This is a genomic window from Actinomadura geliboluensis, from assembly GCF_005889745.1.
Lineage (GTDB): Bacteria > Actinomycetota > Actinomycetes > Streptosporangiales > Streptosporangiaceae > Spirillospora > Spirillospora geliboluensis.
Map to the genome: position 1 here is coordinate 1 of NZ_VCKZ01000007.1, position 55,030 is coordinate 55,030.

At 70.2% G+C, this 55,030-nt stretch carries 57 protein-coding genes and 2 tRNA genes (1 of these 59 cut by a window edge); 25 read left to right on the forward strand and 34 right to left on the reverse strand.

Features of this window, described 5'->3' with window-relative positions:
* Positions 1-416: hypothetical protein (locus ETD96_RS02240; RefSeq protein WP_205719065.1), on the forward strand; the 416-nt coding region annotated here is incomplete at its 5' end.
* Positions 416-601, forward strand: coding sequence for a hypothetical protein (locus ETD96_RS02245; protein WP_138633203.1), 186 nt, complete (start codon positions 416-418; stop codon positions 599-601). The genes ETD96_RS02240 and ETD96_RS02245, both read left to right, overlap by 1 nt.
* 230 nt (positions 602-831) lie before the next feature.
* Here the strand turns inward: ETD96_RS02245 and ETD96_RS02250 are convergent, their stop codons facing one another.
* Positions 832-1,212: a GntR family transcriptional regulator gene (locus ETD96_RS02250; RefSeq protein ID WP_138633206.1), complete on the reverse strand. Its 381-nt coding sequence runs from the start codon at positions 1,210-1,212 to the stop codon at positions 832-834.
* A 128-nt stretch (positions 1,213-1,340) separates the two neighbouring features.
* Between ETD96_RS02250 and ETD96_RS02255 the strand changes: the two genes are divergently transcribed.
* The 9 genes from ETD96_RS02255 (at position 1,341) to ETD96_RS02290 (ending at position 7,720) form a co-directional block, all read left to right on the forward strand.
* The gene (locus ETD96_RS02255; RefSeq protein ID WP_205719066.1) at positions 1,341-1,736 is read left to right on the forward strand and encodes an SCO3933 family regulatory protein; all 396 of its coding nucleotides are present in this window, start codon (positions 1,341-1,343) and stop codon (positions 1,734-1,736) included.
* A 14-nt stretch (positions 1,737-1,750) separates the two neighbouring features.
* Positions 1,751-3,091 carry an FtsK/SpoIIIE domain-containing protein gene (locus ETD96_RS02260; RefSeq protein ID WP_138633208.1) on the forward strand — a complete coding sequence of 447 codons (1,341 nt, stop codon included), beginning with the start codon at positions 1,751-1,753 and terminating at the stop codon, positions 3,089-3,091.
* Between the two features lie 111 nt (positions 3,092-3,202).
* A complete protein-coding gene (locus ETD96_RS02265) occupies positions 3,203-3,514 on the forward strand; it encodes a hypothetical protein (protein WP_138633211.1) in 312 nt (103 codons plus the stop codon).
* Positions 3,511-4,362, forward strand: a complete 852-nt coding sequence (locus tag ETD96_RS02270; RefSeq protein ID WP_138633214.1) for a DUF2637 domain-containing protein — start codon at positions 3,511-3,513, stop codon at positions 4,360-4,362. The genes ETD96_RS02265 and ETD96_RS02270 overlap by 4 nt, the downstream gene beginning before the upstream one ends.
* An 18-nt stretch (positions 4,363-4,380) precedes the next feature.
* Positions 4,381-4,593, forward strand: coding sequence for a hypothetical protein (locus tag ETD96_RS02275; RefSeq protein WP_138633217.1), 213 nt, complete (start codon positions 4,381-4,383; stop codon positions 4,591-4,593).
* 12 nt (positions 4,594-4,605) lie between these two features.
* On the forward strand, positions 4,606-4,761 hold the full coding sequence (locus ETD96_RS44355; RefSeq protein WP_171068815.1) for a hypothetical protein: 156 nt from the start codon (positions 4,606-4,608) through the stop codon (positions 4,759-4,761).
* 144 nt (positions 4,762-4,905) lie between these two features.
* Positions 4,906-6,282 carry a replication initiator gene (locus ETD96_RS02280; RefSeq protein WP_240807125.1) on the forward strand — a complete coding sequence of 459 codons (1,377 nt, stop codon included), beginning with the start codon at positions 4,906-4,908 and terminating at the stop codon, positions 6,280-6,282.
* The gene (locus ETD96_RS02285) at positions 6,264-6,443 is read left to right on the forward strand and encodes a helix-turn-helix domain-containing protein (protein WP_138633223.1); all 180 of its coding nucleotides are present in this window, start codon (positions 6,264-6,266) and stop codon (positions 6,441-6,443) included. Before ETD96_RS02280 ends, ETD96_RS02285 begins: the two co-directional genes overlap by 19 nt.
* A gap of 47 nt (positions 6,444-6,490) precedes the next feature.
* Entirely contained in the window at positions 6,491-7,720 is a 1,230-nt protein-coding gene (locus ETD96_RS02290; RefSeq protein ID WP_240807126.1) for a site-specific integrase, read from the forward strand.
* 73 nt (positions 7,721-7,793) lie between these two features.
* Here ETD96_RS02290 and ETD96_RS02295 read toward each other — a convergent pair.
* Positions 7,794-7,866: transfer RNA gene (locus tag ETD96_RS02295), tRNA-Arg, on the reverse strand.
* A gap of 191 nt (positions 7,867-8,057) precedes the next feature.
* Here ETD96_RS02295 and ETD96_RS02300 point away from each other — a divergent pair.
* Positions 8,058-8,489, forward strand: coding sequence for a hypothetical protein (locus tag ETD96_RS02300; protein ID WP_138633226.1), 432 nt, complete (start codon positions 8,058-8,060; stop codon positions 8,487-8,489).
* Between the two features lie 142 nt (positions 8,490-8,631).
* Positions 8,632-8,723 (forward strand) — tRNA-Ser (locus ETD96_RS02305).
* A 422-nt stretch (positions 8,724-9,145) separates the two neighbouring features.
* Here the strand turns inward: ETD96_RS02305 and ETD96_RS02310 are convergent.
* Both ETD96_RS02310 and ETD96_RS02315 read right to left on the reverse strand, forming a co-directional pair.
* Positions 9,146-9,739 carry an IS630 family transposase gene (locus ETD96_RS02310; protein WP_138633356.1) on the reverse strand — a complete coding sequence of 198 codons (594 nt, stop codon included), beginning with the start codon at positions 9,737-9,739 and terminating at the stop codon, positions 9,146-9,148.
* Positions 9,643-10,212, reverse strand: coding sequence for a winged helix-turn-helix domain-containing protein (locus ETD96_RS02315; protein WP_205719067.1), 570 nt, complete (start codon positions 10,210-10,212; stop codon positions 9,643-9,645). The genes ETD96_RS02310 and ETD96_RS02315 overlap by 97 nt, the downstream gene beginning before the upstream one ends.
* A 235-nt stretch (positions 10,213-10,447) precedes the next feature.
* Between ETD96_RS02315 and ETD96_RS45690 the strand changes: the two genes are divergently transcribed.
* Both ETD96_RS45690 and ETD96_RS02320 read left to right on the forward strand, forming a co-directional pair.
* A complete protein-coding gene (locus ETD96_RS45690) occupies positions 10,448-10,933 on the forward strand; it encodes a hypothetical protein (RefSeq protein WP_205719068.1) in 486 nt (161 codons plus the stop codon).
* Positions 10,934-10,952: 19 nt separating this feature from the next.
* Positions 10,953-12,542, forward strand: coding sequence for a HEAT repeat domain-containing protein (locus ETD96_RS02320; protein WP_205719069.1), 1,590 nt, complete (start codon positions 10,953-10,955; stop codon positions 12,540-12,542).
* A 186-nt stretch (positions 12,543-12,728) separates the two neighbouring features.
* On the opposite strand, the gene ETD96_RS02325 is transcribed toward ETD96_RS02320, so the two are convergent.
* The gene (locus tag ETD96_RS02325; RefSeq protein WP_138633229.1) at positions 12,729-13,268 is read right to left on the reverse strand and encodes a hypothetical protein; all 540 of its coding nucleotides are present in this window, start codon (positions 13,266-13,268) and stop codon (positions 12,729-12,731) included.
* A 490-nt stretch (positions 13,269-13,758) separates the two neighbouring features.
* Here ETD96_RS02325 and ETD96_RS02330 point away from each other — a divergent pair, with 490 nt between their 5' ends.
* A complete protein-coding gene (locus tag ETD96_RS02330) occupies positions 13,759-14,739 on the forward strand; it encodes a threonine ammonia-lyase (protein ID WP_138633232.1) in 981 nt (326 codons plus the stop codon).
* A gap of 124 nt (positions 14,740-14,863) precedes the next feature.
* Complete coding sequence (locus ETD96_RS02335; protein WP_138633235.1) at positions 14,864-15,310, forward strand: hypothetical protein; 447 nt, start codon at positions 14,864-14,866, stop codon at positions 15,308-15,310.
* 117 nt (positions 15,311-15,427) lie between these two features.
* Here the strand turns inward: ETD96_RS02335 and ETD96_RS02340 are convergent, their stop codons facing one another.
* Positions 15,428-16,846 (reverse strand): carotenoid oxygenase family protein, encoded by a 1,419-nt coding sequence (locus tag ETD96_RS02340; RefSeq protein WP_138633238.1) that lies wholly within the window; start codon positions 16,844-16,846, stop codon positions 15,428-15,430.
* A gap of 477 nt (positions 16,847-17,323) precedes the next feature.
* Here ETD96_RS02340 and ETD96_RS02345 point away from each other — a divergent pair, with 477 nt between their 5' ends.
* Positions 17,324-17,833 (forward strand): Lrp/AsnC family transcriptional regulator, encoded by a 510-nt coding sequence (locus ETD96_RS02345; RefSeq protein WP_138633241.1) that lies wholly within the window; start codon positions 17,324-17,326, stop codon positions 17,831-17,833.
* On the opposite strand, the gene ETD96_RS02350 is transcribed toward ETD96_RS02345, so the two are convergent.
* The 5 genes from ETD96_RS02350 to ETD96_RS02370 form a co-directional block, all read right to left on the reverse strand.
* Positions 17,812-18,543, reverse strand: a complete 732-nt coding sequence (locus tag ETD96_RS02350; RefSeq protein WP_171068816.1) for a gamma-glutamyl-gamma-aminobutyrate hydrolase family protein — start codon at positions 18,541-18,543, stop codon at positions 17,812-17,814. The genes ETD96_RS02345 and ETD96_RS02350 overlap by 22 nt on opposite strands.
* A gap of 38 nt (positions 18,544-18,581) precedes the next feature.
* The gene (locus tag ETD96_RS02355) at positions 18,582-20,054 is read right to left on the reverse strand and encodes an APC family permease (RefSeq protein WP_138633247.1); all 1,473 of its coding nucleotides are present in this window, start codon (positions 20,052-20,054) and stop codon (positions 18,582-18,584) included.
* A gap of 25 nt (positions 20,055-20,079) precedes the next feature.
* Complete coding sequence (locus ETD96_RS02360) at positions 20,080-21,393, reverse strand: YlbE family protein (protein ID WP_138633250.1); 1,314 nt, start codon at positions 21,391-21,393, stop codon at positions 20,080-20,082.
* A 1-nt stretch (position 21,394) separates the two neighbouring features.
* Positions 21,395-22,738: a hypothetical protein gene (locus ETD96_RS02365; protein ID WP_171068817.1), complete on the reverse strand. Its 1,344-nt coding sequence runs from the start codon at positions 22,736-22,738 to the stop codon at positions 21,395-21,397.
* Between the two features lie 261 nt (positions 22,739-22,999).
* Positions 23,000-24,427, reverse strand: a complete 1,428-nt coding sequence (locus tag ETD96_RS02370) for a non-reducing end alpha-L-arabinofuranosidase family hydrolase (protein ID WP_240807128.1) — start codon at positions 24,425-24,427, stop codon at positions 23,000-23,002.
* A 381-nt stretch (positions 24,428-24,808) separates the two neighbouring features.
* Between ETD96_RS02370 and ETD96_RS02375 the strand changes: the two genes are divergently transcribed.
* Entirely contained in the window at positions 24,809-26,227 is a 1,419-nt protein-coding gene (locus tag ETD96_RS02375) for an endo-1,4-beta-xylanase (protein ID WP_138633258.1), read from the forward strand.
* Positions 26,228-26,243: 16 nt separating this feature from the next.
* The gene (locus ETD96_RS46390; protein ID WP_138633261.1) at positions 26,244-27,620 is read left to right on the forward strand and encodes an RICIN domain-containing protein; all 1,377 of its coding nucleotides are present in this window, start codon (positions 26,244-26,246) and stop codon (positions 27,618-27,620) included.
* A gap of 179 nt (positions 27,621-27,799) precedes the next feature.
* Here ETD96_RS46390 and ETD96_RS02385 read toward each other — a convergent pair whose 3' ends face one another.
* From ETD96_RS02385 to ETD96_RS02395, 3 genes are all read right to left on the reverse strand, one after another.
* On the reverse strand, positions 27,800-28,207 hold the full coding sequence (locus ETD96_RS02385; protein WP_138633264.1) for a VOC family protein: 408 nt from the start codon (positions 28,205-28,207) through the stop codon (positions 27,800-27,802).
* 269 nt (positions 28,208-28,476) lie between these two features.
* Positions 28,477-29,400 carry a quinone oxidoreductase family protein gene (locus tag ETD96_RS02390; RefSeq protein ID WP_138633267.1) on the reverse strand — a complete coding sequence of 308 codons (924 nt, stop codon included), beginning with the start codon at positions 29,398-29,400 and terminating at the stop codon, positions 28,477-28,479.
* Positions 29,401-29,506: 106 nt separating this feature from the next.
* Positions 29,507-29,902, reverse strand: a complete 396-nt coding sequence (locus ETD96_RS02395; protein ID WP_138633270.1) for a MerR family transcriptional regulator — start codon at positions 29,900-29,902, stop codon at positions 29,507-29,509.
* 241 nt (positions 29,903-30,143) lie between these two features.
* Between ETD96_RS02395 and ETD96_RS02400 the strand changes: the two genes are divergently transcribed.
* The 4 genes from ETD96_RS02400 (at position 30,144) to ETD96_RS02415 (ending at position 34,610) form a co-directional block, all read left to right on the forward strand.
* The gene (locus ETD96_RS02400; protein WP_205719070.1) at positions 30,144-30,827 is read left to right on the forward strand and encodes a hypothetical protein; all 684 of its coding nucleotides are present in this window, start codon (positions 30,144-30,146) and stop codon (positions 30,825-30,827) included.
* Between the two features lie 2 nt (positions 30,828-30,829).
* The gene (locus ETD96_RS02405; RefSeq protein WP_240807130.1) at positions 30,830-31,531 is read left to right on the forward strand and encodes a YqeB family protein; all 702 of its coding nucleotides are present in this window, start codon (positions 30,830-30,832) and stop codon (positions 31,529-31,531) included.
* Between the two features lie 126 nt (positions 31,532-31,657).
* Positions 31,658-33,784 (forward strand): hypothetical protein, encoded by a 2,127-nt coding sequence (locus ETD96_RS02410; RefSeq protein WP_171068818.1) that lies wholly within the window; start codon positions 31,658-31,660, stop codon positions 33,782-33,784.
* Positions 33,785-34,187: 403 nt separating this feature from the next.
* Positions 34,188-34,610, forward strand: a complete 423-nt coding sequence (locus ETD96_RS02415; protein WP_138633362.1) for a VOC family protein — start codon at positions 34,188-34,190, stop codon at positions 34,608-34,610.
* A gap of 17 nt (positions 34,611-34,627) precedes the next feature.
* Here the strand turns inward: ETD96_RS02415 and ETD96_RS02420 are convergent, their stop codons facing one another.
* The 18 genes from ETD96_RS02420 to ETD96_RS02505 all read right to left on the reverse strand — a co-directional run bounded on the left by ETD96_RS02420 (position 34,628) and on the right by ETD96_RS02505 (position 52,507).
* A complete protein-coding gene (locus ETD96_RS02420) occupies positions 34,628-35,551 on the reverse strand; it encodes a ketopantoate reductase family protein (RefSeq protein ID WP_138633276.1) in 924 nt (307 codons plus the stop codon).
* Between the two features lie 17 nt (positions 35,552-35,568).
* Positions 35,569-36,687 (reverse strand): enolase C-terminal domain-like protein, encoded by a 1,119-nt coding sequence (locus ETD96_RS02425; protein WP_240807132.1) that lies wholly within the window; start codon positions 36,685-36,687, stop codon positions 35,569-35,571.
* A gap of 130 nt (positions 36,688-36,817) precedes the next feature.
* The gene (locus tag ETD96_RS02430; protein ID WP_171068820.1) at positions 36,818-38,374 is read right to left on the reverse strand and encodes an AMP-binding protein; all 1,557 of its coding nucleotides are present in this window, start codon (positions 38,372-38,374) and stop codon (positions 36,818-36,820) included.
* Between the two features lie 127 nt (positions 38,375-38,501).
* Entirely contained in the window at positions 38,502-39,602 is a 1,101-nt protein-coding gene (locus ETD96_RS02435) for a phosphotransferase family protein (RefSeq protein WP_138633285.1), read from the reverse strand.
* Between the two features lie 28 nt (positions 39,603-39,630).
* Complete coding sequence (locus ETD96_RS02440) at positions 39,631-40,839, reverse strand: acyl-CoA dehydrogenase family protein (RefSeq protein WP_138633288.1); 1,209 nt, start codon at positions 40,837-40,839, stop codon at positions 39,631-39,633.
* A gap of 9 nt (positions 40,840-40,848) precedes the next feature.
* A complete protein-coding gene (locus tag ETD96_RS02445) occupies positions 40,849-41,373 on the reverse strand; it encodes a VOC family protein (protein ID WP_138633291.1) in 525 nt (174 codons plus the stop codon).
* Between the two features lie 93 nt (positions 41,374-41,466).
* Entirely contained in the window at positions 41,467-42,300 is an 834-nt protein-coding gene (locus ETD96_RS02450) for an enoyl-CoA hydratase/isomerase family protein (protein ID WP_138633294.1), read from the reverse strand.
* Between the two features lie 11 nt (positions 42,301-42,311).
* Complete coding sequence (locus tag ETD96_RS02455) at positions 42,312-43,085, reverse strand: SDR family NAD(P)-dependent oxidoreductase (protein WP_138633297.1); 774 nt, start codon at positions 43,083-43,085, stop codon at positions 42,312-42,314.
* 35 nt (positions 43,086-43,120) lie between these two features.
* The gene (locus ETD96_RS02460; RefSeq protein WP_138633300.1) at positions 43,121-43,915 is read right to left on the reverse strand and encodes an ABC transporter ATP-binding protein; all 795 of its coding nucleotides are present in this window, start codon (positions 43,913-43,915) and stop codon (positions 43,121-43,123) included.
* Positions 43,912-44,727 (reverse strand): ABC transporter ATP-binding protein, encoded by an 816-nt coding sequence (locus tag ETD96_RS02465; protein WP_138633303.1) that lies wholly within the window; start codon positions 44,725-44,727, stop codon positions 43,912-43,914. Before ETD96_RS02465 ends, ETD96_RS02460 begins: the two co-directional genes overlap by 4 nt.
* Positions 44,720-45,832: a branched-chain amino acid ABC transporter permease gene (locus ETD96_RS02470; RefSeq protein WP_138633306.1), complete on the reverse strand. Its 1,113-nt coding sequence runs from the start codon at positions 45,830-45,832 to the stop codon at positions 44,720-44,722. The genes ETD96_RS02465 and ETD96_RS02470 overlap by 8 nt, the downstream gene beginning before the upstream one ends.
* Complete coding sequence (locus tag ETD96_RS02475; RefSeq protein ID WP_138633309.1) at positions 45,832-46,707, reverse strand: branched-chain amino acid ABC transporter permease; 876 nt, start codon at positions 46,705-46,707, stop codon at positions 45,832-45,834. The genes ETD96_RS02470 and ETD96_RS02475 overlap by 1 nt, the downstream gene beginning before the upstream one ends.
* Before the next feature lie 18 nt (positions 46,708-46,725).
* Positions 46,726-47,982 carry an ABC transporter substrate-binding protein gene (locus ETD96_RS02480; protein ID WP_138633312.1) on the reverse strand — a complete coding sequence of 419 codons (1,257 nt, stop codon included), beginning with the start codon at positions 47,980-47,982 and terminating at the stop codon, positions 46,726-46,728.
* Between the two features lie 107 nt (positions 47,983-48,089).
* A complete protein-coding gene (locus ETD96_RS02485) occupies positions 48,090-48,623 on the reverse strand; it encodes a DoxX family protein (protein WP_138633315.1) in 534 nt (177 codons plus the stop codon).
* A complete protein-coding gene (locus ETD96_RS02490) occupies positions 48,620-49,741 on the reverse strand; it encodes an alpha/beta hydrolase (protein WP_138633318.1) in 1,122 nt (373 codons plus the stop codon). Before ETD96_RS02490 ends, ETD96_RS02485 begins: the two co-directional genes overlap by 4 nt.
* A gap of 88 nt (positions 49,742-49,829) precedes the next feature.
* Entirely contained in the window at positions 49,830-50,429 is a 600-nt protein-coding gene (gene leuD / locus ETD96_RS02495) for a 3-isopropylmalate dehydratase small subunit (protein WP_138633321.1), read from the reverse strand.
* Positions 50,429-51,832 carry a 3-isopropylmalate dehydratase large subunit gene (leuC, locus tag ETD96_RS02500; protein WP_138633324.1) on the reverse strand — a complete coding sequence of 468 codons (1,404 nt, stop codon included), beginning with the start codon at positions 51,830-51,832 and terminating at the stop codon, positions 50,429-50,431. Before leuC ends, leuD begins: the two co-directional genes overlap by 1 nt.
* Positions 51,833-51,880: 48 nt before the next feature.
* Entirely contained in the window at positions 51,881-52,507 is a 627-nt protein-coding gene (locus ETD96_RS02505; protein WP_240807134.1) for a TetR/AcrR family transcriptional regulator, read from the reverse strand.
* A gap of 158 nt (positions 52,508-52,665) precedes the next feature.
* On the opposite strand from ETD96_RS02505, the gene ETD96_RS02510 reads away from it, so the two are divergent.
* Positions 52,666-53,376, forward strand: a complete 711-nt coding sequence (locus tag ETD96_RS02510) for a helix-turn-helix domain-containing protein (protein WP_138633330.1) — start codon at positions 52,666-52,668, stop codon at positions 53,374-53,376.
* On the opposite strand, the gene ETD96_RS02515 is transcribed toward ETD96_RS02510, so the two are convergent.
* Both ETD96_RS02515 and ETD96_RS02520 read right to left on the reverse strand, forming a co-directional pair.
* Positions 53,358-53,936, reverse strand: coding sequence for a dihydrofolate reductase family protein (locus ETD96_RS02515; protein WP_138633333.1), 579 nt, complete (start codon positions 53,934-53,936; stop codon positions 53,358-53,360). The genes ETD96_RS02510 and ETD96_RS02515 overlap by 19 nt on opposite strands.
* Before the next feature lie 180 nt (positions 53,937-54,116).
* Positions 54,117-55,030, reverse strand: partial view of a hypothetical protein gene (locus tag ETD96_RS02520; RefSeq protein ID WP_138633336.1) — the 3' portion only. Its footprint extends 49 nt past the window's final position; 914 of the gene's 963 nt are visible here — the last part of the coding sequence; the start codon falls outside the window, past its right edge — the gene reads right to left on this strand; its stop codon occupies positions 54,117-54,119.

Below are 55,030 nucleotides of genomic sequence, written 5' to 3' on the forward strand. Positions count from 1 at the left end.
CCCCGCCGCCATCACCGGATGGGGTCGTCCCTGCGCTGGGTGGGACGGCCCTGGGGGAGGCTGAGGCGGCGCGGCGGGTGCTTATCCCCCCGGATGCACTCGTCGCGCTGCCTCGGCCGTTCACCGCACGGCGGCACCTCAACCGGCTCGCGCGGACACTGCGGCGACGGGGCTGGACGGTTGACCGCCGGTACGCCGAGACCCGGCCCATACTGCGGGTCTTCTTCCCCGAGGCGCCGTGCCTGGGCGACAGCATCACCGTTGCGGCCGGGGACGGCGGCTGGTGGTACCGGTCCAGCACCGGCGAACTGCTCGCACCATGCGCGGATATCGACCTGGCCGTGTCGCGCGTGACGACAGCGCTGGACCGTTGGATCTCGGCCGCGGGCTCGTCCGGGGAGACGGACGGGTCCTGATGGACGCCGGCGCGGCCCTGGAGGAGATCGCCGAAGACTTCGGCGTCCTGTGCTGGCTGGGGCCGTACACCCAGACGTATTGGGCGCTGGTCCGCAGTAGGGACGGATGGCGCCTGGTTGAAGCGGTGTCAGTACGGGAGCTGGCCATGGCCATTACGCATCCTGACGGCTGGCCATGGCCTTGACGGCCGTGCGGTAGGCGGTCGGCGGGGCACAGTGGGCCCTACCGCGCGGTCGTCGCCAATCAAGTTAGGACGGAAAGGGCCGGGGCTGAGCGGTGCGCTGAAGGGCAACAGGGTGGTCTGAATCCCTGCGTTGGCGTCGCGAGTCAGCGGTGCTGATTGCGGATGTGCTTCGTTTGGGGCGTGGTCCTACCCTCGGGCTGCTGCCCCTGTGGACGGCAACGTGACTCGGATTAGCTGTCCCTCGTTCGCTCGTCCAAGTCGTCAAGCCTGGCGCTCAGGCGGCGTAGTTGGCCCCGGATGTCCTGAAGTTGAGTGAAGAGGAGTCGGAACTCCTCGCTTCGCTCCGGCGGGGTCTCGCCGGCCTCTTGGGCGTCCGGGGTCGCGATGACGGTTGCGCCACGGGCACCCTGCCGAGTGGTGACCAATCCCTCTTCGCGCAGGACGGCAATCGCGTTGCTGACGGTCATCCCTGAGACGCCGTACTGGTCGGCGAGTCTGGCACCTGGCGGCAGGGTCTCCCCCACCGGGTAGACGCCGGACGCGATGTCGCGGCGCAGGTCGTCAGCGATGCGCACGTACGGTTTGCGTCGGTCTACCGGGCCTTTTGCCATGTCAGGCAGTCTACGCCTGGGCTAGGTCTCTAGGTACCTGCAGAAAATTTCGGTCTAACGCTTGACTCCGCGACTTACCTAGGTACCTTGGTATCTAGCTAGCTTACTTCGAGCCCTGGAGGGGCTTCATGCGCAACATCCCGGTGGACGTGTCGGCGCTGACGTTCGTGTGCGTGTCACCGCCGCGTCCCAAGCTGGTCAACCAGGACACGGGGGAGGTGAAGACCGACCGCAACGGTCAGACGGTGTTCACGGTGGGTCTGTCGGCCGCGGACGCGTCGGGGCGGGTGGACCTGCTGAACGTGGCGGTGGTCGGGGACCAGTCGGTGACGATCGGAGAGGTCGTGACGCCGGTCGGCCTCGTCGCGTTCCCGTGGGAGGCGGTGCTCGGGGGTGAGAAGCGGTGGGGTGTGGCCTACCGCGCCGACCGGATCGCGCCCGTCTCCTCGGTCGCCTCGCCCTCGCCCTCGTCGGCCTTCACGTCGGGGTCGTCGGACTCGTCCGCTCCGGCGGGCGTGGCCTGAACGGCGGCCCGGTCATGACTGACCTGCTCCTGATGCTCGGGGTCCTGGCCGCTGCGGCGGCCGGGCTCTGGGCCTGGCGCCGCTTTCACCCGGCCTCGTTCTGGTACGGCGTCGGCTTCCCGGCTCGGGCGGTGCTGGTGTACCTGACGTGGCATCACGTCGCCTCGGGCTGCAAGCTCACCCGTAACCGGCGGCGGCTCCGGCTCACCCTCGACGCCGTCCCGCTCGTCGGCCCGGCGTCCCGCAACGCCTCGACCGTGGTCGAGCAGAAGCGGCGGGTGCGGTGGGTCGACGTCGAGCGCGCTCCCCGCCTCGGCCTTCTGCGGCCGACGCGGCTCGGCTGGCGCATGCGGCTGCGCCTTCACGATGGGCAGGTACCGGCGGACTACGAGAGGGCGGCGGAGGGGATCGCGCACGCCTGGCGCGTCCACTCGGTTCGGGTAGTCGATGTGCGGCCCGGATACGTGACGCTGTGGGCGACGATGCGTGACCCGCTGGTCGACGTGGTCACCCAACCCGAAACCGGCGAACTGCTGACCGTGCGGCCGGGCAAGCTGGAGAACGGCCGTGACTGGCTGATCGACTTGCGCACGGTCCCGCACTGGCTCAACGCCGGGGCGACACAGTCGGGCAAGTCCAACCTGGCCAACGCGCTCATCAAGGGCCTGGCCCCGCAGCCGGTCGCCCTGGTCGGGTTCGACCTCAAGGGCGGGGTCGAGTTCACCCCGTACGCGCCTCGGTTGTCGGCGCTGGCCACCACACGCAAAGAGTCGGTCGACCTGCTGGCCGATCTGGTCGGCGAGGTCGAGAACCGCATGGCCACGTGCCGCGCGCACGGTGCCCGCAACGTGTGGACGCTCCCTGAACACCTGCGGCCCGTCCCTGTCGTGGTCCTGGTGGACGAGGTCGCAGAGCTGTTTCTGATGGCCGACAAGTCCGAGAAGGAGGAGGTATCGCGGACCGCGACCGCGCTGCTGCGGGTCGCCCAGCTCGGCCGGGCGTTCGCCGTCCACCTGATCGTGTGCGGGCAGCGCATCGGCTCCGACCTCGGCCCCGGCGTCACCGCCCTCCGAGCCCAGCTCTCCGGGCGGGTGTGCCACCGGGTCAACGACCCCGAAACCGCCAATATGACCCTCAGCGGCCTCGACCCGGCCGCCAGCGACACCGCTCGTGCCATCCCCGCCGAGACTCCGGGGGTGTGCGTGGTCTCCGGGCAGGACGGCTCATGGCACCGTGCCCGCTCGGTCTACGTCCCCGAGAGCGAGGCCGAACACGCGGCGCGTGAGTACGCGCACCTGACCCCGGACTGGGACGCGCTGATCGGCTCAGTCCCCGCCGTCGACCCGGCCGCGTAACCGGCCCTCCTCCGCTCCCTTCCCTCTCCCTTCCTTCGGCTCGGTGTGAGCCCTGATCGCGCCACGTCCCTACCCGACCCATGCCCGAAAACCCTCCCTGGAGGCTGCCCGATGGTCGTCCGCGTCCGTGTTCTTCGTCCCCGTCCTCGTCCCCGGTTCAGCGTCGTCCCGTCCCCGTCCTCGCCGTCCGGCTCGTCGTCCTCGGGCTCGTCCCGGTCGTCGGTGGTGTCGTCCTGGGACGTGTGGCCAGTCGGAGTCGAGTGGGACGAGTTCCGCTCCCTGCACATCGCCCGCTGCCAGCGCTGCGCCGAGTCGTTCGCCTCCTCGTCCTGCGGCGAGGTCGATGACTGGGCCGACAGCCACCGGTGTGACGCCGAACTGGCCGCGCTGCTGGCCCTGGTCGACGTGCGGCGGGCGGCATGACCCGGCGCATCCTCGGCGCAGTCGCCGACTCCGGGCCGGTGGTGGTGCTCGCGGGCATCGCGGCGGCGGGCTCGTTCACCCACATCCGCGACACCGCCACCGAACACGGTCAACGCGGCTGGATGGCCTGGGCCATCGCGGTGTGCATCGACCTCACCTGCGTCATGGCGGCCGGAGAGCGACAGCGCGACAAGCGCACGGGACGCGACACCGGGCGGCTGTCGTGGCCGACCGTCGTCCTGGTCGGCGGGATCCTGCTGTCACTGGCCGCCAACCTCGCACAGGCCGACCCATCGGTCTGGGGCTGGATCACCGCGGGCACCCCGGCGGGCGCGTTCCTGGTCGCGGTGTCGATGCTGGAACGCCGCAAGGCCGGCCCTGGTTCGGCGGCCCGTCCTTCACCGGTCCCGGACTCCTTCGGCCGCCCGTCCCCGTCCTCGACGCCGACTCCGTCCTCGGCGGGCTCGTCCGTCCCATCCTCGTCCGCGTCGCCGTGGGTGGTGTGGGAGGACGAGCGGCCCACGGTCACCGCCGCCGTCCCGGCCGTCAAGCACCACACCACCGAGCGGGGCGAGGACGAGCAGGACGGCCAGACCTCCATCCCCATCCCCGCCGAACGCTCCGCCTCGACGCCGTCCGCGTCGTCCTCGGCCGCGTCGCCCTCGTCGGGCTCGTCGGCTCCGGCCGGTCCGCTGGTCGACTTCGCCCGCCGCGTCGCTGCCGAACACGAAACCGAGCACGGGCGGCCCATCACCCGTGACGCGCTCCGCGCACGCCTCGGCGTCTCCAACCAGCTCGCCTCAGACCTGCTCCGCCAGCTCCGCACCGAAACCGCATCGCTCGCCTGACCGCTGGAGGAAACCGCAATGACCACTCGCACGGACCACGCCAACCCCACCACCTCGGCCGGCCAGCCGACCCCGATCGTGCCCGGCCACCTGTTCGCCCGTCACCCGCGACCGCTGCCCGTGCTCCTGGTGCTCGTCGTCGGGTGGGTGTGCGGGACGTGCGGCGGGGGCGGGGTCGCCTCCGACGGCTCCACCTGCCCCGACTGCAACGGCCACGGCCACACCATCTGAAGGGGATCCGCCATGTTCCTGCGCCGCTGCGCCTTCGCCGCCTTCTGGATCGTCCTGGGCCTGTTCCTGATCCGCCAGCCCGAGAACGCCGCACACGCCGTCCGCGCGATCGTCGGCGGCCTGGCGCTGGTCGCCGACGCCCTCGCGCGGTTCACCACCGCCTTCTAGATCCCCGGCGTGGCCGCTGTCGCCGGCAAGCATCCGCGGCCACGCCGGGGTCGCCCCACCACCCGCAACCACCCGCACAGGCGAGGAGACCGCCCCATCATGCCCGACCCGGCACCCGTCATAAGCGGACTTGCCGCACGCGACATGGCCAACCGCTATAACCGGGCCGACTTCCGCGCCTGGGCACGCCGCGCACACTCCACCGGCGGTTGTGCTCAACCGGTCCACCTGCGCGGCCGCGTCACCCACCTCGACCCGCTGACCGGCGAGATCCTGCGCCACTACTCCACCGCGCGTGAGCCGGGCGGGGTGCTGCGGGTGGCCTGCAAGACCCGGCGGGCCTCGCGCTGTCCGGCGTGTGCAGAGGTCTACCGGGCCGACACCTACCAACTCGTCCGCGCCGGACTCGTCGGCGGGAAAGGCGTCCCGGACACCGTCACGACGCATCCGGCGGCGTTCGTCACGCTCACCGCGCCCTCGTTCGGTCCCGTCCACTCCCGCCGTACCGGCAAGGGCGGAGGCGTGGTGGCCTGCCGTCCCCGGCGGGAGGGCGGGACGTGCCCGCATGGGCGGCCGGTCTCCTGCACCGTCCGCCACGCTGACGGGGACCCGCGACTCGGGCAGCCGATCTGCGGCGACTGCTTCGACTACACGGGGGCGGTGCTGTGGAACGCGCACGCCCCGGAACTGTGGCGGCGGTTCACCCTGGCCTTCCGGCGCTACGTCGCGCGGTCGGCCGGGCTGCGGGTGTCCGACCTGCGGGACGTGCTCACGGTGTCGTTCGCCAAGGTCGCCGAGTACCAGCGGCGCGGCCTGGTCCACTTCCACGCCGTCATCCGCCTCGACGGACCCGGCGGCCCTGACAACCCTCCTCCCGCCTGGGCTTCCCTCGACCTGCTCAAGGCGGCCGTGGATCACGCGGCGGGCGCGGTCACCGTCTCGTCACCTGCTGCGGGCGACATCCCGGCGACAGAGCACGTGTGGGGATCGCAGATCGACGTTCGTCCGATCACCACCACGGGGGAACTGACCGATAGCGCGGTCGCGGGCTACATCGCCAAGTACGCCACCAAAGCCGCCGAATGCGTCGGCACCCTCGACCGCCGCATACGCCCCACCGACGACCTGGCCAACCTCCCCGTGAGCGGCCACGCGCGGCGGCTCATCGCCGAATGCCTGCGCCTGGGCGCGATCGAGGAATACGCCGGGCTGCGGCTGACCGAGTGGGCTCACATGCTCGGCTTCCGCGGCCACTTCTCTACCAAGTCCCGCCGCTACTCCACCACCCTCGGCGCGCTGCGTGCGGCGCGTATCGAGCACAACCAGCGCGAACACGACGACATCACGACCGGTCGCCTGCCCTTCGATGACGACCAGGTCCTCGTGATTGCGCACTGGCGCTACCTCGGCCAAGGCATGACGCCTGGCGAAGCACTGCTCACCGCTGCCCTGACCGGCAAACCGCTGCCCCCACTTACCACCACCGATGAACGGAGTACCGCGTGCCCAAGCTCCTGCTGACCGTTCCCGAAGCAGCCAAAGCCTTGGCCATCTCGCGCAGCAAGCTCTACGAGCTTCTCGCCTCCGGCTCGCTGCGCTCAGTCCGCATCGATGGCTCTCGCCGCATCCCGCTCAACGCCCTCAACGACTACATCAACACCCTCATGGAAGAGGCCGCCTGATGACCGACTCCGCCGACAGCGGCAAGCCACGCCTGCCTTCCAAAGCCATGCCGAGTAGTAGAGGCAAGACGAGCAAGAGCCGGCCCAAGCTGCGCGATGGAGTGATGAAGCGCGGCAATACTTGGTCCTATGTCATCCGGGTGACCGACCCCGAAACTGGCGTCTCAAAACCCAAGTGGGTCGGCGGGTTCGTCACCGAGGACGCTGCGAAGGAGGCGCGCGACGAAGCACGGGTCAAAGCGCGGCGCGGCGAGTACATCGACCGCAACGCCATCACCGTGGCCGAGTACCTGGACGAATGGCTCGACGCTCACGCCGTCGAGATCAAGCCCAAGACCCTCGCCGACTACCGGCACCTGATCGACCGACACGTCAAGCCGAACATCGGCGGCCTGCGGCTCCAAGCCGTCCGCCCCGGCCAGATCACCAAGCTCTACCGCGACCTCGTCACCACCGGCGGACGGCACGGCACGGGGCTCTCGCCTCGGACTGTCGCCTACGTTCACGCCGTGCTTCGTAAGGCGTTTGGCGACGCCCTCCTGGTCGACCAGGTCATCCCGTCCAACCCGGTCGAGCGCGCTAAACGGCCCCGGATGCGTTCTGCCGAGCCCGGCGAGGTCTGGACGCCTGCGATGCTGCGGGCCTTCCTCAAGGTCGCCGAAACACACCGGCTCTCCGCCTTCTTCCACTTGGCGGCGTACACCGGTGCCCGGCGTGGGGAGCTGCTCCACCTGCGGTGGCGTGATGTCGACCTGGACGGCGCGTCCATGCAGATCAAGGGCTCGGCGTCGTTCATCGCCGGCGAGCGCATCGAGGGCACGACCAAGAGCGGCCGGTCCCGCACGGTCAGCCTCGACGCCGGGACGGTCGACGTCCTCAAGGCCCATCGCAAGCGCCAGCTCGCCGACAAGCTCAAGCTCGGCAAGTCCTGGAAGGGCGCCGACAAGGAGGCGGACGGCTACGTCTTCGCCACCGGATGGGGCGACCCCGTCCACCCCGACACCGTCTCGTCCCTCATGACGTCCCTGATCAAGCTCCACAACACACCCACGGACGGGACGTCACCGGCTGAGCCGCTCCCACACGCGCGGCTTCACGACCTCCGCCACATCCACGCGACGACCCTCCTCCTGGCGGGTGTCCCCGTCCACGTCGTGGCCGCTCGACTCGGCCACGCTGACCCGTCCATCACGCTTCGGGTCTACGCACACGTCGTCAATCAGCAGCTCGTGGAGGCAGCCGAGATCTTCGCCAAGCGAGTGGAGGACGCCGCCTAGATCAGATGCCCTGTTAGCAAGACCGTTAGCAAAAGCCCCCTTGCGGAAGATCGCAAGGGGGCTTTGACCTGGGCGCACCCGAAGGGATTCGAACCCCTAACCTTCTGATCCGTAGTCAGATGCTCTATCCGTTGAGCTACGGGTGCCTGACGCATGCCAACTGTACCGGCTCCACGGACCTGTCCGCGAATCGGTTGGCGGATGGGAGGTCACGGATGTGTGACTTGAGTCACGGAACCCCTCGTGGCAGTGATACGCCAAAGGGGTGATCGAGGCGGGAGTGACCTGGATGTCCCCTGTTCCCGTCCGAAGCCCAACCCCCTGAAGGAGAAACCCCATGCGCATGTCCGCCACCAAGCTGGTCGGCGCCCTCGCCGTCGGTGGCCTGATGCTCGGCTCTACGGGATGTGGCGCCATCGACGCCATCGCCGGCGGGAAGAAGACCACCGCCTGCAAGAACATCGAGACGGAGCTGCGGAGCTTCTCCACCGGTGGCATGACCATGACCTCGCCGAGCGGCGCGTCCTCGACCGCCCAGAAGTTCTCGGACACGGCCGCCAAGGTCCGCTCTGAGGGCCAGAGCGCCGGCGGCGACGTCGAGACCGCCGCGACCGCGTTCGCGGGCGACCTCGACAAGACGGCCGAGATGCTGCGGAACCTGAGCTCCGGCAACACCTCGGCCATCGGCCGGCCCGACACCGCCGCCATGCAGCGCCACGGCAACGACCTGGCCGAGGCCTGCGGCTTCAACGGGTTCCGCCTGGGCTGACCCCCTCCCAGACGCCTCGCTCCCGCGGCCCCGGGAGCGGCACGTCCACAGCCGTTACGCACTATGCTGCTGGAGCCACGGGACGCAGGCTTTGCCGGTTGGCTCGCCGAACCGGTAGCCTGTGCTGAGCCCGATGGCTCCTGGAGGATTCGCCTAGTCCGGTCTATGGCGCCGCACTGCTAATGCGGTTTGGGTTCACGCCCATCCGGGGTTCAAATCCCCGATCCTCCGCCACTCTGACCAGGGACTTCGTCCAAGATCTCGATCTAGACGAAGTCCCTGTCGCATTCCAGGATGTCCACTTTGTTGGCCCTGGATGGCACGTGGTGAGCACGAGATGTCGCGGCGGCGTCACCGAGTCCAGGTCAGGGCTCCGAAGTGGATCACCGGAACGACTACCTTGCGTGCTCGGCTCAGCTCCCGAGCCGGTTCGCTGGCGATTCCCACGCTAGGGGGACGGAGGGGTCGTCGGCTCGGCTGACACGTCGACGGCTGCGGCTGTTGCTCTTGGCGGCCTCCGGGAGAACCGGGGTGTGGGCGCCATGAGCGATAGTGACCGCATCGTGCGCTGATCACTTTGATGTTGAACCTTGCCCGGCGGGCTGGAGAGTGCCGCGCCGTGGGCGATGGCTCCGCACTACCCGGTCTAAACAGGATTAATTGGTGATGGCGGGTGTGGTGGTGAGGGTGAGGCCGGTGGTGGTCAGGCAGCCGTTGATCACGTCGGGGTGGTGCTGGATGACTTTGAGGCGGTGCTTGATCATGCCGGTGAGGTGGTCCAGGTCGGTGGCCAGGAAGTTGGCCATGGAGCGTTTCAGCAGTGACCACACGCTCTCGGCGGGGTTGAGGTCGGGGGCATAAGCAGGCAGGTGGAACACAGTGAGCCAGTCGGTGTGGGCGTCGATGAACGCCCGCATCGCGGTGGAGTGGTGGATGTTCGGGTTGTCCCAGACCAGCACGATCTTCCCGTCGGGTAGCTGCTGGTGGGCGCCCTGCAGCATGCTCTTGTACTCGGTCAGGGTGAAGGCGGCGCGTTCGCCCTTGCGGCGGCGGCAGTGGTGCAGCCGGTAGATCAGCCGGGGCCGCTGACCCGGGCGGTAGCAGACCATCCCGGCGACCGAGATCCGTCCGCCGTGGTCGCCGCCGTGCACTCTCACCTGCGGCCGGTGCCCCCGCCGGCTCCAGGAGCGTCCTTTGGGCGGCCTGAGCCCCTGACCTGTCTCGTCGAGGAAACAGATCCAGGCACCCAGGTCCGCCGCGGTGGTTCCACTTGCGGCCACACCTGCTCTTTCCACACCTGCACGGTGTGATCGTCGCGTTCGATGGCGCGGCGTCCGGGGACCTGTACCGACCAGCCGTTGCGGCGCAGCAGCAGCGACACCCCGGGCAGGGTGTAGTCGATTCCGAACAGCCGGCTGATGAGCGCGGCCACCCGGCCCAGCGTCCACCGCTGGTCATCGGCATAGCCGTGCGCGGCCGGCCCGCGGTTCAACTCGGCCTCCAACCGCGCGAACGCCGCATCGTCCAGCCGCGGCCGCCGGTGCGGCCCCCTGGACTGCAGCGCCTCGGCCCCGCCCTGGCGCCAGGCCTGCCGCCATTTCTCCACCTGCCGAAGCCCGACCCGCAACTCGGCAGCGATCCACGCATTGGGGCGCCCCTCGCCGAACCATTGCGCGGCCTGCATCCGGACCTGTTCTCGTCGTTCACGGCCGGCAGCGGTCATCCCACCGCCCTGGGGGTATCTGGCCATGCAACCGGCATACGCCCACACCACCGGCCCGTCCACTCACCCCGCCGCCATCACTCATTAACCTTGGTTAGTGGCCGGTCTTCTTGATGTGCGGTAGTTCGACGTACTCCACAGTGTTGTAGGTGAGTCACTTGGTTGTCGGTGCGGCTGCTTCGTGATCTTTGTCGGTGTGGGCGCTGTGTCGGTGCGGGCGGGCATAGTGCCGTGTATGTTCAGCGGGCTTCACGACATCGGCTGGTCGTCGATGGATCATGCGTACGGCTCGGCCGAGGAGGTCCCGGGTCTGCTGCTGGCGCTGCGTTCTTCGGACGCGGAGGAGTGGCGGGAGGCTCTCAGCAGGTTCTACGGTGCGGTCCATCATCAGGGCACTGTTTACGCGTGCACGACGGCGAGCCTTCCGTTCCTGTTCGAGTTGGCAGAGGACGTCACGACGCCTGACCGGGCCGACGTCGTTGAGTTGCTGGTCAGCATCGGATCGCATGCCCTCGATCGCTGCGATGGACGGTATGGCGGCTCGGAAGCTGAAGTTGAAGCGGTGGCGGCCATGCGCGGCCGTGCCGAGACGCTCATCGGGTTCGCCCATGATCCCGACGTCCGCGTGCGCCGGGCTGCGATCCCCGGACTCGGGTTGTTCATCGACGACGTCGACCGCGGATTGACGGTGCTGCGCGGTCGGCTGTCGGCTGTCGGCTGAGACGAGCATCGTCGAGCAGTTGCTGATCGTCGAGGCGATGGCGACATTGGCGTTGCGCCTGCCGGAGCACGCCGAGGCTCAGGCGATGGCGTGGTTCACCGGGTTGGCCGCCGACTCGGCGGTAGCACCTCAGACCAGGCTCGCGGCCGTGGTGCAGCGGGCTCGCTGCACGCCTGAGCGGATGGGTGAGGACGCCATCACTCCCGCGATCGGCCTGCTGCGCGAGTTGGACGGTGCCTCAGTGCCGGCCGAAGCATGGTGCGATCCGCCTGGCCCAGTGGGGTCAGCGGTCTCCGGAGACGGAGCACCACCGCAGGTTGTTGCCGCTTTTGAGGACCTCGAACGCCACGGTCAAATCCACTCACCTTGCACGGATCTGCTGCGCAGTTTCCATCGGACCTTGGCGGCGAAGGTTCCGCAGCGCACGGCACTTCTTGCTGAGCAACTGCGCAGTCTTGATCCCGGCTCCCGCCTGGACGGCATCCGGATGAGCGCCGAGCTCATGGAGTCCTGGCGCGGAGACCACACACGGCTCATCATGCTCGTCGCCGAACACCTCAACTCAGCCGCCGAGCAAGTCTCCGCAGAGGCGGCGGCCACGTTGAACGCCTGCCATGCGATCGCCGAGCCGACCCGCGAGGCGCTGGCGGAGCATGTCGCCGCACAGTACGCCGCCCACGGGCCGGATGTCTGGTTCTCGTCCCAGCCACAACTGCGGAGAAGTCATCAAGAGGCCGTCCAGGCGCTGGCCCGTCTCGGTGATGTGCGAGCGGTGCCGAGCATCCTCACAGCCCTGGACAGTGGAGACGACGCCTGGCGGGCAGTCCAGGTCGTTGGAGCACTCCCGCAAGCCGCTGATCAGCTGACACCCCGCCTGTGCGCCCACTTGAAGAGTCTCGACCTCACCCAGGCACTGTGGGAGATGAGCGCGCGCTCCGACCTGGCGGCCCTCGCTGCTCTTGCCGACAACAGCGCAGTCGGCGTGATCACCGCGACCCTGGCCACGGCAGTGCCTCATGAGCTGTGGTCAGTCGCGTGCTCCGCCTTGGACGCGTTGAGGGCTCTCGGTCCGTCAGCGGCCCCCGCCGTGGAAACGATCCGGTCCTTGATCACGGCCTCGGACGCCCATGTGCGTCCCGCCGCCGTTGCCGCTCTGTGGGCCATCGTCGGCGATCCGGACGAAGTCATGCGGCCGTTGCTCGACCTGCTCGACGACTCCATCCCGTTCCGGATCAGCGCGGCCGCCGACGTACTCGCTGAGATCGGCCCTCGTGCGGAGGAGGCACTGCCTCGCCTGCGGGGCCTGTTGAACCATGGCTACGAATGGGTCCAAGTCCCCTGCGCGGCCGCTCTTTGGGAAATCGGCGGCGACGCCGAGGCACCGGCCGTGCTGGACACGCTCCTCCAAGCCTGGGAACAGAACCCTTCGACCGCCAACCATGTCGTCGCATGCCTGGAACGCATGGGACCTGCCGCACGACCCGCCCTGCCCCAACTCCGCTCTGAGCTGCACCACACCCAGCGTCGCGGCAGATACAACAGCATCGACAACGACGAAAGGCTGCAAGAGACCAGCCGCACCCTCGTCGAACGCCTGACCACAAAGTAACGTCTCAGCCTGGGCCGGGGTTGTGCCCCCTCGGGTTCGTCGTGTGCGTCGGTTCCTTGCGGAAGAGTCGTCTCACGCCATTCATCCAGTGATACATCGAAGGCTTGCTGAGTGACCGGCGCAGCGAGCGTTCACCGGGCGGGTGAATGGCTCCGTCCTGCGTTGCCGACCGGGACGGGCCATTGGTCAGCCCGCAAGGAGTTTGAGTAGTTCGACCTGGTGAGCGCTGACCCTGAGCAGAGGGTTGCAGTCGCGGGGGTAGATCTCGGCTTCGTCCCACTGCCGCCGGAGCACACTAGATGCGACGCCTGTCTTGACTCCCCGGGCGTCCTGCTCATCCCGAAGGCGCTCGGCGTCGAACAGGTACACCGCCCGAAGGCACCAGGGGCGAGTACCAGCTCGTGAGGAACCTGCCGCTGATCGTGGACCGGTAAGCACCAGGTAGTAGTCGAGCGTTGCGGACGAACTGGTGTCCAGAATGCCTTCTTGTTTGAGGTACCACTTGACGTTGACCGTCCGGCCCTGCAGCGGGCCGACGCGAAAGCGACCATCGACGGCAGAGTTGGTGGCCGATTCCTCCAGCTCGATATCAAAAATCCGTGACGCGATCCACTCACCGAGATGCCCAGCCGTCATCGGCCGCTGGATGATCGCGGCAATCTCCTCATCGATGGCATTGCGGCCGGCCAGAAGCTCCGCAATCCGTTCAAGCTTGTCATCTCCCATGACACTTCCTTCCTATTGTGACGTCGAGGCTGACGGCCGAGGACGAACACGGCCTCAAGCTTCTCCTGAATCCAGGCGTAGTCCATAGCGGAACTCTAGACCGCGATCGGGGCGGTGCGCTCTAGCTTTTTCCATTATGCGCCGCTCGCTCGCTTGTCACCCAGGTTTCCGGGTGAGAGTTCGCTGCATCTCGATCGTCTGGCCCCTGGATGGTGTCTAGAGAGTGGCAACGATCATCTGCTGGCTAATCTTTGGTCACGCCATCAGGGAGCAGGTGGCTGGCCGGCTTTGCTGATGTTGTTGGGCGCTGTCTTAGCTGCGCGGCAATGCCTTTGATGGCTTCTGTTCTCCTGCCGGGAACCGTGCGGCTCTGTCGTGGAGTGGTTGTAGGCGTCGGTGGGCGGGGTCGCGGGATCGATTCGGTGGAGGATGGGTGGGTTCGTGGTGGTGGCTGTTGAGGTGACGTTTGTGTCGGGTACGTTGTTGCGTCGTGCTCAAGACGCGGCTCGATCTTGGCCGGATCCGCGCGGCTCGCCGTGTGATCGACCCGGTGTTCCTGGACACTCCGTTGTTCCGGTGCGAAGCCTTGGGGCGGGCGCTGGGCTGTACGGTGAGCATCAAGTTGGAGACGGCGAACCCGGTCCGTAGTTTTAAAGGGCGGGGGACCGAGGTTGTCGCGGGTCGGCTGAGCGATCAGGGCCGGACGGCCGTGGTGTGCGCCAGTGCCGGCAATCTGGGCTGGGCGCTGGGCTGGTCGGGGCGCCGCCATGGCCTGGACGTGACGGTCGTGGCATCGCGGCGGGCGCCTGCCGCCAAGCTTGATCGGATTCGCGCTTCGGGTGCGACGCTGGAAGTGGTCGATGGCGACTTCGACCTGGCCCGGGAGCGGGCGGCGGGTATCGCTCGGCGGCCCGGCGTCCGGCTGGTCGAAGACAGTCTGGACGTCGAGACCTGTGAGGGTGCGGCGACCATCGGGCTCGAACTGGCGCAGCAGGCGCCCTCCTTGGACGTCGTGCTGATCGCCCTGGGAGGCGGCGCCATGGCCACCGGTGTGGGCTACGTCCTGAAGGCTCTGGTGCCTGGAGCCGAGGTGATCTGTGTGCAGCCTCGTGGCGCACCCGCGATGACCCTCTCCTGGCAGGAGCGCCGGGTCGTCACGACCGAGTCCACCGACACCATCGCCGACGGCGTTGCCGGTCGGCGCCCCATCCCCGCCGTGCTGGATGATCTTTTGGCAGTGGCCGATGATGCCGTCCTGGTCGAGGAGGCGTCCATCGTCGCGGGCATGCGGATGCTCTTGCAGCACGCGGGTCTGGTCGTCGAACCCTCAGCGGCCCTTGGCGTCGCCGCCGTCCTGCAGGACACGGACCGGTTCGCTGGCCGCAACGTGGTCACCATCATCTGCGGTAGCAACGTTGATCTGGACGACTACCAGCGGTGGGTTCGTGTCGATCCGCCGACCCGTGCTTAGACGATCTTCTGCACGGTCACCGCCCCACCACTCGACTGTCCCTCCGGCGATCATGACTGGTGTAGGTGGGCTTTATCGTCCTGGGGTGGGCGGAGATTCGACCACGGCGCCTATGTTGGCGGTCATGGGACGAGGCGACCCTGAACTGGCCGACCACCCTGCCAATCGGGTGCTGGTCGACTACCTCCGCGCGCAGGCTCGCCGTCCTGGCACCCCACATGACCACACCTACAGCCTTGATGGATGGGTACTGCACACCCATCCTGAGCTGCTTGGACGGCTCTCACAAATCGCGCCGGACGACATCCCGGTCATCCCGCTGTTCGGTGTTCCCGCACTCGCGGCCAACGGAATCGCCGCCGTCGTCGCTCTTGGAACCAATTGGCTGATGGTCAGACTTCCGCGACTGCCGAACGACCTTGAAACCCTGGATCCTGTACTGCCGCTGGCTGATCAGGGATGGCACGCGGTCTGCGCCTGGCAGAGTGAAATCCCCTCCGTAGAGGGCAAACGCCGCCTTACCCTCTTGTTGAACGACGCGCTCCAGTACGCACGTAATCTCAACCCCTAGCCATTGGATCGGTAGTTACTCTTCGAAATTCGTCGGGGGGCAATCCGCCGGGGGTGGTTTGTTCGCTGCTGCCCTACGCCGCCAGTGTTGATGCTGGAGGTTTTGGGGTGGGTGGTGTCATTCCTGGGTGGGGAGCCATGCTCCGTGCAGGCCCAGTGGTACGCGTACGGGGATGCGGAGGCGTGCGAGTGGACCGTCGGACGGGTTGCTGCCCGGTAGGACGAGTAGCCAACTGGAGAGGTCGGTGCGGTTCGTGGCGAAGGTGAGCCAGTAGCCCTCGTCGGCGGCGGTGCGTCCGGGGACGGGGGCGAAGACCGGCTCGCCGACCGACAGGTCACCCGCGTCCCAGGTCTCGACGGCTGTGTTGTCGTCGCCGACGTCGTACCAGCGCAGTGCGTCGTACTCGCCGGGTAGCAGGCCCGGCGTGCGTCCGCTGCCGGCGGCCGTGGCGATCCGTCGGTGCTGGCCTGTCAGGGCGCGATCGTCCACTCGGGGGAACTCCACCCGTGCGTCGTCGAGGAGATTGCGCTGTATGGAACCGGTGGCCGGGTCCATGACGGCGCGAGCGAGCCCGTGGGCGGCGCCGTCTGAGGAGGCCGGGCGTGGGCCCAGGCCGGGGCTGGGCCACTGTACGTAGTCGAGGACGACCCGTCCGTCCGCTGTGTCGTGGGCGTTCACGGTGTGCCAGACCCAGAAGGCCGAGTCGTGCGCCCAGCGCACCGGCCCGCCGTCCCGCGGGATCAGGGCGATCCGCGTGCCGCGCTCGGGGCGCCAGTCCAGGAATGAGCCGCCCCGCATGGCGGCCTCTAGATCGAGGAAGGCCGGCGCGAGGACGAGGACGAGATAGCGTCCGGTCAGAGCCATGTCGTGGATCATCACGGGCTCGTCGACGTCCGCCACTGGTGTCGGGGCACGGCTCACGTGGCCGTCCCGGTCGAGCATTGCCCAGGTGAGGTACGGCTCCTCCAGCGCGTAGCAGAAGACCGCCATCTCCCCGGTCCGCGGATCGATCTTCGGATGGGCGGTGATCCCGGCCGGCAGGCCGCCGTCGAAGGTCTCCTTGCCGAGCGTCTCCAGGTCCGGCGCCATCCGGAACGGGCAGTCGGACTCGGCGAGGGCCAGGAGTCGTCCCCCGTGCCGGACGATGTTGATGTCCGGCAAGTCCTTGAGTGTGTGCGCCAGTTCGGGCCCGACCTTCTCGGGGCCAGGAGTGATCAGCGACTCGATCCCGCCCCAGAGGGCGTGGCCTGCCTTCTCCTCCGCGCGCATGGCGGGCGTGCGCACGAAGCGGTTCCGGTACCGGGCCCGCCCCTCGCTCATCCACACGCCGTGCAGCATGCCGTCGCCGTCGATCGGGAAGAGGTAGGAACCGATCGGGGCGAAGCGCGGGTTCGGCCCGTTGCGCAGGTACACCCCGTCGAGTTCGGCGGGCAACTCCCCCTCCACCTGCAGCCCGGCCTCGTCCACCTCCTCGGTCACCGGCGCGAACGTCCCAGTCAGATGCGCGACGCGCGCCGGATCGAACCCAGTGGCCATGGCAATCCCCCCAACAGCGGGCCTCCGGCCTCGGGTTCTTCCCGCCTGGAACTACATCAGTCCAGGTCAGGGGCCTCGACCCGGCGAGAGGCCGTATGTTGGTTGCTGACCGGGTGGCTTTGACGCGCAGGGGTGCAACCTCGTCGGTAGGGCGAAGGGCGTCACTGGCAGCGCTGGCGGGCCTCGGTGTGCCGACGGCGCGGTTGTCGGGTGGGCGACCCGTCAGCGGGGTGGGCCCCCTTACTTTCCGGACGGCTTGATCGTCTGGGCGTCGACATCACTCGAAGGCGAAAAAGAAGGCAATGTGGCGACAAGATCAGCTGACGCGAAGACCCCTGCCCTTCTCGCGCCGACGAGGCGCCCCACTCTCGCGCCCATCGGAGACTTAATCGGCTCTTCGGCCCGCCCCTATGCACCTCGGCTCCGGGACGGTCGTTCATTGCGCGGGAACGGGCATTCTGGCGATATGCTGGGCGAATGGTGAACAAGGAGGGGCCCCAGAACGGTTCCAAGCCGGGGCAGGGAGTCCCTCCGCTGGCGGCGCTGGACACGACGGATCGTGAGATCCTCCGGATCCTCCAGAAAGACGGGCGTACGTCGAACTCCGCGATCGCCCGGCAATTGGGGATCACCGAGACGACCGTGCGTAAGCGGATCGCGGCGATGCGCGACCGCGACCTCATGGAGATCGTGGCGGTGCCCACGCCGCGGCTGGCCGGGTACAACATCTCGGCGATCATCGGGTTGTCGGTGAGCCTGCCGCATCTTCGCGAAGTGAGCCGGAAACTGGTCGAGGCGTCGGAGGTCCGCTATTGCGGGCTGTCCACGGGGCGTTTCGACGTGATGATCGAGGCGTTCTTCTACGACAAGGAGCACCTGCTGCGGTTCACCACCGACGTGCTCGGGGCGCTGCCGGGGATCACCGCCGTGGAGACGTCGCTCATCCTCAAGATCGAGAAGTTCTCCTACGAGTGGGAGCTCGGCTGAGCCGTTCCGGTCCGGCGCGCGGCGGCGCGGACGAGGCGCTCGAACAGGCCGGTCATCCCGCTCTCCTCCGCGTGCCCCTGCACTCCGCAGGCGAAGGTCCGGTCGCGGACCTCGATGCCCTCGACGATCCCGTCCGCAGTCCACGCCGTCTCCACGACTCCCCGGCCGGGGTCGCCGACCGACTGGTGGTGGTGGGTGGCGATGTCGGCGCGTTCCCCGAGCGCGGCGTGCAGTTCGCTGCTGGGCCGGATGGTGATCGGGTGCTTTCCGAACCCTGACGGGTCCGGGAGGTGCGCGTCGGTGCCGACGATGTCGGGAATGTGCTGGACGAGGGTGCCGCCGAGCGCGACGTTCAGCAGTTGCATACCCCGGCAGATGCCGAGGACGGGCAGGTCGGCGGCCAGGGCGGAGCGGGCGAGCCGGATCTCCCACTCGTCCCGCAGCGGGTCCGCGGGGCGCGTGGACGGGTGCGACCGGGCCCCGTACCGGCGGGGGTCGATGTCCCCTCCCCCCGCCAGCACCAGGCCGTCCAGCCTCTCGATCATGTTGGACGCGGCCCGCGGCTGGGGCGGGAGGACGACGGCGATCCCGCCGGCGGCCACCACCTGCTCGTGGTAGGCCACCGGCAGGACGATCGCTCGCCGCCGCCACACGTCCCATGCGGCGTCCGCCAGGTCGGCGCTGATGCCGATCAGGGGTTTGCCCGTCACCACTACCTCGCGGTCGGCGTTTCGCAGCGGCGGGGCATTCAGAAGACCTCGGTCCTGGTCAGCTGGGCGTACACCTCGGGCCGGCCCCGCTTGAGCTGCAGCGACCGCACGGTTCCGATGAGGAACGCCAGCGGGATGAAGCTGAGGAGGAGGTAGTTCACCCAGTCGGTCCGTCCGGACAGCAGGTCGAAGTTGCGCGCCACCAGCCACGACGCGACGCCGAGGCCGATGAGGCTGAGCAGTGGCGCGACCGCCGTGCTCCACACGCTGAGCCCGTGCGTGGTGTTCACCCGGTTGAAGTAGACCGCGATCGCCAGGGAGCACAGCGCCTGCAGGACGATCACGGCGAGCACGCCCGGCGCCACCATCAGCAGGAAGACCTGCAGGTAGGGGTCGGCTCCGGCGAGCATGAACGCGGTGACCGCCACCAGGCCGATGGTGCCCTGGACGGCGCTGGCCACGTACGGCGAGCGGTGCTCGGGGTGGACGCGGGCGAGCCGGCCGGGCAGCATCTTCTCGCGTCCGAGCGTGAACAGGTACCGCGAGGCGGTGTTGTGGAAGGCCAGCGTGGACGCGAACGCGCTGGTCACCAGCAGGATCTCCATCACGACCACCGCGCCGTGCCCGACGTACTTCTCGGTGGCGGCGAACACCAGCCCGACCGGGTCGGCGGTGGCGGCGTCCACGATCGACGCCTTGCCGTAGGCGACGTAGACGATCCAGGCCATGAACGTGTAGAAGAGGGCCAGGAATCCCACGGCCAGGTAGACGGCCCGGGGGACGGTCCGCTCGGGGTCGCGGGCCTCCTCCGAGTAGATCGCGGTCGACTCGAACCCGATGAACGCGCCGAACACGATGGCGAACATCGCGCCCGTGCCGCCGCCGGCGAAGATCGCCGACGGGGAGAAGGAGCTCACGTCGAGCCCGTCCGCGCCGCCCTGCCAGAGCACCGGCGCGGCGAGGACGAGCAGGATCGCGGCCTCCGACAGCAGGGCGATGCCCAGCACCTTCGCGCTGAGCGAGATCTGCCGGTGCCCGAGGTAGACCACGATCGCCAGCGCGGCGAAGGAGAAGACCGGCCACGGCACGTCGATCCCGAGGGCGTCCTTGACCGGCACCGCGGCGAAGGCCCCGACCGCGCCGAGCTGGCCGATCGCGATCACCGAGTACGCCGCCATCGCGAGCGTGGCGGCGCCGCCGCCGACCGGGCGGCCGAGGCCCTGCCCGATGTAGGAGTAGAAGGCGCCGGCGTTCTTGATGCGCAGCGCCATCCTGGTCAGGCCGACCGCGAACAGCAGGAGCACGATGCCGGCGACGAGCTGGGCGCCGGGCGCCCCGATCCCGCCGATCATGAAGGCCAGCGGGGCGAACCCGGCGACCACCAGGAGCGGCCCGGCCGCGGCCACGACGAAGAAGGCCAGTTCGAACGGTCCCATCCGGCCCTGGATATGGGGTGCGGCCGCCTTCGTCGCTCCGCCGCCGGCGGGGTTCGCCTGCTCCGAGTACGTCATGGCTCTCTCCAGCGGTGCATGGTGGTCAGGAAGCGGTCGGGTTCGGGTAGCGCTCGGCGTAGCCGGCGGCCGCGGCGGTGAACGCCTCGATGCGGGGCCGCAGGACGCCGGCTCCGATCTGGCCGCCGGCGCGTCCGGCGAGCCCGCCGTCGATCAGCGGGGTGACACCGGAGGCGACGACGGCGTGCAGGTCGATGCCGACCGGGGTCCCGCGGAAGTCGAACGCCGGGATCCGGTAGTCGGGGTGCTCGGACGACGCGATGGCGTACATCGCCTCGTTGTTGCCCAGCATGGCCTGGAAACTGCCGCCCTGGTAATCCATGAGCGACGGGGCGCACGCCTGGGCCATCCCGCCGAGGCCGACGGTCTCGGTGACGCAGCTCTCCCCGCCGATCCATTCGGCGTCGGCCTCGGTGAAGCCGTCGAAGAACCGGCCCTGCAGTTCGGGGTGGCCGCCGCGGAACCACTCCTCGCCGAGACCGCTGACGCGGACGGCGAACTCGCGGCAGTTGATCGCCATTCCGGTGATCAGGCTGCTGTGCTCGACGCCGTGGGCGGCGTCCGCGGTGGCCTTGGCCGCGGCCATGCTGAGCCTGAGGAACGTGTAGTCGTTCGCCAGGAAGAAGTCCATGACCTCTTCCACCCGCGTCCGCCACTGCTCCTTGGCCGCCAGCGCGAACAGCCGCGGGGTCAGTTCCCGCTGGAGAAGCAGGGTGGCCGCGGTGTTGCGGCTGTGCAGCTCGTCGCCGAGCCGCAGCGCCCGGGCCATCATCGGCTTGAGCCGGATCGGGTGATCGGCGAGGCACTCGGCCAGCACCGGCGCCATGGTCGACTCCAGCCACCGGAGCCCGTCCGCGACCTCCTGGTCGTAGGACCCGTAGTTGAGGCGGTAGCGGCTCTTGCCCTCGTAGAAGTTGCAGAAGGCGCGGTTGCCGTGCGTCTCGTCCTCGACGATGAACACCGGCATCGAGGCGGTGTAGATGCCGGCGACCGAGCCGATGCAGTCGTGCTGCTGGGTGGAGCGCACCCGGATGTCGCCGCGGTCGAGCTTGGCCTCGGCGTCCTCGACGCCGTCCGCCAGGCCCTCGTAGACCGCGCCGTAGAGGATGGCGCGCCGCTGGCCGCCCGTGTACTGGTGCCATTCCAGCGGCGCCCCGGAGGTCAGGATCGTGGTGGGCGTCATCCCGGGCACGACGTCGCCGGCCGCGGCCACGCCCACGAGCACGGGCTCGGCGCCGACCATCCGCTCCAGGGCCTCGGCGTTGGCCCGCAGGCGGCGCTCTTCGGCATCGGCCTGCGGACGGCGCGTGTCGGCCGAGGTCTCGTTCACTGTGGACATCTCAAAGCCTCTGCAGGTAGTTCCGGGTCTCCCAGTCGGTGACCACTGATCCGTACTCGCGGCACTCCGCCCGCTTGTAGTCCAGGAACGTCCGGTGGAACTCCTTGCCCATGACCCGCTCGGCGAGGGCGTCGGCCTCGAACAGGTCCAGCGCCTGCTCCAGCGAGCGCGGCAGCGCGAGGTCTCCGTAGCCGGCGAGTTCCTCCGCGCTCATCCGGTAGGTGTCGCGGTTGAGGGGTTCGCCCGGGTCGAGCTTGTTGGCGACGCCGTCCAGCCCGGCGGCGAGGATCAGCCCGATGCCGAGGTGGTAGTTGACCGAGGCGTCCACGGTGCGGACCTCGAGGCAGTGCCGGTTGACCGGCATGCGGCACATGAGGGTCCGGTTGTTCTCGCCCCAGCCGCGGTAGACGGGGGCCCAGGAGATCTCGTCCATGAAGCCCTTGCTGGTGAACCGCTTGTAGGAGTTGACCGTCGGTGACGTCACCGCGCAGATGGCGCCCGCGTGGGCGAGCACGCCGGCCACGAAGTGGCGGGCGGTGTCGCTGTAGCCGCCGCCGGACGCGGCCTCGAACACGTTCCGGCCGGTCTCCCCGTCCGCCAGGCTGATGTTCACGTGGGACGCGGAGCCGAAGTCGTCCTGGAACGGCTTGGCCATGAACGTCGCGATGCAGCCGAGTTCGCGGGCGACGTGCTTGGCCATCAGCCGGAAGATCACCATGCGGTCGGCCATGGTGAGCGCGTCGGTGTAGTCGAAGTTGAACTCGTACTGGCCGTCGCCGCCCTCGTGGTCGAAGGAGTAGACGCCGTAGCCGAGCTGGTTCATGTACTCGACCATCGGCCCGAGGAAGGGCGCGGCGAGGACGGTGGTCTCCAGGTCGTAGCCGCGCGTCGGCGCGTCCAGCCGGTCCTGCGGCACCAGCGGCTCCCAGCCCTGGGCCGTCTCGCGGACGACGTAGAACTCCGGCTCGATCCCGACGTTCACGGTGAAGCCCATCTCCGCGGCCTCGTCGACCTGGCGGAGCAGGAAGTTGCGCGCTTCCTGCGGGTAGAGCTCGCCGTCGAGGTGCAGGCTGGTCGGCACCACCGCGAACTCCGGGTTCCAGGGCAGGACGACAAGCCGGTCAAGGTCGGGGATGCCCGCGCACTCGTCCTCGTGGGGGCCGAGGTCGCCCATGCCCTCCAGCGCTCCCACGGTGTACAGCTCCGAGCCCTTCGCCATGGAGGGCAGCGACTCCACCGGGACGCACTTGCTCTTCGGCACGCCGTGGATGTCGACATAGAAGCCGAAGACGTACTTGACGCCCTGCTCGATCAGCTGGTCCCGGAGGACCTCCGCCTGTGACACAGAACACTCCTCTGCTTGATTTCGACCCATCGTGCGGGCATGAGGATCGAATGTCAACACTTTGGAGGCGTCTCAGTGCTTGATCTCGATCTGTGAGGCAGCGACCGGGGGCGCGCCTGGAGAGAGAGGGGACGTGGCGTCTCGGGGCAGCGCCGCCTCACCGAGGGAAGGCCCGGCCGGGCATGAAAAAGTGGCGGGCCCGGCTTGTCGCCGGGCCCGCCACGCGGGGTCCGCGCCAGAGCCGGACCCGTGTCTCCGTTGCTAGCGCTGCAGCGTCAGCAGACCCGGCCGGTAGGGCAGGAGTCCGTAGTCGCCGCCGGAGTTGGGGCTGCGCCCCTGGTAGAGCAGTTGCAGGTTGCAGGGGTCGACGGTGAAGGTCTGGTCGGCGCTGGTGCGGATCAGTTCACCGTGGCTGATGTCGTTGGTCCAGGTGGCGCCGCTGTTGGCCTTGCCGGCGAAGGGGTTGCCCTCGGTCGCGGCCTGCGGCGTCCACGAACCGTTCAGGCTGGTGGACGTGAAGGAGCGGAAGTAGCGCCCCTGGGAGCCGATCGCCTCGACGAGCATGAGGTAGCGGTTCTGGTCCTTGAGCTTGTAGACCTGAACGGCCTCGAACAGGTTGTTGGTCGAATCGCTCATGATCACTGTCGAGGTCGAGCCGAAACTGCCGGGGAAGTTCCCGATCGGCATGCTGGCCCGGTAGATCTTGCCGTTGTCGCCGGCGAAGAAAAGGTACATGTTCGTGCCGTCACCGATGACCGTCTGGTCGATGGGTCCCGTTCCGGAACCCGAGATGCTTCCGGAGAAGAGCACCTGCGGCGATGACCAGCCATTCGGGTTGGTCGGGTCGCTGGACGTCCGGTAGGAGAAGGCGGTGCTGCCCCACTGGTAGGCGAGCACCCAGATGTTCTTGGGCGCGAAGTAGAAGAGCGTCGGGGCGACGGTGGCGTTCGACATGGTGTTCTGGCTGGCCGATGCCATATCCGACCAGTTGCTGAACAGGCCGAAGTTCATCGACCCCCATCTCGTCCCCGTGTCGTGCGTCGTCGCGTAGACGAGATGCCTGCCGTTGTAGGGGGCGACGGTGAAGTCCTTGAGCGAGACCCATCCCGCCTTGGGCTGCGCAAGCGGGCCCGTGGACGTCCAGCGGTAGGACGATGGGAGGTCGCATCCGGGAGCGGGGTCGCCGCCGCCGACCTCGACGAGCTGCCACTGCTGGTTGTTCCCGCCCCAGTCGTCGTACTGGACGATGTTCGCGCCGTCGGCGGTGGAGCCGCCCTGCACTTCGAGGGCCTTGTTGCTGTGGCGCGAGACGAACCTGACGTAGCCTCCCGGGCTGTCCTCCAGCCGCCACTGCTGGTTGGTGCCGTTCAGGTCGGACCATTGGACGATCGAGCCGCCGTTGGCGGTGGAGAAGTTGTAGACGTCCAGCACCTTGCCGGAGTGGCGGGATTTGATGCGGTAGTAGCCGCCGCCGGAGTCGACGAACTGCCACTGCTGCTGGTTCTGGTCGTTCCTGGTCCACTGGGTGATGCGGGCGCCGTCGTTGGTCGCCAGGTTGTAGACGTCCAGGGCCTTGCCGCTGTTGCGGTTGACCAGGACGTACCACTTGTTCACGTCCACTGTCGCGGCCTGAGCCGGCTCTGCGTTCGTCACGGACAGGAGCACCGACAGCAGGAGCGATGCCAGCACGGCCGCACCGGTCCTCAACATGAGCTTCTTCCCTTCAGGCGAATGTTAGCGCTAACATTTCCCGGCCGGGCGGGACCTTCTTTCCATCGGGGGATCGGGAGGTGGTGGTGGCCCGGAGTAAATACGAGGCGACGCGGCATCGTCAAGACTCCGGGCACTTCGAAAACTTTCGAGTACAGATCTCCTGCTAGAACGCGTGCACAAAGCGGCAGCCGGATGCCCGCGATGAAAATTCTTTGAAACTGTTGACGGGATCTGGGAGGGCTCTCACACTGAGTCCGCGACGCCCCGGTGGTGTGTGCGCTCCCATACCGGAGCGCGGCGTCTGTCGCACGGCCCTGTCCGTGCTTCCGCCCATCGTTCGTTCATGGAGGAACAGACGTGCGTACGAACGCCACGCCCAGGCCCCGGATCCGCAAGCGGGCCGCCCTCGCGGCCGCCTTCGGGGCGCTCAGCATGACCGCCGCTCTGGTCGCCCCGCCCCCCGCCTCCGCCGCGGAGAGCACGCTGGGCGCCGCGGCGGCGCAGAGCGGCCGCTACTTCGGCACCGCCATCGCCTCGGGCAGGCTCAACGACTCGGTGTACACCACGATCGCGAACCGCGAGTTCAACATGGTGACCGCCGAGAACGAGATGAAGATCGACGCCACCGAACCCCAGCGGGGCCAATTCAACTTCAGCGCCGGCGACCGCGTCTACAACTGGGCCGTCCAGAACGGCAAGAAGGTGCGCGGCCACACCCTGGCCTGGCACTCCCAGCAACCCGGCTGGATGCAGAACCTCAGCGGCAGCACCCTGCGCCAGGCGATGATCGACCACATCAACGGCGTCATGGCCCACTACAAGGGCAAGATCGTCCAGTGGGACGTCGTGAACGAGGCGTTCGCCGACGGCAGCTCGGGCGGCCGCCGCGACTCCAACCTGCAGCGCACCGGCAACGACTGGATCGAGGTCGCCTTCCGCACCGCGCGCGCCGCCGACCCGTCCGCCAAGCTCTGCTACAACGACTACAACATCGAGAACTGGACCTGGGCCAAGACCCAGGGCGTCTACGCGATGGTCCGCGACTTCAAGCAGCGCGGCGTGCCCATCGACTGCGTCGGCTTCCAGTCCCACTTCAACAGCGGCAGCCCCTACAACAGCAACTTCCGCACCACCTTGCAGAGCTTCGCCGCCCTCGGCGTCGACGTCGCCATCACCGAACTCGACATCCAGGGCGCCTCGGCCACGACCTACGCCAACGTGACCAACGACTGCCTGGCCGTCTCGCGGTGCCTCGGCATCACCGTCTGGGGTGTACGCGACACCGACTCCTGGCGCTCGGACCAGACACCGCTGCTGTTCGACGGCAACGGCAACAAGAAGGCCGCCTACACCGCTGTCCTCAACGCCCTCAACGGGGGCACCTCCGAGCCCCCCACCCCCGGCGCCGGGACGATCCAGGGCGTCGGCTCGGGCCGCTGCCTGGACGTGCCCAACGCCAGCACCACCGACGGCACCCAGGTCCAGCTGTGGGACTGCCACGGCGGCACCAACCAGCAGTGGACCTACACCGACGCGAGCGAGCTCAGGGTCTACGGCAACAAGTGCCTGGACGCCGCCGGCACCGGTAACGGCGCCAAGGTCCAGATCTACAGCTGCTGGGGCGGCGACAACCAGAAGTGGCGCCTGAACTCCGACGGATCCATCGTCGGCGTCCAGTCCGGCCTCTGCCTGGACGCCGCCGGCAGCGGCAACGGCGCCCCGATCCAGCTCTACACCTGCTGGAACGGCAGCAACCAGCGCTGGACCCGCGCCTGAACCGGGGTATGAATCGATGAAGAGCTACGGCGCGGCTCCGCCCGCCCCTCCTCCGCCAAGGCGTCGCCTGCGGTCCCGGCTCGCCGCCGCACTGGCGACGGCCCTCGCGATGGGCACGCTCGTCGCGGTGAACCCGACGCCTGCGGACGCGGCGACGGTGGACACCAACGCCTGGTACGTCATGGTCAACCGCAACAGCGGCAAGGCACTGGACGTGTACGGCGCGTCCACCGGCGACGGCGCGCGCGTCACCCAATGGACGCGCAATGACGGAGCCAATCAGCAGTGGCAGTTCGTGGACTCCGGCGGCGGCTTCTACCGGCTGAAGGCCAGGCATTCGGGCAAGGTGCTCGACGTGGCCGGCGCCTCCACGGCCGACGGCGCCGGAATCCAGCAGTGGGCCGACCACAACGGGACCAACCAGCAGTTCCGCTTGGCCGACTCCGACGCGGGCCACGTCCGACTGATCAGCCGCAGCAGCGGCAAGGCCGTGGAGGTGCAGGGCGGCTCCACGGCCGACGGCGCCAACGTCGTCCAGTACACCGACTGGGGCGGCGCCAATCAGCAGTGGGAAATGGTCAAACTGTCGTCCGATGGTGGCGGCGGCGGGTGCGGGAGCGCTCCGACGCTCACCAGCGGTACGTACACGATCCAGAGCAGCGGTAAGAGCCGCAGCTTCATCCTCCGGGTCCCGTCCAACTACGACAACGACCACCCCTACCGGCTGATCTTCGCCTTCCACTGGCGGGGCGGAACCGCCAACGACGTCGCGTCGGGCGGGACGAGCGGGAGCGCCTGGTCCTACTACGGCCAGCAGGAACAATCGAATGACAGCGCGATCCTCGTCGCCCCTCAGGGCCTCGGCAACGGCTGGGCCAATTCGGGTGGTGAGGACGTCACCTTCGTCGACGACATGATCCGGCGAATCGAGGGCGGCCTCTGCGTCAACACGGCGCAGCGCTTCGCCACGGGCTTCAGCTGGGGCGGCGGCATGAGCTACGCCCTCGCGTGCGCCCGGCCGAACGTCTTCCGGGCCGTCGCGGTCCTCTCGGGCGCACAGATCAGCGGGTGCGACGGCGGCACCCAGCCCATCGCCTATTTCGGAATCCACGGCATCGGCGACTCCGTCCTCAACATCGCGCAGGGACGGTCGCTGCGGGACAAGTTCGTCGCCAACAACGGCTGCACTCCCCAGAGCCCGCGCGAGCCGGCCCCGGGCAGCCGGACGCACATCACCACCGCCTACTCGGGATGCCGCGCCGGGTATCCCGTCCAATGGGCCGCGTTCGACGGAGACCACATACCGGGTCCGGTCGACGGCTCCCCCAACGAGAGCGGCGTCGCCACCTGGACCAAGGGAGAGATCTGGAGGTTCTTCGCACAGTTCCAGTGACAGGAGCGCACGACGGAGTGGAGCCGGGGTCGTCCTGGTTCCACTCCGTCGTGACCGTTCAAGGCCGGCCCGCACGCCCGCAGAACTCCGTTGCCGTTCGTCTCCAGAACTGTGGTGACGCAGGCCAACGCCTCGCCGGGCGGTCGTCCGTCATCGGTTCGGGCCGCCGCCGTGGTCGGTCAGGACTGCCGCGGGGTGATGTTCACCATCCAGGTGATCCCGAACCGGTCCACGAGCGAGCCGGCCTCGTCACCCCACGACTGCTTCTCCAAGGGCAAGGTCACGGTGCCGCCGGCGGACAGCTCCTCGAAGTAGCCGCGGAGCCCGGCGTCATCGCCGCCGAGGAAGACCGCGACATTGTTGCCCGGGGTGTGGGGCATCTCCTCCCGGACGTCCCACCCCATCAGCGTGAAGCCGTCCGGGGTGCGGAGCGTGGAGTGCATGATCCTGTCGGCGGGCGCGTCGGGTGAGCCGAAGTCGGCGTACGTGCCCATCTCCAGTTCGCCGCCCAAGACGTCCCGGTAGAACTCCATGGCCTGCCGTGCGCTCCCGTTGAAAGCAAGGCAAGGGTTGAGGAGAGAACCCATCTGACGCTCCTTCATGCGAGTGACTTGCGGACAGCCAGGGCCGCGGCAGCAGGCACCGACGGTCGTCCGAACCTGACAGCACTCGACCGCCGAGATCCGGAACCCGTGGAGCCTGCGTGCGCGCGTGGACCCGTATGGAGTGGCCGCTCAGGATTTCTGAGCCGTCACTGCGTCAAGCCTTTCGATGAATCACGACATCCTTTGTCACGTATTCCGCAGAATCGTCGTATGCCCGCCGACTGGCCGGTCCGGTCGGGGACGCAGGCTGCTCAGGACACCTTGATGACGACCTTGCCGGAGGCGTGGCCGTTCTCGACGGTGGCGAGGGCGGCCGGGGCGTCGGAAAGCGGATGGATCGCGCTGATCACGGGTGCGAGGGCTCCGTCGAGGGCCAGCCGGGCGGACCGCTCCAGGTTCTCGCGGTCGAGGCGGCGCTCGACGAACCGCCCGCCGAGATCGCGCACGGACGCGTCGCCCACGGCGATGACGTCGCCGGGACGCCGGGCCAGGGGCGCGACCGTCCGCAGCGGCGCGCCTCCGACCAGGTCGACGATCCCGTCGAAGCCGTCCGGGACCCGCTCCCGTGCCGCGGCGGCGACGTCCCCGGCGGCGTAGTCGATGAACCGCACCCCGAGGGCCTCGGCGCGGTCGCGCTTCGCGGCGCTCCCGGTGCCGGTCACGCGGAGTCCGCGTGCGGCGGCCAGGCCGGCGACGGCGAGGCCGACTCCGCCCCCGACCCCGTTGACCAGGATCGCGGCACCGGGAGGGAGGTCGAGCTGGTCGAGCACGTCCACCGCGGTCGTCCCGGCCACCGGCAGTGTCGCCGCCGCGGTCGCCGACAGGCCCGCCGGGATGCGCGCGGTGTTCGGCGCGGACAGAACCGTCGTCTCGGCGTAGGTGCCGCCACCGGTGAGCGCGAAGCCGAAGACCGCGTCACCGACCTCGAGGCCGTCGACGTCCGCGCCCCGGGCGAGGACGGTTCCCGCCGCCTCCATGCCCAGCACGCGGGGAAACGGACGTCCTCCACCGAGCCCGGGGACCGGACCCGAGCGGAGAAGGTGGTCGAGGGGGTTCACGCCGGCGACGTCGACCCGGATCAGCACCTCATCGCGCTCGGGGACGGGGTCGGGACGCTCGAAGAACTCCTGCACCTCGGGCCCGCCGTGCCCGCCGAATCCCCACGCCTGCCCCATGCTCCGTCGCCTCCCGTGTGACCGGCCCGGTGGTTCCGGGCTCCGCGGCCATCGTCAGCCCTCACATCGATGTCAGGGGCAACCGGTTGAGACGCGGGTCACGGGATCAGGCCGGTCGGGCCACCGGTTCCCGGACGCGGGACAGCTCCGCCCGATGCCTGCCGTTCGCCGTGATCAGCTCGTCGAGCGCGTCCCTGGTCTCGATCAGCCGCGCGATGTCGGCGTCGATCCGGTCGCGCTCGCGCGTCATCGCCGCGAACGCCAGCTCGACGACGTCCTGGTCGCCGGGGGTCTCCACGCACGGGAGCACGGTCGTGATCACCCGGCTGGACAGGCCCGCGCCGAACAGTCGCCGGATGAGGGCCACGCGCTCGACCTCGGCATCGGAGTAGTGGCGCTGCCCGGCTTCGGAGCGCGAGCTGGCCAGCAGGCCCTGCTCTTCGTAGTAGCGCAGCGAGCGCGGACTTACGCCGGTACGCCTGGACAGTTCACCGATCCGCATTCCTGCGAGCCTACGCGCGCGGCGAAGCGAATCATCTGGGGAGCGGCCGTCCGCGTCCAGGATGCGCCGCGGGCGCGGGGTACGGGTCGCCCGTCGTCGCCCGGCCATGTGAGGTCGTGGTGCCCTCCCAGGGCTGCATGGGGAGGGGCGACCAAAGGGTGGCCAAGGAGCGACCTTTGAGCCGGTGATGGTCGTCTTTGGACGGCTGTCGGCGCGGACGCGGCTTCCTAGGTTCGAGATCATGAACGTGGAAGCCCCCGTCCCGCCTCCGCTCCCGCGCCGGATCGCGCTGGTGGCGGCGCTGCTACTGCTGTCGCCGATCTGCGCCGAGTACCTCATCGGCTACGACCAGATCATCGGGCGTCCGCTGGAGTTGCTCGGCGGGCTGCTCATCCTCGCCCCGCTGTACGGGACCGTCGCGGTGCTGATCCGTGAGGCCGTGCGCCGTACCGGCCGGGGCTGGCCGACGATCGTGCTGCTGAGCGCCGCGTTCGGGCTCGTCCAGGCGGGGCTGATCGACCAGAGCCTGTTCAACCCGGACTTCGTGGACGAGCCATCCTGGGACCGCGACCGGCTGCCGACCCACCTCCCGGAGCTGGGCCTCAGTGCCAAGTACCTGCTGGTCTTCGTCGCGGGCCATGTGATCTGCGCCGTGCTGCTGGGCGTCGCCGCCTTCGCCCTTCCCCGGCGTTCTGATCCCGTGCCGGGACGGGTTCCGCCGCCGTGGCTGGTGGGTTGCGGCGCCGTGGTGCTGTGGGGCGTCCACCAGTTGGCCCCCGCGTCCTGGACGGGGGTGGCGGTGGCGGCGCTCGCCCTCGCTCTCGCGGCCGTATGCCTGCTGCTGGGTGTGCTGCTCCTTCTGGGTCTCGTCGACCATCGGTTGCGCCGCTCGAAGGAGACCGTCGCGCAGGCAGGGAGGTCCTGAACATGCGATCGCATCCGGATGCCTCAACAACGCTGGCGCGGTCGGTCTGGGCGCAGGGGGCGCTGTACGCGGCGGCGGCGGTGCTGCTGGCCGGCGTCGGCTGGCTGCTCGATCCGCTCGCGAACTGGCTGGTGGGCCTGAAGTGGGCACCGATGCGGGGCCCCGCCGAACTGCTGATCTCCGTTCCCGAGCCGTGGCTCACCGTGGTCCTGATCGGCGTGGGAGCGCTCGCGGGGACGGCCCTGATCTTCTTCGACTCCCTGGAGCAGGTGTCGGTCACCGTGTCCGGCGAGTGGGTGGTCCTGAAGCGGGCGGGCCACACGCAGAAGATCGCTCGCGAACAGGTCGGGCACGTCTTCCGGGAGAAGGACCGGCTGGTGCTGCTCGGCCTCAGGGGCGAGGAGATCGCCCGGGAGAAGTGCGACCTCAACGCCCGGCGCCTGGCCGCGGCCTTCACCGAGCACGGCTACACCTGGGTGGACGCCGACCCGTACGAGGACGAGTTCCGGATCTGGTTCCCCAAGACCCCCGAATTGCCCGACCTGGCGAACGCACTGCTTGCGGCCCGCGCGGAGGCCCTGGAATCCTCGGACTCCGGCGACTCCGTCAAGGAACTGCGCCGCGAGCTGGCCCGGATCGGCATCGTCGTCCGCGACAAGGGCAAGCGGCAGTACTGGCGCGGCCCCGGCTCCGTCTCGCGATGACGCGACGGCGGTCGAGCAGGCGGGGGCGGCGGGAAGGCGTTCGATCTTCCTGGCCCGACATGTGATCCTTGTTCCGCGAAGGTGCCGTCCGGTGCGGGCTCCGGCGGCGGTCTGGACGGGACGGTGATGAACGGGAAACGCCTGCTCGACCGGGCCTCGGAGAAATACGGCCCCGCCAGGCTCGGGCACTTCGCCATGACCCAGCTTCTGCTGGGCGTCGGACTGCTGATGATCTGGCCCTTCGTCTTCGGCGGCATCGTGGACGAGGCCACGGCCACCAGGCACGCCGCGAAAGGCGAAGGGGTTCCGGGCACGTTCACGGCCCACTCGGAGGTATGCGGAAAAGGCGGATGCAACTGGTACGGCCCGTACACGACCGGCGACTTCTTTCAGCTGACCCTGGAGAGAGTCGAGCTGAGGGGGGACGGCGGCCGTTCCATCCAGGTCGGGGACTCGGTTCCCGCTCTCTACGTCGGCTCGGGGGACTTCGTCCACATGCGGGGCGGGTCGCCGGAGTGGGGGGAGCCGCTCGGCGCCGGCGTTCTCGGTGTCTTCACCGGCGGTCTCGGGACATTGCTGATCTGCATGGTTCTGTGGGGCGTCTACTGGACACGGGCCGCCCCCGCGTCGCGCAGACGAGCGGCCAGGGAACGCGAGGGCTCCGCACTGCGCCGCCTCGCCGACCGGGACCGGTGGGTCTGGTCGGCGCGACCCGGCTCGTCCGCGATCGAGGTGAAGATCGCCAGGTCCTGGGAGCGGACACTGGCCGGTGCGGTCGGCATGCTCTCGCTGGCGGCGTCGCTCCTGGCGTTCGGTCTGCTCTGGGACGAGTTCAACAAGGAGATCACCCTCGCCGAGCTGGTCGCGGCCTCGTGGGCGCCGGTCTTCGCGATCGTCGTCGCGGGCGTCGCCGTCCAGACGCTCAGGCTCGTGCTGGCACGGCCCCGGATGTGGGCGACCGACGATGAGCTGGTCATCTGGGACGCGCTGCTGCTGTGGAAGGTGCTGCGAATCCCGCGCACGGAGATCGCGTCGATCCACTACGGCGACGGCCCGCGGCGGCGGGACGAGGAGCACTCGGCCCAGTTGACGCCGTTCCGGGAAGAGCTCAATCTCGTCCTGCGGATGCGGGAGGGCGTCTCCCTGCCCGCGCGCCGGCTGCGGTGGGGGAACTGGTTCTGGGTCCTGCTGACCCTGAGGGATCTGGATCCGCAGACGAGGATGCCTCAGCGGGGTTTTCTCTTCCGCCAGTTGTGTCTTCGGGTGAAGGATCCGCGCAGGGTGGCCGCCGACCTCGACCGTTGGCTGGCGGAGGACGGGACTTCCCCGTCGGAGGCCGTGCCGGTCGATCACCCCCATGACGGCACGGTCCGGACGCACCGTGGCGTCGGCGCGGCCCGCGTCAAGATCAAGGGACGGCTTCCCCAGCCGGTGCTGGCCGAGTTCGCCCACGAGGGCCCGGGGACGCTGCGGGCCTGGCTTCGACGCACCGAGTTCGGCCGGGGGACGCCGGTCATGGTGTCCGGCCCTGGAGGCTCGCCGGCCACGACCGTCCTGGACGACCGGCTGGTGTCCGACAAGGAGCTCACGAAGAGGTACCTGCACGTCGAGGCCGACGGCCCCTGGACCGTCACGATCAGCGGACCGGAACGCGCACGCGGCTTCACCCGCTCGGCCACGGGCACCGGGCCCGAAGTGCTCAGCTACCAGGGGCCGGCCGGAATCGCCGTCGTGACATGCCCCGGCGGACAACCCCACCGGGTCTACCTGCACGGGCCGGACCTCGCCGTCCTGCATCGCTGCGATCCAGTCGTGTCCGCCTACGCGCCCAGCCCGGCGCCGGGCGACGAGTCCCCGCCGAGCCGGAGCACGTTCGCCGTTCCGGCACATGCCGTCCTCCAGGTGAGAACCGCCGAGGCGGACTGGCGCATCGACGTAACACCCCTTGAACAGGCCGACGTGGACGACATCACCGTGCCGCCCACCGGGCACGTCCGGCCGTTCGAGCACTCCCTAACGGGTGCCCGGCCTGCGGTAGTGCGTTACCTGGGCCCGCGGGGGCCCGTGCTGTTCCGCAGCGGAGACGGCTTCGGCCTCCTGCTACTCGACGCCGCGCTGACCCCCGTTCGGACACTCGCCCTCCCGGACGGCGACACGGAAATCCGCCTCCGGTCCCACTCGCTCCTCCAGGTCACCGGTGGCCACGGCACCTGGTCCCTGAAAGAGGCGCACACCCGCCCCTCACCTCACTGACCGAGCGCATACGCACCGTCGGCGGTGTCACGCGCCGACCTGCGCCAGATGCTCGTCCACGCGAACGGCGAGCAATTGCCCGAGCCGCTTGTGTTCCGGGTACGGCTCAACCAGTCCCACGACGGGCACGCCCCCACGACCTGGCGAGTTGAGATTTCCCGAGCATTCACACGCGGGTGATACCGAGGTGACGGACACGGCGCTCTCCGGGATTCGCGCCGAACGCCCCGGGATCAGGATGTTTCCGCGCCCGCCCGTCCAGAACAATGACGCCTGACAAACGGTCGCCGACCGCACGCGGAGCGTTCAAGATGATCCGCGGCACCGCCGACCTCGGCGGCCGGTCCCGAAGGAGACCTTCATGAACGACACCGACCACCCGCAGCGCGGGACGATCCAGCGGATGGACAACATCGCCATCGTCGTCGACGACCTCCCGGCCGCCAAGGCGTTCTTCGCCGAACTCGGGCTGGAACTGGAGGGCGAGGCGACGGTCGAGGGCAGCGCGGTGGACCGCCTCGTCGGGCTTGAGGGAGTCCGATCGGACATCGCGATGATGCGCACCCCGGACGGCCACGGGCGGCTGGAGCTGACCAAGTACCACTCGCCGCCGAGCCGGGACGGCGACCCGCACGCTCCGGCGAACACGCTGGGCGCACACCGCATCATGTTCGCCGTCGACGACATCGACGACATCATCGACCGCCTGCGGCCGCACGGAGCCGAACTCCTCGGCGAGCTGGTGCAGTACGAGAACAGCTACCGGCTCTGCTACCTCCGCGGCCCGGCGGGCATCCTCATCGCTCTCGCCGAGCAGACCAACTGACCGGTCAGCGGCATCGATCAGGTCTCTGACCAGGTGGTTTCGCGTTCGCGCACCAGGGCGGTCAGCGTCGCGTTGACGGGGGCCTCCCGTCCGATCTTGGCGGCCTCGCGGGGGACGGCGCCGTTGATGAACATGATCTCGCTGACGCGCCGGGCCTCGTGGTCGAGCAGCGCGGAGGGCTTGGCCGCCGGCATCTGGGCGCCGAAGTCGCGGACCAGCGCGACGGGGTCGGTCACGGAGACGGCGACGCCGCGGGCGCGGGCGACGTCCCATGCCTCGGTGGCCGCCGCACGGCTGACCGGGCCGATGTGCTCGTGGTCCATGACCTCGCCGACCGTCAGCCCGGTCAGCGCGCACGGGGCGCTGTAGGCGACGTTGCAGATGAGCTTCTCCCACTGCATCGCGGCTATGTCGGTCACGGCCCGGGCGTCGAATCCGGCCTGGCGCCAGGCGGCGGCGACGCGCTCGATCTCGGCGTGGTCGAGGTCGCCGTGGCCGCCGAAGCGGAGCGCGCGCATCGCGTTGTGGTGGACCTCGCCGGGGCGTTTCACGGACGCGCCGAAGCCGCTCGCCACCCCGACGGCGAGCCGGTCGCCGCCGAGGTGGGCGGCGACCACGTCCGCCGAGCCGAAGCCGTTCTGGATCGTCAGGACGACGGTCTCGGGCGCGAGGAGCGGCCGCGCCTGGAGCGCGGCGGTTTCGACGTCCGCGGCCTTGACGGCGAGGACGACGAGGTCCACCGGCTGCCGGGGCGGGGTCGTGTGCGCCCGCACCGGGACCCGGGTCTCCCTGTCCGGTCCGGAGACCAGCAGCCCGTGCTCGGCGATGGCCGCCATGTGCTCGGCCCATCGGTCGACGACGAGGACGTCGTGGCCCGCCGACGCGAGCCGTCCGGCGTACACCGATCCCATCGCGCCGCATCCGACGACGGCGATCCTCATGGCCCCTCCTTCCGCAATCATGCGACGAGCCGGGCGATCTGCTCGGTGAGGCCGGGCTTCGCCTCGAGTCCGAAGCCGGGGTCGTCGGCGGGATGGATCCGGCCGTCCGCGAGCCGGCAGCCGGGGCCGTAGCCGCCGAACGGCTGGAAGACGCCCGGGTAGGCCTCGCAGCCGCCGAGGCCGAGACCGGTCACGATGTGCAGGTTGATCAGGTGCCCGCCGTGCGGGTACGCCGACCGGCGGTCGATCCCGTGCTCCTCCATCAGCTCGATCATCTGGACGTACTCGGTGAGCCCGTAGCTCAGGCCCGCGTCCATCTGGAACACGTCGAGGCCGGCGCGGACGCCGCCGTAGAGCAGCAGGTTCCGCACGTCCTGGACGGAGAACAGGTTCTCGCCGGTGGCGACGGCTCCCGGATAGACCTCCGCGAGCCGCCGGTGCAGGTCGAAGGCGAGCGGGTCCCCGGCCTCCTCGTACCAGCGGAGCCGGTGGCCGGCGAGCGCCTCGGCGTACGCGAGCGCCTGCGTCCAGCCGAAGCGCCCGTTCGCGTCGACGGCGACCGCACCGCCGCCGCCCATCACCTCGACCGCCGCCTCGACGCGGCGCAGGTCCTCGTCGAGCGGCAGGCCGCCGATCTTGATCTTCACCGCCGGGTACCCGTCGTCGCGGTAGCCGCTCAGCTCGGTCCTCAGGTGCCGGACGTCGTCGCCGGGACGGTAGTAGCCGCCCGCGGCGTAGACCGGGGCGCCGTCCCAGCCGGGGGCGCGTCCGTACGCTTTGGCGATCACCACGTGCGCCGGTTCGGCGGCGTGCTTGGCGAGCAGGTCCCAGCAGGCGAGTTCGAGGGCGGCGGCCGCGGCGGCGCGGTCGCCGTGGCCGCCGGGCTTCTCGTCCTTCATGGCGCGCTTCAGCACGCGGCCCGGGTCCAGGAGTCCCGTGTCGGGCGCGAGCAGCGAATCCGGGTCGGCGCTCAGCAGGCGCGGGATCATGCGTTCGCGCAGGATGCCGCTCTGCGCGAAGCGTCCGATGGAGTTGAACGCCACGCCGGCGAGCGGGCGTCCGTTCCGGCGCACATCGCTGATCAGCGCGACCAGGGAGACGGTGTGGTCGGCGAAGCTGACCACGGAATTGGTCACGTTCCCCTGAAGGGGGATGGACATTTCTCGAATGTCGACGATACGCACACGCTCTCCTTCTCTTGCACGACGGCCGGCGACAGCGCGCGCACGGGCCCGGCCGGTACAGGGGCCGCGGCGCCGTGCGCGCTCACGGGTTCGCGGGAACGCTCCCCGCGACCGGCTCACGGAGGCTGCGCTTGAGCACCTTGCCGCTGGGCGTGCGAGGCAGCGCGTCGACCAGGTCGACCCGGGTCGGGCATTTGTAGTGTGCGAGCCTTTCCCGGCAGAAGGCGATCACTTCCGGCTCGGTGAGCCGGGCGCCGTCCCTGGCGACGATCGTCGCGACGACCGTCTCGCCCCAGCGCGGATGGGGGACGCCGACGACGGCGGCCTCCGCCACTCCCGGGTGTTCGGCGAGGACGTTCTCGACCTCCACCGGATAGACGTTCTCTCCCCCGGTGATGATCATGTCGGTGATGCGGTCGGTCAGGAACAGGTAGCCGTCCTCGTCCAGATGGCCCGCGTCGCCGGTGCGGAACCAGCCGCCCGCGCGGAAGACCCGGGCGGTGTCGGCCTCGTTGCCGAGGTAGCCGCGGGTGAGCAGGGCGCTGCGCGTCCACACCTCGCCGGTCGCCCCGGCGGGCAGTTCCTTCTCGGTCGCGGGATCGCGGATCTGGATCTCCACTCCTTCGGCGGCGCGTCCGGCGGAGGCCAGCCGCGCGCCTCCCGCACGGTGGTCGTCCGGGCTGAGGAACGTGATCGGCCCGCACGCCTCGGTCATCCCGTAGCTCTGCACGAGGTCGCAGCCGAGCGCCGCCCGCGCCTCCTCGATCACCGCGGGCGGCATCGGGGACCCGCCGTAGATGAGGGTCTTCAGGCTGCTCAGGTCGGCGTCCGCCACCGCCGGGCTCTGCACCAGGGTCTGGACGACCGCCGGGACGCTCAGCATGTGCGTGGCGCGGACGTCCGCCAGCACGCGCAGGACGCCCTCGGGCGAGGCGTCGGTGAGGAAGACCGACCGCGCTCCCCGGCCCAGGCAGTAGAACAGCCACCCCGTCCCCGAGACGTGGAACAGCGGAGCGGGGACGCTCACGACCGATCCCGGGCCGACCTCCCATGGCGCGGGCGTCGCCAGGTTCGCGGTGATGTTGGCGTTGGTCAGCTGCACCGCCTTCGGCTGGCCCGAGGTCCCGGAGGTGTAGATGAGGAGGGTCGTGTCGCCGGGGTCCGCCGGATGCCGGTCGGCGGTCGTGGGACGCCCGTCGAGCCAGGCGTCGTAACCGGAGACGAGCCGCAGGTCGCCTCCCAGCACCACGACGTTCTCCCCGGCGTGCGCGACGTCCTCCTCCGCCAGGCCCAGCGCCCGCAGGTACGCGGTGTCGGCGACGACGGCCCCCGGCCTGGCGTGGTCGAGGACGCGCGCGAGTTCGGCCTGCGCGAGCCGCCAGTTCAGCGGGACGGCGGGGATGCCGCGCCTGTTCGCGCCCGTCATCAGCTCGGCCCAGACGGCGGCGTCGCGGCCCAGGTACGCGACCGGGCCGCCGGTGTCCGCCAGCGCGTTCGCGACCTGGGCGGAGCGGTGCGCGAGCTCGGCGAAGGTGAGCTGCCTGCCGCCGGCGTTGCCGGTGGCGGGCCGGTCCGGCGCCTCCCGGGCCCAATGGTCGACCATGTCGGCCATCGCGCCGGTGAATCCGCGGTCGTCCATGATGAATGCGCCTCCCACCGAACTTCGGACCGGTTCCGTCCCGATGCCGCCGGCGGGGCGCATCCGGGGGCCGGGACAGCGGTCACCCGTACCTATCATTAACCTGACGTCACTTTCAATAAGGTGTTCAGCGGGCGTCGAGCCGCCGCAGCCCCCGCTCGGCGATCGCGCGGACCTCGTCGTCGAGGTCGCCGAACTCCTGGCCGGCCATCGCGCCCGCCCGCTGCCGGGCGGCGACGCCCTGGGTGATGACCGCGCACTTGAAGTGCGCCAGCGCCTCGTAGAAGGGCAGGTCGGCCATCTCCACGCCGGTCCGGCGGCAGTAGCGGGCGGCGATCTCGGCGCGGCTCGGGAAGCCGGGCAGCGCGGTGACGGCCGGGGTCAGCCGCAGGCCCGGCTCGCCGGGCTCCTGCCAGTAGAAGAGCAGCAGGGCGAGATCGGTCAGCGGATCGCCGAGCGTGGACATCTCCCAGTCGAGCAGGGCCCGCATCCGGCCCGGGTCGTGCGGGTCCATCACGCAGTTGTCGAGCTTGAAGTCCCCGTGGACGATCGAGGCCCCCCGCGACGCGGGCACGGCCTCCGCGACGCGGCGCCCCAGCTCCTCGACCGGGGCCACGGCCGCGGTGCGCGACCGCCGCCACTGGTCGGTCCAGCGGCGCACCTGCCGGTCGAGGAAGCCGTCCGGCCTGCCGAAGCCGTCCAGCCCGACCGACCGCGGGTCGATCCGGTGCAGGGCGGCCAGGACGTCGACGAGCGCGAACGCCAGCTCCGCCCGCTGCCCGGGGCCGTCGGCGTAGCCGTCGGGCATGCGGTCCCGGATGACATGGCCCTGGACGCGCTCCATGACGTAGAACGGCGAGCCGATGACGGCGCCGTCGTCGTCGAGGACGACGCGCGCCACCGGCACGGGGGACGAGGCGAGCGCCCGCTGCACCCGCGCCTCGCGGGCCATGTCGTGGGCGCTCGGCAGCAGTTCCCCGGACGGCGGCCGGCGCATCACCAGTTCCCCGGCGGGGCTGGTGAGCAGGAACGTCAGGTTCGACTTCCCGCCGGCCAGCAGGGTCGCGGTCAGCTCGGTCCAGGCCGCGTCGCCGGTCGCCCGGGCCAGGGCCGCGCCGAGCCTGTCCGGCCGGACGAGCTCGTCCAGCCCTGCCTGCGCCACCGACCCTGCCTGCGCCACCGCCCCTGCCTGCGCCGCCGGCTCGGTCGCCCGTTCGCTCGTCACCATGCGCCCTCGTCTCCTTCCTCGGCCGCGCTCATGCTCCGAAGTCCCAGCCGTTCCCGTTCCGGAACTCGCGGAGCAGCCGCCGCGCCACGTTGACCACGTGCACCTCGTCCGGGCCGTCGTAGATGCGGCCCGACCTGGCGGCCCGGTACATCCGGCTCAGCGGGGTGTCGTCGGTCAGGCCGGCCGCCCCGTGCACCTGGACGGCCCGGTCGATGACGTCGTGCAGCATCCGCGCGCCGACGACCTTGATCGCGCCGATCTCGACGCGTGCGCCGTGCCCGCGGTCGATCTTGCTGGCCGCGTCCAGGGTGAGCAGCCGGCAGGACTGGATCTGCGCCCAGCTCTCGAACACGTGCCGCTGCATCAGCTGCGTCTCGCCCAGCGGCGCCCCCTTGAGCATGCGGCCGTTGAGGCGGTCGCACATCAGCTCGAAGGCCCGCTGCGCCTGGCCCAGCCAGCGCATGCAGTGGAAGATGCGTCCCGGTCCGAGCCGCTCCTGGGCGATGGCGAAGCCCGCGCCGCGCTCGCCGAGCAGGTAGCCGGCGGGCACCCGCACGTCAGTCAGGGTCAGCTCGTAGTGCCCGCTAGAGATGCCCAGCACCGGGGTCTCCCGGACGATCCGGAACCCCGGCGTGTCGGTCGGCACGACGATCAGCGAGAACGCGCGGTGCGGCGGCGCGTCCGGTTCGGTGCGGCACAACACCGTGGTGAAGGCCGCGTCACCGGCGCCCGTGATGAACCACTTCCGGCCGTTCAGTACCCATTCGCCGTCCACGAGCTCGGCGGACGTGGTGAGCCCGGTCGGGTCCGAGGACGCCACGTCCGGCTCGGTCATGGCGAAGCTCGGCCCCACCTCGCCCCGCACCAGCGGGTCGAGGAAGCGGTCGCGGCACTCGCCCGCCGCGTGCCGGGACAGCATGAGCGAGTCCTGGAGCGTCCAGGTGCCGAGGGCGTACTGGCCGAAGTCCGAGCGCCCCTGCACTTCGTTCACGTAGACGTAGTCGAGGAACGGCATTCCGCCGCCGCCGATGTCCGCGGGATGCCCGAGCGCCCACAGCCCTTCCTTCTTGGCCTGGGCCTGCAGCTCCGCGAGCAGCTCGCGGGACTCGGGGCTCCGCGCGCCGAGCGCGTGCTCGACGGGTTCGACGCGTTCGGTGAGGAACCGGTGCACCGCCCGGCGGAGCGGCACCACGTGCTCGGGCACCGAGAACGCGCTGGTGAGAGTCGATGGATTCATCTGCGGCGGCTACTCGCGCGTGGACAGCATCGACTTGTTCCGGCTGTGGTCGACGTCGTCGAGCGTCGCGGTCAGCAGCCGGTGCGCCTCCGCCGGATCGGCCTCGAAGCCGGGGGTGTCGACGCACAGCTCGATCATGATCCCGTTGGGGTCGATGTAGTACAGCGAGCGCAGGTAGTCGTGGTCGACCTCCATGTACGGCTTGACCTCGGCGGCGTCCATCCGGGCGCGCACCTCGGCGACCTTCTCGGCGGTGACGTTGAACGCGATGTGGTTCACCCAGCGGGGCAGGTTGTTGCCGATGGAGATCTCCGAGCTCCAGCCCTCGCGCTCCCCCGCCCCGTGCAGGTCGAAGAACGCGATGCAGCTGCCGTCGCCCGTGTCGTGGAACGTGTGGCGGAAGAACCCGCCGCTCGGCCCCGCCGCCACCTCGGTGTGGACGAGCGGGAAGCCCATCAGTTCCTCGTAGAAGCGTGTGGTCGCCTCAAGGTCGCGGCAGGCATAGGCGACGTGGTGGATTCCTGGGGCCGGCATTGCGTGCACCTCCGAATAGAGCGGGATAAATCTGTCGTTAGATTCAGTTTTGGACCGCCGGAACGTCCCCGGCGAAGCGCGGAGCGCCGCGGGTCAGCGGCGCGTGAACACCGGCGGACGGCGTTCGGTGAACGCGCGCACGCCCTCGTGGAAGTCGTCCGTTCCGTGCAGCAGCGCCTGGTCGCTCGCCTCTTGGCGCAGCACCGCATCCAGCCCTTGGGGGCCGGCGGCCAGCATGGCCTTGGTGAACGCCACGGCAGACTGGGGTTGTTCGGCCAGCACGCGGGCTATCTCCATGGCGCGTTGCAGAGCCTCCCCTGGCTGCGCCCGGTAGTCGGCAAGGCCGACATCGACCGCCTCTGCCCCGCGCACCGGCTCGTCTAGCAGCAGCATCCGCCGGGCCATGCCGTAGCCCACCCGGTGCGGCAGGGACCAGAGCAGACCCAGATCCGCCATGAGCCCCAGGCGCGGGAAGGCGCACCGGAACGTCGCGTCCTCGGCGGCGACCACCAGATCGCAGGCCAGCGCCAGGGACAGCCCGGCACCGACCGCATGCCCCTCGACCGCGGCGACCACCGGCTTCCGGCCCGCCGCCAGCGTCCGGACCGTGCGGTGAAGCGCGACGAGGTTGTCATGGGTCGAGGCGACGGTCGCATTGTGCAGGACGGCGATGTCCACACCGGCGCAGAACGTCCCCTCGGAGCCGGTGAGGACGAAGGCCCGGACGCCCGGGTCGTCCAGCGCCTCCTCCAGCCGTCCCTGCAAGACGGCCATGGACTCCATGGTGAAGGCGTTCCGCTTGCCAGGCCGGTTGAGCCTGAAGACGCGCACCGCCCCCACGTCCTCGACGCTCACCTCATCGGACGGACGGCCGGTCTTGGACGCAGGAGAAGCCGCCGACGGCGTGCCCTCATGGGGTGCTGACATGGTCACCTCTCCTAGACCGCCGTCCATCCGCCGTCGACGGACAGCGTGCTGCCGGTGACGTAGGTGGAGGCGTCCGAAGCCAGGTACACGAGCGCTCCGTCCAGTTCGTCGGCGCGCCCTCCGCGGCCCATCGGGATGGTGCGGCGGATATAGGCGCGGCCCTGGTCGGTGGAGAACAGCTCCTGGCTCATCTCCGACTCGAAGTAGCCCGGCGCGATCGCGTTCACGCGCACTCCCTCGCGCGCCCACTGCGAGGCCAGTTCCCGCGTGAGGTTGACGGCTCCGGCCTTGCTGGCGCAGTAGCCGGCGTGCGGGATGCGCTTGGACCCGACCAGGCCCAGCGCGGAGGCGATGTTGACGATGCTCCCCCCGCCCTGCTCGACCATCGCGAGCCCGGCGTACCGGGCGCAGGTGTAGAGGCCGACCAGGTTGACCTCCAGCAGGCGGCGGAAGTCGTCGGTGGTCTCCTCGGCCACCGTCTTCACATGGGTCGCGCCGGCGTTGTTCACCAGCACGTCGAGCCGTCCCGCCCACGCCCGCGCCCGGTCGACGAGCTCGCGCACCTCGGCCTCGACGGTCACGTCCGCCGTCACCGGCAGGACGCGGTCCTCGCCCAGTTCCCGCGCCAGCTCCTCCAGGTCGCGGGTGCGGCGCGCGGCCGCCGCGACCCGGGCCCCGCGCCCGGCCAGGCACCGGACGAAGCGCCTGCCCAGACCGGACGAGGCACCGGTGACGATCACGCCGCGCCCGGTGAGGTCGAACAGATCGGACTGTGGCTCGGCCACTTAATGCTCCTGACGGCTGGAGGGGTCTTCGGACGTCACGCGGGGTCGGCCTCGGCGCTGCCGAGGTAGGCGGCGAGGACCGCGGGGTCGCGGCCGATCTCCTCGGGGGTGCCGACGGCGACGAGGCGGCCGAAGTCGAGGACGGCGATCCGGTCGCAGATGTCCATCACCACGCCCATGTTGTGCTCGATCAGCACCACCGTGAGCCCGAGCCGCTCGTGGGCGTCGAGGATGGCGTCGACCATGGACTCGACCTCGTCGTGCGTCATCCCGGCGACGGGCTCGTCCAGCAGCAGCACGTCGGGCTCGGCGGCGAGGGCCCGGCACAGCTCGACCTGGCGCTGCGTCCCGCCGGGCAGTTCGCCCATCCGCGTGTCCCGCAGCTCGCCCAGGCCGAACATCTCCAGGGTCTCCTCCGCCTTGGCCCTGCTCTCGCGCTCCTCGCGCGCGGCCCAGCCGTACCAGAGCATGCCGCGCAGGATGCCGGCGCGCTGCCGGGCGATGCAGCCGAGCAGCACGCTGTCGAGGACGGTCATGGTGGGGAAGGACTCGACGTTCTGGAACGTCCGCCCGATGCCGAGCGCGTTGACCCGGTCGGGCCGGGAACCGAGGATGTCCCGGCCGCGGTGCCGGATCCTGCCCTCCTGCGGGCGGTAGACCCCGGACACGCAGTTGAACAGCGAGGACTTGCCGGCGCCGTTGGGCCCGATGATGCCGAAGGTCTCCCCCTCGCGGATCTCCAGCGAGACGCCGTCGAGGGACCTGACGCCGCTGAAGTTCAGCGTGACGTCCTGGAGTTCGAGTACCACGGGGTGCTCGGTGGTGGTCATCGGCTCGCCCTCTCCGCGGTCCGCCGGGCACGCCGCCCGCTCATGTCCTGCCCGCCCATGTAGTAGCGCGCGACCCGCTCGTCTCCGGCCAGTTCGGCGGCCGGGCCGCCGCACACGATCCGGCCGCCCTCCAGCACGTAGCCGTACTCGGCGACCTGGAAGGCCAGCAGGGCGTTCTGCTCGACCAGCAGGACGGTGGTGCCCTTCGCGTTGATGGCCAGGACGACGTCGCGGATCTCCTCGACGATCCGCGGCGCCAGCCCCAGGCTCGGCTCGTCCAGGACCAGCAGCCGGGGCTGGGTCATCAGCGCCCGGCCGATCGCGAGCATCTGCTGCTCGCCGCCGGACAGGAAGCCCGCCCGCTGCCCGAGCCGCCGCCGCAGCACCGGGAACAGGTCGAGGATCTCCTCGAACGCCGGCTCCCGGCGGGCGTCGTCGCGGCGCAGGGTGTGCGCGCCGGCCAGCAGGTTCTCCCGCACCGTGAGGTTGGGGAAGACCTGCCGCCCTTCGAGCACCTGCGCCACGCCGCGCCGCACGACGGCGGAGGCGTCCGCGCCGGTGATGACGTCGTCGTCCAGCGTGACCCGCCCGCGGTGGACCGCGCCCTCGTGGTGCTTGAGGAGCCCGGAGACCGCGCGCAGCAGCGACGTCTTGCCGGCGCCGTTCGGCCCGACCAGCGTCACGATCCGGCCGGCGGGCACCTTCAGGGAGACCTCCTCCAGGACGACGCCTCCCGTCCGGTAGCCCACGGTGAGGTCGTCGACGGCGAGGCTCGCCGCCGCGTTCTTCTCGGCCGCGTTCTTCTCAGCCATCTGACCGTCCCTTCCGGTTCTTCCGGCCGGCCGCGTCCAGCACCCGTTCGGAGATGCCGGCGAGTCCGCGCGGCTCGAAGACCAGCACCGCCACCACGGTGAGCCCGTAGAGGAAGTTCGCGAGCACGTCGACGGAGACGCCGCCGCCCGCCGAGGGGGTCGTGCTGATCCCCGGCACGACGCGGGCGAGGAGCGTCACCACCTGCGGGATGGCGGTCACGAAGACCGCGCCCGCGATGGCGCCGCGCAGCGACCCGACGCCGCCGATGATGATCATCGCGAGCAGCTCGACCGACAGCATCAGGTCCCACTGGTCGGGGACCGCGTACGTCTGGTAGGCGACGAGGAGCGCGCCCGCGAGGCCCGCGTACGCGGCGGCGACCGCGAACGCCGCGCTCTTCATCCGGGCGACCGGGACGCCGACGACGGCGGCGGTCAGGTCCCGGTCGCGGATCGCGGCGAAGCCCCGCCCCGGCCGGGTGCGGCTCAGGTTGCGGGCCGCCACCGCGGCCACCGCGAGCACCGCGCAGGCCAGGTAGAAGAACTGCTGGTCGCCGGTCAGCATGAACCGGCCGATGATCACGTCGTCCAGCAGGTCGTGGCCGAACAGGACGGCCGACTGCGAGGGCCGGCCCTTGCTCCCGCCGGTGAGCGTCTCCCAGACGTCCCACAGGTACTCGGCGACGAAGAGGACGGCGAGCGTGACCACCGCGAGGTAGAGCCCGCGCAGCCGGGCCGCGAACGGGACGACGAGCAGCCCGACCGCCGCGCTGACCAGGGCCGCCGCCGGGAGCCACACCCAGATGGGCAGGCCCTGGTCGGCACCCAGCCAGATGGCGGTGTAGCCGCCGACCGCGACGAAGGCGGAGTGGCCGAGCGAGACCTGCCCGGCCATCCCGGTCAGGACGTGCAGGCCGAGGGCCGCGATCGCGTAGATGACCGAGAAGACGGCGATCGCCTGCCACTGCGGCGTGGTGAACAGCGGGACGGCCAGCAGCGCGGCGACCGCCGCGGCGCGCGGGGCGCGGGACGTCCACGGGCGGGGCCGGCCGCCCGGCGCCGAGGCGGCGCCGGTGCCGGGGCGGGTGGAGACGGTGGAGGTCATCAGATGCGCTCCGCCTCGTGGTGCCCGAACAGTCCGGAGGGCCGCAGCGTGAGCACCAGCAGCATCGCCACGTACGGGAGGACGACGTGCACGCCGCCGTACTCCGCCAGGTAGCCGGAGCCGAGCACCAGCAGCAGCCCCACGCTCATCCCGCCGACGACCGCGCCGGCCAGCGAGTTGAACCCGCCGATCACCAGCGCCGGCAGCGCGCCGAGCGCCGTGTCGACCATGTCCGGCGAGACCCGGCGCGGGAAGGCGCCGAGGAAGACCCCGCCGGCGACCGCCAGCACCCCGGCGATGCCCCAGGAGACGGTCTGGACCCAGCGCATGTTGATGCCCTGCGCCAGTGCCGCCTCATGGTGGTCCGCGGCGGCCCGCAGGGCGAGGCCGTAGCGGGTCCGCTGGAAGAACGTCCACAGCAGCGCGAGGAGCAGGAGGGAGACGGTGATGATCCACACGCCCGTCCAGGAGAGGGCGACGCCGCCGACGCGCAGCACTCCGCGCCCCATCGGCCCCTCGGTCGACCCCTTCGGGTTGACGCCCCACGACATCGCGACGACCGCCTGCCCCATCACGGACAGGCCGAGCGTCGCCATGATCACGACGTAGAGGGAGCGTCCCGCCAGGCGGCGCAGGATGACCTTCTCGCACACGATCGCGAGCGCCGCCATGCACACCAGGGCGACCAGGACGCCCCAGCCGAACCCGTGGGGGGCGAGCGCGGCGACGATGTAGGCGCTGATCATCACGAACACCGGGTGCGCGAAGTTGAACACGCCGGAGCTCTTGAACACCATGACGAAGCCCAGGCCGATCAGCGCGTAGATGCACCCGAGGGTCATCCCCTGGAAGGCCAGCTGCAGGAAGTTGTTCATGATCGCCTCGCCGGCCCGTCAGCCCTTGGCGCCGTCGGCCAGCCGCCACTTGGCGGCCAGGTCCGTCGCGCCGAAGCCGGTGACCGGCACCGGGATCCCGGTCTTCAGGTCGATCTTGTTGACCCGGGTCTGCCGCGAGGGGATCCGGCTGTCGGGGCCGGACGCGCCGTACTCGAGGTCGGGGCTGAGCCCGTCCGTCGTGACGCTGAGCCCGGACATGGCCGCGACCACGCCCTTCTGGGTGAGGTCCTTCTTCTCGCACGCCTTCTCCAGCGCCGCGACCGCGACGGACGCGTCGATCCAGCCGGCGATGACGAGCTGGTCGGGCTTGGTGCCGGGCGCCACCTTCTCGACGTTCTTCTTCACCTCGGCCATCGCGGGCACGTTCTCGGTGTAGAGGACGCTGCTGGTCACGACGTGCAGCTTGTCGAGCAGCTTGCCGAGCTGGGGCGCCAGCGCGCTCTCGTAGCCCGAGTCGACGGTCAGCCAGTGGGGCGAGAAGTCGAGCTGGGACGCCTGGCTGAGGATGGGGCCGGTCTTGGAGGCGATGCCGTGGATCCACACGGTCTCCGCGCCCGCCTTCTTCATCTTCAGGATCTGGGCGGTGAAGTCCTCCGCCTTCACGTCGTAGCCCGCCTCGGCGACCACCTCGACGTCGGGGTCGTTGGCGGCGACGTAGCGCACCGCCTTCTGGCCCTCCTGGCCGAACGCGTCGTCCTGGTAGATGACGCCGACCTTGAGCTTGCCGCCGGACCCGGCCTGCTCCCGCTTCGCCCAGTCCAGCCCGTTGATCACGTACATGGGGAACGGGGTGGTGAACAGGTAGACGTTCTCCAGCTTGATCACCTCGGCCGCGCTCGTCGCGGCGAGCGTGGCGATGTCGTCGCGGGCGATCTGCTGGCTCAGCCCGTAGATGCTCGTCGCGCCGAGCAGCTGCCCGATCATGACGATGTCCTTGACGTTGGCGCGGTACACCTGCACCGCCACGGCCGGGTCGTACTTGGTGTCGGCGCGGACCGAGACGAGCTTGCGCCCGCACACGCCGCCGGACGCGTTGGCCTTGGCCAGGCGCGCGTCGAAGCCGGCGGCCCCCGCGATCGCCCCCGCGGCGACGGGGCCGGTGTAGCCGTTGAAGAGACCGATCTTGATCTCGTCGGCGGTGACTCCGGCGTCGACCTTCACGCCGTCCTTGCTCGTGGACGCGGCCGGGGTGGCGCAGGCGCCGGCCAGCGCGGCGGTGGCCACCAGGGAGATGCAGGCGAGTCGTGTTCTCAAGGCGCTACCTCATGATTCGCTGAAGGCTGGCGGGGGATGTGACACTGACCTCAGATTTAGCTAAGCATTTACGAAGCTAACGTCAGTGTCAATACTTCGGGAGCGAATTACTGCTGCTCAGCGGAGCGGACGGCCGCCGACCGCAGCTGCGCGCGGCGACGCACGAGGGTCACGGCGACCCCGGCGAGGACCACGGCGAGAAGAAGCGCCGACTCGCGGAGCCCCGCGAGGTCGTCGATGCCGAGAAGATGGTCGAGCGAGACGCGTCCGGTCCCGGTGAAGAGCAGGGCAAGGCCGGCGGTCGCGAACACCGCGGGCAGTTCCACGCCCTTCTTGCTCTCCCACAGGCCGTTCGGGACGTGCAGCGAGCAGGCCACCAGCATCACGCCGACGACCGTCGCGGCGGCGGCCGGGCCCGCGAACCCGGCGACCAGGGCCAGCCCTCCGGCGATCTCGAGGCTTCCGGCGAGGGCCGCCATGGGACGTCCCGGACGGAAGCCGCCCCGATCGAACGCCTGCGCGGTCGCGGCCAGCCCCGGCCCGCCCAGCCGGCCGAACTTCTGCAGCCCGTGCCCGGCGAGGTACAGCCCGAAGACGACGCGCAGCGCGAGCAGGCCGATGTCGGCCGACGCGCCGGTCATGCCAGGCGCGCCTTCGTCCAGTCCGCGACCAGGTCCGCCAACTCGGCGCGGGCCGCGTCGCCCCCGTCGCGGCGGAAGTAGTGGTCGGCCGCGATGACGTGGGACTCCTTGTCCGCGGAGCCGAGCGCCTCCAGGATCGCGTCCGCGTCGCTGGGGAAGACGCCCGTGTCCATGTCGGCGTTCACCACGAGCGCGGGCTCCTTGATGCGGGCGAGGTGCGGCGTCGCGCGGGTCTGCGAGTCCTCAAGGCTCCAGAGGGAGAGCCAGGTGCGCAGCGTGCAGGTGCTCGCGATGCCGAAGACCGACGCGTTGGCGCGCGCGGGCTCCCCGGCGTAGCAGGAGTTGGGCTCGCGCCGCGTCGGCTCGATCGTGGGGTCCACCATGCGCGGATCCGCCCAGGTGCGGTGGACGTTGAACAGGCGATCGTGGAACCCGGCCGCCTTGAGCCGGCGCATCTCGTCCTTCACCCAGCGGGTGATGCGGTGGTTGCGCCGTGTCTGGGCCTCGCGGTACCGGGCGAGGAACTCCGCCGAGTAGGGCGCCGGGTTCCCCTCGTCGAAGAGGCTGAGCGCGGGGTCGGTCGAGACCGGGTCCGACTCGTCGACGACCGACGGGTCCATCCACGCCGTGAGCACCTCGGGGCGGCCCAGGTGCGCGGCGGTCGAGATGTAGGCGTCGGCCACCGGAAGCTCCTCGACGCCGCGCGCGGGCCGCATGCCCGGGAGCGGCGCGACGTTGGGCTCCCTGGCCTGCGACTGGTAGGCGGCCATCAGCGACCCCCCGCCCGAGTTCCCCAGCAGGACGACCCGCTCGACCCCCGCCTCCTCGCGAAGCCACCGGACGCCGCTGCCGATGTCGACGAGGGCGTGGTCGAGCAGGAAGTGGCTCTCGGCGCCCCGGAAGCGCGTGTTCCAGCCCAGGAACCCCAGGCCGCGCTCGGCGATGAAGTCGGCGAGGTAGTGCTCGGAGAAGTCGACGGAGTAGTGCGTCGCGATCAGCGCGATCTTCGGGGACCGGCCCGATGGGCGGTGGTACACCCCCTGGCACGGGTGTCCCCCGGCACCGGCCCGCTGGGCCGTGGGGGAGTCGAGCCCGACGAAAAGACGCTCCACCGGCATGGCGACACTCCCAAAAGTAAACCTGACGTCGGATTTGGACCTTAGCCCGCGGCCGAGGACGATGTCCATACGCGGAGCGGCACCGATATCAGGCGCGGCCCGTCGGCAACCAGGGAGAACGCGTGCGCTCGTAGGCGGTGATGGCCTCGTTCCGGCCCAGGGTCAGGTCGATCTCGTCCAGGCCGTTCACGAGCCGGTGATGGGCGGAGTCGTCCAGGTGGAAGGGGCTGTCGTGGACCCCGGCGGCCGGGCAGGCGATGGATCGTTCCACGACGTCGATGACGATCTCCGTGGCGGGGTCGGCGGTCGCGGCGGCGAGCAGGGCCGCGGCGATCTCGGGCGCCACCCGCACCGGGACCAGACCGCTGTTCGGCAGGTTGCCGCGGAAGATGTCGGCGAAGCCCGGCGCGACGATCGCCCGGAAGCCGTAGTCGCGGAGCGCCCACGGCGCGTGCTCGCGGGAAGAGCCGCAGCCGAAGTTCGGGCCGCTGACCAGGATCGTCCCCCCGCGGTACTCCGGGCGGTTCAGCACGAAGTCCGGATCGCGGCGCCACTTCTCGAACAGGCCGTCCGCGTAGCCGGTGCGCTCGACCCGCTTCATCCAGTGGGCCGGGATGATCTGGTCGGTGTCCACGTCGCCCCGGTCCAGCGGGACGGCGCGGCCGGTGACGACCGTGACGGGCTCCATCAGTGCTCCCGGAGATCGGCGGCGCTCGCCAGGTGCCCGAGGACCGCCGAGGCGGCGGCGGACTCGGGCGACACCAGGTGCGTGCGCGCGCCCGGCCCCTGGCGTCCTTCGAAGTTGCGGTTGGACGTGGACGCGCTGCGCCCGCCCGGCTCGACGGCGTCGCCGTTCATCCCGACGCACATCGAGCAGCCGGAGGAGCGCCATTCGAACCCGGCGGCGCGGAAGACCTCGTCCAGGCCCTCCTCCTCGGCCAGCCGCTTGACCCGCGTCGAGCCGGGGACGACCAGCGCCCGGACGCCGGGCGCGACCCTGCGGCCGCGGAGCACGTCGGCGGCGGCGCGCAGGTCGGCGAGCCGGCCGTTGGTGCACGACCCGATGAAGACCGTGGAGATCGCGATGTCGCGCATGGCCGTGCCGGGCGCGAGGTCCATGTAGGCCAGTGCCCGTTCGGCGGCGGCGCGCTCGGCGGGGTCGGCGAAGGACTCCGGCGCGGGCACGGTCCCGTCGATGCCGGTGGTCTGCGCCGGGTTGGTGCCCCAGCTCGCCTGCGGCCCGATCGAGGCCGCGTCGATGACGGCCTCCCGGTCGAAGACCGCGCCGTCGTCGGTGCGGAGGGTGCGCCAGTCGTCCAGCGCCTGTTCCCAGAGCCGTCCGCGCGGTGAGCGCTCGCGGTGCTCCAGGTAGGCGAAGGTGGTCTCGTCGGGGGCGATCATCCCGCTGCGCGCCCCGGCCTCGATGGCCATGTTGCACACGGTCATGCGCCCCTCCATCGGCAGCGCCGCGATCGCCTCGCCCCGGTACTCGATGAGCGTCCCGGCGCCGCCGGCGGTGCCGATCCGGGCGATGATCGCGAGGGTCAGGTCCTTGGCGGTGGTGCCGGGACGCGGCATGCCGCGCACCGTGACGGCCATGGTGCGCGGCCGCGGCGCCCAGAGCGTCTGGGTGGCCAGGACGTGCTCGACCTGGCTCGTCCCGATGCCGAACGCGATCGCGCCGAACGCGCCGAGGGTGGCGGTGTGGCTGTCGCCGCAGACGATCGTCATGCCGGGCTGGGTCAGGCCGAGTTCGGGGCCGATGACGTGCACGATGCCCTGCCCCGGCGACCCGAGCGGGTGGAGCTCGATGCCGGCCTGCCGGCAGTTGTCGCGCTGGATCCGCAGTTGCCGGGCGCTCAGGCCGTCCAGCAGGGACAGCCCCTCGGCCGAGGTGGGGACGTTGTGGTCGGCGGTCGCCACGGCGAGGTCGGGGCGGCGGACGGCGCGTCCGGCCGTGCGCAGCCCCTCGAACGCCTGCGGCGAGGTCAGTTCGTGCAGGAGATGGAGGTCGATGTAGAGGAGGTCGGAATCGCCCCGCTCGATGACATGACGGTCCCAGATCTTTCCGGCGAGCGTCGTCGGCGCCATCTTCGCGCTCCTTGCTCGGGCCGCCGCGCCCGGCGGGGCGGCCGCGGTTCAGTCGTCGTCGGCCCGCCAGTAGATCGCCCGGTACCAGATCTCGCCGAGCGTGCGGACGGCGGCCTCGTCGTCGATGTCGGCGCCCTCGCCGGCCCCGGCGAGCAGGTCGTAGCAGAACTGGTTGAGCATCGCGACGATGGCCCTGGCCGTGAGCTCGGGGTCGGCGCCGGGGCAGTACCCCTCGCGCTGGGCGCGCCGGACCCCGTCGGCGATGCTCTGCACGGCGTCGTCGCACAGCTCCCGCCAGTGCCCGGCGAACTCCTCGTTGATCATGGCGAGCTGGAAGACGCCCACCATCTCGGCGAGCCGCTCGCGGTAGGTCTCCCAGTGGGCGCGCGCCGACTCCATGACGCGCTCGCGGTGCGGGACCCCGTGCTTGTAGGCGACGACGGCGCGGGCCTTGGCCTCCTCGCGGAAGCCGCCCGCCCAGTGGGCGAGCAGGTCTTCCTTGGAGTCGTAGTAGTTGTAGAAGGAGGCGGGCGAGCGCCCGGCCTCCTGCGCTATGTCGGCGACCGTCATCGACAGGAAGCCTTTACGGGCGATGATCCGACGGGCGGCCGCCTCGATGGCCGCGAGCGTCTTGCGCCCGCGCTGTGTCGGACGGGGGGTCTGTGCCTTCTCCACACCTGAACCTAACATCGGCTTTTGCTCGCTGGACCGCACCGCGCCGCGCACCGGAACGCGGTGGAGGCTCGGCCGCACGGGGCAGATATGAACCTGATGTTAGCATCAACAAAGTGCCCGTCCCGCGCGGGTCCGCGATGCGGCGTATCCTTCCGGCCGTGGAGCTGCGCTTCGGGACGCGCGAGTCCGATTCGCCCTGGATCGACGCCGTCTGGACCTGCACGAGCGAGCAGGTCACGGAGATGACGTCCGTCGCAGGGGTGCGCTGGGGCCTGGTGTTCTGGGAGCAGGACGGCCGCGCGCACACGACCGTCACCGGGCCCGAGACCCGCACCAGCACGGCGCCGGTGCCGGAGGGCGCGACCTTCACGGGCATCGATTTCGCGGTCGGCACCTCGCTGCGGGCCATGCCCACGCCGGCGCTGGTGGACACGGGCGTCGTGCTCCCCGACACCACGCGCCGGACGTTCCGGCTGGACGGCGCGCGCTGGGAGACGCCCGGCCCCGACGACGCCGAGGCCCTGGTCGACCGTCTCGTCCGGTCCGGGATCGTGGTCGCCGACCCGCTCGTCGCCGAGGTGCTGCGCGGGCACCGCCCGGACGTCTCGGGGCGCACGGTCGAACGCCGGTTCCGCGCCGCGACCGGGCTGACGCGCGGCGCCGTCCGGCAGATCGAGCGGGCCCGCACGGCGGCCGGGCTGCTGGCGGCCGGCGACCCGGCGGCCGCCGTCGTCGCCAAGCTCGACTACTTCGACGAGCCGCACCTGGCCCGGGCGCTGCGCACCTACGTCGGACGCACCGCCGGGCAGCTGCGCGAGGGCGGCGGAGGCGCGATCGGCCTCGCCCTGGATCAGCGCGCGACGTCGTAGACCAGCTTCAGGATCCCGTTCCGGTAGGTCTCCGACTCCCGGAGCTTCAGCATCTGCTTGTCGCGGTCGGCGCGCGCGAACACGCTCTTCCCGGCACCGAGCAGCACGGGGAAGACCAGCAGGTTGTACTGGTCGATCAGGTCCGCGTCCGCCAGCCGCCGGGCCAGTTCCGCGCTCCCGTGGATGAAGATCGCGCCGCCGTCGGACTCCTTGAGCGCGGCGACGTCCTCGGTCGAGCGCAGGATCGTCGTCGGCCCCCACCCGTCGACGAGGGCGTCGTCGCCCAGCGTGGTCGACACCACGTACTTGGGCAGTTCCTTGTAGTCGGCGTGGTCCGCCGAGCCGGGCCAGACCGGCGCGAACGCCTCGTAGCTGCGGCGGCCGAACATCAGCGCCGTCGTGTCGGCGAGTTCCTCGCCCTTCAGCGACCAGGCTTCCGGGACGAACTCGAGGTCCTTGAACACCCAGCCGCCGCTGCGGTGCCCCTCCCCCGGCCCTCCGCCGGGCGAGTCCACGACCCCGTCGAGCGACATGAAACCGGTGTAGACCAGCTTGCGCATAGCGTTATCTCCTCATGTTCCGAGCCGGCTGCCGAGTTTCACACTAGGCCGCGGACATGAACCCGTCTTGGACGGAAACGACACCGACTCCAGCCGAGTACAGCGTTTTCGGCGGGCGGCTGCGTGTCCGGGATCGGCCGTCCGGCGAACGGCGCCGAACCGGCCTCGCCGGGGAACGGCTCAGCCGGGTGCGGCGAGGCAGCCGGGTTCGGTGGGCAGTCCCTCGCAGCGCTGTGCCCAGCCGCGGAGGTCGTCGGCGAACCTGGTCGACAGGCGGTCGAGATAGCCGTCCGGGTTGTCGCTCTTGCTCCGGGCGGCCTTCTGCAGCTCGCTCAGCATGACCCGCTGGGTGCCCTGCATGAAGTCCTTGTAGCCGAAGTCGTTGAGCCTGCCGATCAACGCGTCGATGAGCTTGCCGATGCAGCCCCGCACGTCCTCGTTCGGGTCGTCGCGCCAGATGCCGTAGAGGCGGACCGCGACGGCGCGCAGGGCGCTCTCGTTGGTCGGTCCGGCCAGCGTCATGTTCACCAGCGCCTCGACCAGCAGCAGCTTGGCCCGCGGGCTGAGTTCCGGTATCCAGCAGCCCTCCACCGCGCTCGGCCAGTGCAGGGACTGGCAGGTGTTGAGGCCGGTCGAGTGGCGGCAGAGCAGTTCGGCGGCGATGAGCTGCGCGTTGGCCGAGGACGAGCGCAGTGCCGCGTCGATGACGAGCACCGCGGTCTCCGGCGAGACCCGCGGGTTCTCCGGGCACCAGAGGTCGACGAGCAGGGCCACGGCGAGATCGGCGTTGTCCAGCTTGGTGAGCGCGAGGAGCCCGGAGGCCGGCGCCACCGGATCGGACGAGCCGCCGTCGGCAGGGGCGATCAGCTGGCCCGCGCGCATCGCCGATTCCAGCCTGAGCTGGCGGCTCTGTTCGGCCTGCTCCGTCTGCAGACGGTGCTCGGTCTGCCGGTTCACCACGAACCCGATCAGCGTTACGGACGCCGTCACGAGAACGCCGATGAACGTGAGCACGGCCGCGAGCCGCGCGGTCTCCCCGTCCCCTAAATGCAGCGGGCCGAGCAGCAGGCCCGCGGGTAGGACGGCCACCACCA

What these genes read in the sequence shown, in the direction of transcription:
- ETD96_RS02450 (WP_138633294.1), bottom strand. Translation starts at nt 42,300, where the DNA reads ATGTCAGCACCCCATGAGGGCACGCCGTCGGCGGCTTCTCCTGCGTCC.
- ETD96_RS02470 (WP_138633306.1), bottom strand. Translation starts at nt 45,832, where the DNA reads ATGACCTCCACCGTCTCCACCCGCCCCGGCACCGGCGCCGCCTCGGCG.
- leuC (WP_138633324.1), bottom strand. Translation starts at nt 51,832, where the DNA reads ATGGCGCCGACGACGCTCGCCGGAAAGATCTGGGACCGTCATGTCATC.
- ETD96_RS02280 (WP_240807125.1), top strand. Translation starts at nt 4,906, where the DNA reads ATGGCCAACCGCTATAACCGGGCCGACTTCCGCGCCTGGGCACGCCGC.
- ETD96_RS02385 (WP_138633264.1), bottom strand. Translation starts at nt 28,207, where the DNA reads ATGGGTTCTCTCCTCAACCCTTGCCTTGCTTTCAACGGGAGCGCACGG.
- ETD96_RS02460 (WP_138633300.1), bottom strand. Translation starts at nt 43,915, where the DNA reads ATGACCACCACCGAGCACCCCGTGGTACTCGAACTCCAGGACGTCACG.
- ETD96_RS02315 (WP_205719067.1), bottom strand. Translation starts at nt 10,212, where the DNA reads ATGACCGCTGCCGGCCGTGAACGACGAGAACAGGTCCGGATGCAGGCC.
- ETD96_RS02390 (WP_138633267.1), bottom strand. Translation starts at nt 29,400, where the DNA reads ATGGGGCAGGCGTGGGGATTCGGCGGGCACGGCGGGCCCGAGGTGCAG.
- leuD (WP_138633321.1), bottom strand. Translation starts at nt 50,429, where the DNA reads ATGGAGCCCGTCACGGTCGTCACCGGCCGCGCCGTCCCGCTGGACCGG.
- ETD96_RS02275 (WP_138633217.1), top strand. Translation starts at nt 4,381, where the DNA reads ATGACCACTCGCACGGACCACGCCAACCCCACCACCTCGGCCGGCCAG.
- ETD96_RS02430 (WP_171068820.1), bottom strand. Translation starts at nt 38,374, where the DNA reads ATGGACGACCGCGGATTCACCGGCGCGATGGCCGACATGGTCGACCAT.
- ETD96_RS02400 (WP_205719070.1), top strand. Translation starts at nt 30,144, where the DNA reads ATGAACGTGGAAGCCCCCGTCCCGCCTCCGCTCCCGCGCCGGATCGCG.
- ETD96_RS02410 (WP_171068818.1), top strand. Translation starts at nt 31,658, where the DNA reads ATGAACGGGAAACGCCTGCTCGACCGGGCCTCGGAGAAATACGGCCCC.
- ETD96_RS02260 (WP_138633208.1), top strand. Translation starts at nt 1,751, where the DNA reads ATGACTGACCTGCTCCTGATGCTCGGGGTCCTGGCCGCTGCGGCGGCC.
- ETD96_RS02405 (WP_240807130.1), top strand. Translation starts at nt 30,830, where the DNA reads ATGCGATCGCATCCGGATGCCTCAACAACGCTGGCGCGGTCGGTCTGG.
- ETD96_RS46390 (WP_138633261.1), top strand. Translation starts at nt 26,244, where the DNA reads ATGAAGAGCTACGGCGCGGCTCCGCCCGCCCCTCCTCCGCCAAGGCGT.
- ETD96_RS02335 (WP_138633235.1), top strand. Translation starts at nt 14,864, where the DNA reads ATGGGACGAGGCGACCCTGAACTGGCCGACCACCCTGCCAATCGGGTG.
- ETD96_RS02445 (WP_138633291.1), bottom strand. Translation starts at nt 41,373, where the DNA reads ATGCCGGCCCCAGGAATCCACCACGTCGCCTATGCCTGCCGCGACCTT.
- ETD96_RS02475 (WP_138633309.1), bottom strand. Translation starts at nt 46,707, where the DNA reads ATGAACAACTTCCTGCAGCTGGCCTTCCAGGGGATGACCCTCGGGTGC.
- ETD96_RS44355 (WP_171068815.1), top strand. Translation starts at nt 4,606, where the DNA reads ATGTTCCTGCGCCGCTGCGCCTTCGCCGCCTTCTGGATCGTCCTGGGC.
- ETD96_RS02250 (WP_138633206.1), bottom strand. Translation starts at nt 1,212, where the DNA reads ATGGCAAAAGGCCCGGTAGACCGACGCAAACCGTACGTGCGCATCGCT.
- ETD96_RS02465 (WP_138633303.1), bottom strand. Translation starts at nt 44,727, where the DNA reads ATGGCTGAGAAGAACGCGGCCGAGAAGAACGCGGCGGCGAGCCTCGCC.
- ETD96_RS02325 (WP_138633229.1), bottom strand. Translation starts at nt 13,268, where the DNA reads ATGGGAGATGACAAGCTTGAACGGATTGCGGAGCTTCTGGCCGGCCGC.
- ETD96_RS02345 (WP_138633241.1), top strand. Translation starts at nt 17,324, where the DNA reads ATGGTGAACAAGGAGGGGCCCCAGAACGGTTCCAAGCCGGGGCAGGGA.
- ETD96_RS02255 (WP_205719066.1), top strand. Translation starts at nt 1,341, where the DNA reads ATGCGCAACATCCCGGTGGACGTGTCGGCGCTGACGTTCGTGTGCGTG.
- ETD96_RS02360 (WP_138633250.1), bottom strand. Translation starts at nt 21,393, where the DNA reads ATGTCCACAGTGAACGAGACCTCGGCCGACACGCGCCGTCCGCAGGCC.
- ETD96_RS02340 (WP_138633238.1), bottom strand. Translation starts at nt 16,846, where the DNA reads ATGGCCACTGGGTTCGATCCGGCGCGCGTCGCGCATCTGACTGGGACG.
- ETD96_RS02420 (WP_138633276.1), bottom strand. Translation starts at nt 35,551, where the DNA reads ATGAGGATCGCCGTCGTCGGATGCGGCGCGATGGGATCGGTGTACGCC.
- ETD96_RS02440 (WP_138633288.1), bottom strand. Translation starts at nt 40,839, where the DNA reads ATGAATCCATCGACTCTCACCAGCGCGTTCTCGGTGCCCGAGCACGTG.
- ETD96_RS02290 (WP_240807126.1), top strand. Translation starts at nt 6,491, where the DNA reads ATGCCGAGTAGTAGAGGCAAGACGAGCAAGAGCCGGCCCAAGCTGCGC.
- ETD96_RS02355 (WP_138633247.1), bottom strand. Translation starts at nt 20,054, where the DNA reads ATGACGTACTCGGAGCAGGCGAACCCCGCCGGCGGCGGAGCGACGAAG.
- ETD96_RS02485 (WP_138633315.1), bottom strand. Translation starts at nt 48,623, where the DNA reads ATGACCGGCGCGTCGGCCGACATCGGCCTGCTCGCGCTGCGCGTCGTC.
- ETD96_RS02490 (WP_138633318.1), bottom strand. Translation starts at nt 49,741, where the DNA reads ATGCCGGTGGAGCGTCTTTTCGTCGGGCTCGACTCCCCCACGGCCCAG.
- ETD96_RS02245 (WP_138633203.1), top strand. Translation starts at nt 416, where the DNA reads ATGGACGCCGGCGCGGCCCTGGAGGAGATCGCCGAAGACTTCGGCGTC.
- ETD96_RS02300 (WP_138633226.1), top strand. Translation starts at nt 8,058, where the DNA reads ATGCGCATGTCCGCCACCAAGCTGGTCGGCGCCCTCGCCGTCGGTGGC.
- ETD96_RS02270 (WP_138633214.1), top strand. Translation starts at nt 3,511, where the DNA reads ATGACCCGGCGCATCCTCGGCGCAGTCGCCGACTCCGGGCCGGTGGTG.
- ETD96_RS02415 (WP_138633362.1), top strand. Translation starts at nt 34,188, where the DNA reads ATGGACAACATCGCCATCGTCGTCGACGACCTCCCGGCCGCCAAGGCG.
- ETD96_RS02435 (WP_138633285.1), bottom strand. Translation starts at nt 39,602, where the DNA reads ATGGTGACGAGCGAACGGGCGACCGAGCCGGCGGCGCAGGCAGGGGCG.
- ETD96_RS02265 (WP_138633211.1), top strand. Translation starts at nt 3,203, where the DNA reads ATGGTCGTCCGCGTCCGTGTTCTTCGTCCCCGTCCTCGTCCCCGGTTC.
- ETD96_RS02515 (WP_138633333.1), bottom strand. Translation starts at nt 53,936, where the DNA reads ATGCGCAAGCTGGTCTACACCGGTTTCATGTCGCTCGACGGGGTCGTG.
- ETD96_RS45690 (WP_205719068.1), top strand. Translation starts at nt 10,448, where the DNA reads ATGTTCAGCGGGCTTCACGACATCGGCTGGTCGTCGATGGATCATGCG.
- ETD96_RS02395 (WP_138633270.1), bottom strand. Translation starts at nt 29,902, where the DNA reads ATGCGGATCGGTGAACTGTCCAGGCGTACCGGCGTAAGTCCGCGCTCG.